Source organism: Pseudoxanthomonas sp. LjRoot206 (assembly GCF_056175725.1).
This window is the reverse complement of record NZ_JBGFFI010000002.1, coordinates 1-55,579: the sequence shown is the minus strand read 5'-3', so window position 1 is coordinate 55,579 and position 55,579 is coordinate 1. Positions and strand designations below refer to the sequence as shown.

Here is a 55,579-nt window from a genome sequence, read left to right as displayed (position 1 = left end):
CGGACCGCGTTCAAGGCCCACCGCGATGGGGCCCGCGTGTATGCCGGCACCTTCCTGGCCACCGAGAATGTGCTGCGTGTGGGCAATGCCACCATCTCTGCCCTGGTCGAGGCAGGTGCCGATGTCGAGTTCGCCGCGACCACGGCTCTGGACTCGATCTACTACGTGATGGGCTTTGTCATCGAAGAACAATCCCTGCCCGAACAGCCTGGCGTGATCGAAGGCGTGCAACAAGCCTTCTTCGCACTGGCCAAGGCGCGCTTTCCGCGGTGTTGGGAAGCACGCGAGGTTCTGGCCGAACCCAAGTTTGATGAGCGCTTCACCAACGGCATTGAGCTGATTCTTGATGGCGTTGAGCAACAGATTTTAAAGAGAACTTAATGCGTCCTGAGAAGAATCAGGCCGCACCGATGGTCCCGCTGTTAATTCACAGCCATGCGTAAGCCCTCGGGCGCAGCGCAGTAGCAAGCAGCATCACCCCCCCCCCACATCCTGGCTTCCCTATGCGCGCACCGATCCTGCGTTGGTCATTCCTGCTCGTTTCATTGCCCCTGCTCGCTGCCTGTGGCGACAAAGAAGACGAGGCGGCCGCCGAGCCGTCCTCGGCCTTGACCGTTGCCCTGACCCCCGTGCAGACCTATGCCTTGGCACGCAGCGTGACCGTGTCCGGGCCGGTCTCGCCCTACGAGGAAATGCAGCTGGGTGTTGAGCTCAGCGGTCAGCGCGTCACCGCCCTGAATGTGGATGTGGGCCAGCAGGTCAAGAAGGGGCAGGTTCTACTCGAACTCGACCATCGCACGCTGGACAGTTCGCTAGCGCAAGCTGAAGCCGCGACCCAAGAGGCCAGCGCTGCTCTGGTATTGGCGCAAGCTCAACATGCACGCGGATCGAAGCTGGCGGCCGAGCAGCTGATCAGCGCGGCGGACCTAGATCAGCTGCGCGCAACCTCTACCCAAGCACAAGCGCAATTGACCACCGCGCGAGCCTCGCGCGATGCCGCCAAATTGCAGCGCGACTTCGCCCAGTTGCGAGCACCGGCCGATGGCGTGATCTCCAAACGCCTGGTCCAGCCAGGCCAGGTGGTCGCTGCGGGCACCGAGCTACTACGCCTGATTCGAGATGGGCGTTTGGAATGGCGCGCCGAACTGCCGGAAAACCAATTGGCACAGGTGACTGTGGGCAAGGAGATCGTACTGTCCTATGCCGGCCAGCAGATCACCGGCCGCGTGCGCGCGGTTACCCCCGGCATCGATGCGCAAACCCGCACCGGCACGGTTTATGCCGACCTGCCCTCCCCTGGGCCGCTCAAGCCCGGCACGTTTGTCGAAGGCCGGATCCTGACCGGTGAGGGCCAGGCCTTCATGGTGCCCAGCGCAGCCGTGGTCCAGCGCGACGGCCACAGCTATGTGTTCGTCACCCCCGACAAGCAAACCGTACAACGCCGACGTGTCCGTACCGGTCAGACAACGCAGGGACGCATCGAAATCGTGGACGGCCTCAAAGCCGGTGAGCAGGTGGTCTCCGAAGGAGCCGGCTTCCTGGGCGATGGCGATCGTGTGCGCGTGGTGGCCGGCAAGAAGGCCAGCACCCCATGAATATCTCCGCCTGGGCCATTCGCCGACCGCTGCCGGCACTGATGGTGTTCTTCGTGCTATGCGTGGCGGGCTTGTGGGGCTTTTATCAGCTGCCGGTGGCGCGTTTTCCGGACATCGCCTTCCCGATGACCACGGTGACGGTCACCCAGCCGGGCGCCTCGCCCAGCCAGCTGGAGACCGAGGTCACCCGCAAGGTCGAGGACTCGGTGGCCACCATCACCAACGTCAAGCGGGTGATGTCTACCGTCAGCGAGGGCATCAGCACCACCAGCATCGAGTTCGAACTGGAAACCGATCTGGCCACGGCGCTGGATGACACGCGCGATGCGGTCACCCGGATCCGTACCGACCTGCCGCAAGACATCCAGGAGCCGGTGATCTCCAAGGTCGATATCGGCGGCTCGCTGATGACCTATGCGTTGGTCGCTCCGCAGATGACGGAGGATGAGGCAAGCTGGTTCGTCGACCGGGAAATCTCCCGCGCGATGTATGGCGTGCATGGCGTGGCCCGGGTCACGCGCATTGGCGGTGTCCAGCGCCAGGTGCGGGTGGATCTGGATCCCAATGCCCTGCTCGCCTTCGGCGTCACCGCCGGCGATGTCTCCCAGCAACTGGCGCAGATCCAGGTCGAGCGTGCCGGCGGCAAGGCCGAGCTCGATGGTGCCCTGCAGACCATTCGCACCTTGGGCACCGTAGCCAACGCCCAGGCCTTGCGCGACTACTCCATCAGCCTGCCCGATGGCCGTTCGGTCCGGCTCTCGGCCTTGGCCACCGTCACTGACGCCGCGGCCGATCCCACCGAGGCCGCGCTGCTGGATGGCAAGGATGTGGTGGCCTTCTCCATGTCGCGCACGCGCGGCTCCAGTGAGGTCAAGGTCGAAGAAGGTGTTCACCAAGCCCTGGATGAGCTCAAGAAGGCCCACCCCGGCGTGGACTTCCGCCTGGTCACCACAGCGATCGATGAGACCCACCGCTCCTACGATTCGTCGATGACGATGTTGTACGAGGGCGCCTTGCTGGCGCTGCTCGTGGTCTGGGCGTTCCTGCGCGATTGGCGCGCGACCTGGGTGTCAGCCTTGGCCCTGCCGCTGTCCATCATCCCGACATTCGCGGTGATGTACGCGTTCGGTTTCACCCTCAACATGATCACCTTGCTCGCCCTATCGGTGGTGGTCGGCGTGCTGGTCGATGATGCGATCGTGGAAATCGAGAACATCGTCCGCCACCTGCGGATGGGCAAATCACCCCAAGAGGCGGCCACGGAGGCGGCCGGCGAGATCGGCAATGCTGTCATTGCGACCTCGCTCACCCTGGCAGCGGTGTTCGTGCCGGTGGCCTTCATGCCGGGCATCGCCGGCAAGTTCTTCCGCGAATTCGGCTGGACGGCGGCCACCGCGGTGCTGTTCTCCTTGCTGGTGGCGCGTCTGCTCACGCCGATGATGGCGGCCTATTTGCTCAAGCCCCACGGCGAGGAGAAACCCGACTCCAAGCTCATGACGTGGTATCTGGGCTGGGTCGATGCCGCCTTGCGCCACCGTGCGCGCACGCTCTGGATCGCCACAGGCTTGTTCGTCGCCTCGCTGGCGCTGATCCCCCTGATCCCGGCCACCTTCATTCCCCAGTCCGATCTGGGCCGCAGCAACTTGAATCTGGAACTGCCACCGGGAACCCGCCTCGAAGAAACAGTTGCGGTGTCCGAACGTGCACGTGCTCTATTGAAGGACATACCTGAGCTCAAGCAGGTCTACACCGCCGCGGGCAGCGTGCTGGACCTGGGCGATCCCTCCACCGTCGGCGTGGCCGATCCGCGCAAGGCCACGCTGGTGCTGGACTGGGGCCTCGCCGATGACCGGGACCGTGACCAGCGCGAGTTGGAGCGCGATGCGCGGGCTCGGCTGGCCGACATGCCCGGCGTGCGTGTGAGCTATGTCAGCTCCGAGCCGGGCAACTTGCTGCAGCTGGTGCTCTCGGGCGATGACCCGCAGCGCCTGCAGGAAGCCTCGCTGGCCTTGGAGCGCGATCTGCGCGGCCTGTCCGGGCTGGGCAGCGTGACCTCCTCGGCCTCGCTGCTGCGCCCTGAAATCCAGATCGTGCCCAACGCGGCACGTGCGGCCGACATGGGCGTGTCCACCGCGGCGATCGCCGAGGCCGCACGCATCGCCACGGCCGGCGACTACGAGCAGCGCCTGGCCAAGCTCAACCTCCCTGATCGACAGATCCCGATTCGGGTGGGCTTCTCTGAAGCCACCTTGGCCAATCCTGCCCTGATCGGGCAGCTGCTCGTACCGGGCCGTTATGGACCGGTTCCGCTCGCGGCAGTGGCCGATATACAGATGGGCAGCGGTCCCTCGCAGCTTTCGCGCTACCAGCGCCAGCGCAACGTGACTCTGACCGCCGAACTCAATGGCCGCCCGCTAGGCGAGGTAATGGAGCAGGTGCAGCAGCTGCCCAGCGTCACCCGGTTGCCGCCGGGCGTGAGCTTCCTTAACACAGGCGATGCCGAGGTTTTTGTCGAGTTGTTCGTGGGTTTCCTGTTGGCCATGGCCGCCGGCATCGTGTGCATCTACATGGTGCTGCTGTTGCTGTTCAACCACGCCTTGATGCCCCTGACGATCCTGATTGCCGTGCCGCTGTGTGCCGGCGGCGCATTTGGTGCACTGCTGTTGACCCAGAACATGCTCTCGCTACCGGCGCTGATCGGCTTGCTGATGCTGATCGGCATCGCGACCAAGAACTCCATTCTGCTGGTCGACTACGCGGTGATCGCCGAAGACGAGCACGGACTGAGCCAGCATGACGCGCTGATCGACGCCTGCCGCAAGCGTGCCCAACCCATCATCATGACCACGCTCGCGATGGGCGCGGGCATGATGCCGATCGCACTGGGCTTTGCCGGCGACTCCAGCTTCCGAGCCCCGATGGCCATTGCGGTGATCGGTGGCCTGGTTACCTCGACGCTCCTGAGCCTGATCGTCATCCCGGCAGCCTTCACCCTGATTGATGACATGGGCGAATGGCTTTCTCGGCAACTACGGGGTCGCTCTTCTCATAGAAGTATGTCAGCCCATAACTAACCCTGTGTCAGGCATAACCAGGCCAGTCGGCTTCGAGTTCACTTCAAGCCATCTGGCCATCGTTGCCTTAGACCAACGCAACTGAGCTGCATCGGCTCGACTGATTCTCCCGCGCCGATGGCATCCTCTCTGGTTCGCGCGCTTCCCATCAAGATTCACTCGCGCCTGCCAATCCGGAATCCAGAGCTATTTGCTTTCCACACTTGGAGTCCATCGGTCGAGGAATATGAACAGGCTGACCAATCAGTAAAAAGGAAGGGGCCCGGCGGCCCCTTCGCTGAACTTACCTCTGTGGAGGCTCATCCACGACTCCAGCGGGTGGCAACGCTGCCTTGGGTGCGACCCACAATCGGAATGTGAACCATGCTAGGGCGACCGCGCCGACGCTGAAGATCACGTCGCCAGGCACGCGCATCCAGACCAGCATCTCCACGATCGGCTTTTGCATGAACTCGGCAGACCGTGCGTACGCGTAGCCGTGCTCGATAGCCGCCAGCAGCTGCATGGTGCCCAACGGAAGCAACGTCAGAAGCGCCATCAGGGCCAGACCAATGTTGAGGCACCAGAAGGCGGTCTTGAGGGCGCCCGTGTTCCAAAGCATCTGGCCGCGTAGCCCCCGCAAGCAGAACAGCACCAATGCGATGCCCAACATGCCGTAGACACCGAACAGCGCCGTGTGACCGTGGAGCGGTGTGAGGTTCAGACCCTGCATGTAGTAGAGCGATAGCGGCGGGTTGATGAGGAACCCAAAGAGACCCGCTCCTACGAGATTCCAGAACGACACCGCGATGAAGAACAGGATGGGCCAACGGTAACGTGCCATCCACGGGGTGGCGTGCCCCATCCGATACGTGTGGTAAGCCTCAAAGCCCAGGTAGGCCAACGGAACCACTTCGAGCGCACTGAAGCTCGCACCGAGGGCGACGACTGCGGTCGGGGTACCCACGAAGTAGAGGTGATGCAGGGTGCCTAATACGCCGCCGGACATGAAGATGATGGTGGCGAACATGACAGCCGTGGTGGCCGACTTGGGCCCGACCAATCCGAGCTTCACGAAGATCAGCGCCATCACCGCCGCGGCGAAGACTTCGAAGAAGCCTTCCACCCACAGGTGGACCAGCCACCAGCGCCAATACTCCACCTCGGAGATATGGGTGTGCTCGTTCCACATCAGGGCCGAGGCGAAGAACAGACCGATGCAAACGGTTGACAGGAAAAGCAGACCCACCACGGTGCGCGTTTCAGTACGCGGCCCTCGCAGGACCGGCCAAAGGGCGCGTCCGACCAGAACCAACCACAACAGCAGGCCGATGAAGAGATACCACTGCCAGAAGCGCCCCATGTCGGCGTATTCCCAGCCTTGGTGTCCGAACCAGAAGTTGTGCTCCAGCCCAAGTTTCTGCATCACCGCGAGCCACTGCCCGGTGAACGACCCCACGACAATGATCAGCAGCGAGATGAAGAGGAAGTTGACCCCCAATCGTTGGAACCGCGGCTCGTGGCCAGACATGGCAGGGGCGATGTAGAGCCCGGTTGCCAGCCAAGCCACCGCGATCCAGAGAACGGCCAGCTGGGTGTGCCATGTTCGGGTGATCGAATACGGCAGGATGTCTGACAGCGCGTAGCCGTAGGCCACCTGCCCTTCCACCTGGTAATGCGCCGTGATGGCGCCCAAGAGGATCTGAAGAAGGAACAGCGCCAGCACCACCCAGAAGTATTTCGCTGTGGCCCGCATGGACGGAGTGATCCGAAGCGTGGCCAATGGATCGACCGCGGGCAATGCAGGCTCATCTTCGTCCCGCGTTCGGGCGTGATGCCATCCCAGCAGTGCAATACCGGCAATGAGGAACAGCACGCTGAAGGCCGACCACACCCACAACGACGGTGGCGGGCGATTACCAATGAGCGGCTCGCTAGGCCAGTTGTTGGTATAGGTCACCCGCTGGGGCGTCACCCCGGCCTGGTCAGGCGCGAGGGTCTCCCCTGACGGACCGGGTTGCTCCGTTCCAGCGCCCCAGGCCGTCCACCAGAAGAAGCCGGTCAACGCGCGCCGATGGGCTTCATCGGGCACGGTGTTGTTCTTCATCGCGTAGGCTTCGCGAAGCTCTGCCGTCTCGGGCGCGTTGCCGAACAAGCTCACGAAATGGTCCGCGACCTTTCCCATCGCCTCGGCCCGAACAGCAGGCACGGTGATGGTTCTTGTCTGCGGGTCGAACGTGTTGGGGCGCATCAACGCTTCGAGACGCGCGCGCAGCATGCCTTGCTGTTCGGCGGGCAATTCCCTATAAGTGGGCGCTCCTTCGGCCGCCGCCCATGCGTCGAGGATGGTCATCGCCTCGCGATGCAGCCAATCCGCGCTCCAATCGGGCGCAACGTAGCCTCCATGGCCCCATATGGAGCCCAACTGCATCCCACCCATGGATTGCCAGACTTGGCGGCCGCGCTCGATGTCGGCGCGGGTGTAGAGCACACGGCCATCTTCTGCCACCACGCGCTCGGGCATCGGTGGTGCACTGCGGAATATCTCAGTCCCAGCCCACAACAACACCGCAAATGAGACAACAAGTAGGGTTCCCAACCCCAACCAAAGCTTCTTCGTGGCGTCCACGTTTCACTCCTTCGTTGCTGAGGGCCGTTCGGTATGGTGTCCAGCTCAAGTCAATACGTTGTGAAGTTATCGCATCTACACACGTCTAAACTGCGATCATTCGGAGGAACAGGCACATGGCCCACTATTACTTGCAGATCAAGTCGGCACACGTGTTCTTGGGACTGCTGGTTGCAGCTCTTTTCTTTCTTTCTTTTGCAACAGTGTCAATCAACTCACTCAAAACAATACGAACACCGGTCAAATACCTGAGTTGGACCTTGGACGTGTCGCTGCTGACGGCGGCGATGATGCTCTTGACCATCCTTCCGGGCGCTATGTATGCCAACGGATGGTTGCTCGTCAAGTTGGTGGCGTTGGGTGGTTTCGTGGCTTGCAGGCACGCGATGACGACCGAGCGATCACCCTTCATGCCCCGCTGGGGGTGGCTGTTGGTTGGCTGTGTGCTGTTGGCCTATGCCTACAGTGTGGCACGTGCACATCACCCTCTCGGGCTCCTTGCGAACTTCATCGCGTGATGACGCTCTTGCCTGCATTCTGCCATCAGGCAAACGGAGCCACACCCATGCTCCACAAATCTGAAATCGATGCAAGGCTGCGCGCGATCGAGGCAGAAATCCCGCGCCTGCGAAAGAACATGAACACGTTTTACCGCGCCTTCGAGGATAGAGCGGATCGCTTGTGCTGCGAGGTAGAAGCCGAGTGCCAGCAATATGTGCTCGACGAACTAAACGCCATGGTGGAACGTGCTGGAATCAATGCCTGATGGCTGGGCCCCGCTGCCCAGGGAGTTCTATCAGCGCCATCCCACGCTGCTGGCTCCGGAACTGCTGAACAAGTTGCTCGTCCGCTCGGACGGCAGAGCAGTCCGGATTGTGGAAGTCGAAGCCTACGCGGGTCACGAAGACCCTGCCGCTCACGGGTATCGGGGCAGGACCGCCCGCAATGCCACGATGTTTGGACCCCCTGGCCATCTGTATGTCTATTTCATCTACGGTATGCACTGGGGATGCAACGCCGTCTGCGGAAACGGCATGGGCGTTCTACTGCGTGCGGGCGAGCCTATCGCAGGTATTGAAGCCATGATGGCGGCCAGGCCGGTGGCAAGGCGCCATCAAGATCTCGCCAGCGGTCCCGGCAAGCTGTCGCAAGCAATGGGTGTCAATCGTTCGATGGACGGGGCGGACCTGGTAACTGGTGATCGCGGCATCATCATCGTCAGTGACGGAACGCCGCCTCCTTCAGCACCTGTCACTGGACCGCGCATCGGCATTTCGAAGGCCACGGATTTCCCATGGAGGTGGCACGTGCCTGATCACCCGCACGTGTCTGTCCGCTCGAAGAAGGCAAAAGAGTCCCTAACCTAATCTGAGGTCGCGCTTTCGGCGGTGCTTTGGTCAGCAATTTGCTCATGCCCGTGCACTTGCCCCGTCGGATCTACGATCTGGATGACCTTGCCCTGCTGCCATGAATCCGACCCCGGAACGAGGGTGGGCGCGGGAATGTTTGCTCGTTTGGCACGCTTTTCCGAGCTGTCGATGCCCAGCCGCTCATCGCGCTGCGCGATCATGGCTGGGTCCGCTTGGCCGTCTTGGGTGAAGCCCATCATCAACTGCGGAACTCCCAAGGGAAGGTCCAGATCCTGGTCTGTGTGGGGTCGGCAGCTGTCATGGTGATGCCCTTCCGGGCCATCGGGGGCAGGTGAAGCTGGGCAACCGGGTTGCTTCGGTCGTGGGGCGCGTCTAAACGTTCCGCCCCGTTCCCGCATCGGAGAACCGACCCCCGTTGGAGTTGCCGATGAAGCTGCTGACCTCTCTCCTGCTGTCGTTTATCGCCGTCGCCAGTGCGCCTGCCCTGGCGGCCAACGGCATCGCTTTCCGCGATGTGCACGAAGCCACCACCGGCACCACGATGCCGGCGACCGTGTTCTACCCGGCCACCGGTCCCTCCGGTGCCACCGACCTGGGGCCTTACCGCGTCGCCGCCACGCCCGGTCTGCCCATCGCCGACGGCCGGCATCCGCTGGTGCTGATTTCGCACGGCCACGGCGGCAGCGCCCTGGGCCACCACGATCTGGCGACCGCGCTGGCCGACGCCGGCTTCATCGTCGCTGCGATCGAACACGCCGGCGACAACCATCGCGACCAGAGCGGCTTCGGCACCGAGCGCGTCCTGCGCGGCCGTGCCTGGCAGGTGTCCGCCCTGCTCGACCTGCTGGTGGCCGATCCGCAGTTCGGTCCGCGCATCGATGCCGACCGCGTCGGCGTGGCCGGCTTCTCCGCCGGCGGCTACACCAGCCTGCTGTTGCTCGGCGCGCCGCCGGATTTCGCGCGACGCGACGCCTACTGCGCCGCGCAACCGGCCGATGCCGAGGTCTGCGTGGAAGTACCCGCCGTGATCGAACGCCTACCGGTGTCGCGCGACACCGCCGATCCGCGTGTGCGTGCGGGCTTCGTGATGGCGCCATTCGCGATCTTCTTCGACGACGCGGCGCTGAAGCGCGTCGACGCGCCGGTGTTCCTGTACGGCGCGACGTCCGACCGCGTACTGCTGCCGGCATACAACGTGTTGCCGGTGCGTGATGCGCTGCCGCGGCTGCATACGTTCCGCGGCATCGTGGGCGCCGGTCACTACGTGTTCCTGGCGCCCTGCAATCCCGGCATGAGCGAAGCGCTGCCTGTGCTGTGCGTCGACCCGCCCGGCATCGATCGCGGCGCGCTGCATGCACAGATCAATGCCGACGCGGTCGGCTTCTTCCGAGAGACACTGGCACCGCGCTGAGCGAACACAGGTAATGCGGAACGGCACCTTGACGCTTTCCTGCTGCGGAAGCCGAGCAAGCGATGTCCCCTTCCGGCCAGAAGCGGACATTGCCCTCTATTCGTTATGCGCCCAACGTGCGAGGTTCTGTTTGATTCTTCCGATTTCTTCCCATGGGTCTTTCCGCCTGCGCTTCAGTCTGGCGGGCACGTCCTTGATCGAGAACGCATTCGCCTTATCTAGCTTAGATAGCTCGCTCCAGGCCAGAGGCAGGGCGACTGGCGCACCGGCGCGCCCCCGCATAGAGTAGGAGGCCACCGCGGTGGCGCCCCGCCCGTTGCGCAGGTAGTCCACAAAGATCCGCTTGTTGCGTTTGCTCTTGGTTGCGGTGGATAGGAAGCGGTCCGGCTCCGAACGGGCCAGCGCGTCGGCGAAACCGTGCGCGAAGCGTTTGGTAAGATCCCAATCGCACCCCGGATTTAAGGGCACCACCACGTGGAGGCCCTTGCCGCCAGACACGCGCAGGAACGATTCCAGTTCCAGCTGTTCCAGAAGCTTGCGGATGTCCGTCGCCGCCTTCCTGATCTCCGAGAACGGCACGCCCTCACCGGGATCCAAGTCGAACACCACCCGGTCAGCGCGATCGGGTTCTTGGGCGAGCGAGCCCCACGGGTGAAACTCCAGCGCGTTGAACTGCACCAGCTCCATCAACCCCGGCAGGTCTTTCACCACCAGGTAGTCGGCATTGACGCCCGATTCCTCCTTGAGCTTGACGGTGTCCACCCGTTCCAGTCCCGCGGTCAGGTGTTTCTGGAAGAAGCATGGCCGCTCGATGCCCGCCGGGCAGCGGATGATGGACAACGGCCGGCCAGCGATTTCCGGCAAGAGGTGGTCAGCTACCGCGAGGTAGTAGTCCCACACGTCCTGCTTGGTGATGCGGCTGTCGGGAAACAGAATCTTCGTCGGACTGGAGAGCTTAGGTAGATCGGTGGCCGTGGCGTTTTTATTACCTTTCTCTGTGCTTTTCTTGGTGGCCTTGTTGGCCCTGGCGGCTTTGGCCATGCTCAGTGCCTCGGCGGGCTTTTCTGCCCGATCGCTGTCGGTTAGATCGGACACGTCCTTATCGGGACGAAGGGTCTTGAGGGAGGGCTGGCGCAACAGGTCTTGCCGTCCGATGCCTCGAAAGAAGACCTCAACCACGAAGCGCGGGGCGAACCAGGTGGCGGTTCGCAAATCGGTGTCGGTGGTTCCCACGAACGCGGTTGGTTTCTTGCCTCCTCCCTTGCTCACTTTCTGGGTAACTTCACGCATCAGCTCATCGTTAAAACCCGTGCCCACCCGGCCGACGTAGCGCCAGCAATGCTCGGTGTCAGGCTTGGCCAGCAGCAGGGATCCGAAACCAGTCCGACTGCCCTTCGGAGCGGTATAGCCGACCACCGCGAACTCGTCACTGGCAAGCTGCTTGGTCTTCCTCCAGTCCTCGCTTCGGCCACCGTGGTAAGGACCGTCGGCACGCTTTGAGATGATGCCCTCGAAGTGGCGATGTCCTGCAAGTTTGAAAGCTGCCTCACCGTCGCCCTCGATGTGGGAACTGAAAGCCAGGTGGGCAGGCGCGTTCTCTAGAAGTTCCTGGAGCAACGCTTTGCGTTCGAGGAGCGGTGCGCTTGAGACGTCCACACCGTTGAGGTGAAGCACGTCGAACAGCGCGTAGGCGAGCTTGCCTTGGCGCTCGCCTGAAAGTGTGGACTGGAGCAGGTTGAAGTCCTGCTTGGTGCCGCTGCCGGCGATGAGCTCTCCGTCCAGGGCCCCAGACTCTAAGCCCAGCGCTGCAACCGCGTCGCGGATGTCAGGAATCTTCGCTGTCCATTCCAACGCATTGCGCGACCACAACCTCACTTCGCCCTTGGCGATGGTGGCCAGGATGCGGTAGCCGTCCCACTTGAGCTCGTGGATCCACCGCTCGCCTTCGGGCGGCGACTCGCCCAGTTTGGCCAGTTGGGGCTCGAACGGCCCTGCGGGGGCGGCGCCCTTCTTGGCCTTGGGCAAAGCGGAGGCTTTCTTCGCCCAATCTTTCTTGCGTCCCTTTTTCGCCGGGACCGCCGTCAGCTTCTTCTTGTTCGTCTTGCCGGAGCCCGCGCGCTTGAGATCCGCGGCCGGCGCCTCTGCCACGTCGGCGAGCAGATCGTCGGCCTCCAGCGTGCCGGCGTAGTCGTCCTTGTCTTTGAACAGCAGCCACTGTGGTTGCTTGGCGGGTTTGCCTGAGCGCACCAGATGCCAGCCGCCCTTGAGCTTCGTGCCGAACAGCTCAAAGCGCAGGTGGCCTTTAACGAGCTGCTCCTCTGGATCGCCGTCGGTGGCCCACACGCCACTGTCGAACTGGGCCACATGACCACCGCCGTATTGCCCCTTGGGGATTTCCCCTTCGAAGGTGGCGTAATCGATGGGGTGATCTTCCACTTCGACCGCCATACGCTTCACGTTGGGGTCGTAGCTGGGCCCTTTGGGCACTGCCCAGCTCTTGAGGGCGTCGCCCACCTGTAACCGGAAGTCGTAGTGACGCCGGCTGGCGTGGTGGAGCTGGACTACGAAGATCGCCCGCTGACCTTTCGGGACCGCCTTGCCTGGTTCGGGTTCGCGCGTCTTATCGAAGCTGCGCTTACGGCGGTAGTCGGTCAGGCTCATGGCACAGGGCTACTTGCCCAAGTGGTCACGAACCGCTCTGGACGTGTTGCCAACGGCATCAACGGCCGCACGCAACTCCCTCTCCGAGACGCCCAGCTCCCTGGTCCAATACTGAATTTCATAGTCTTCGCTTAGATTGATGCGATCACGGTCGGGGGAACCCGTTTTGCTCTTGTCGTCAGACATGGCGCTACTCCTTACTGTTCTGAAATTCACGAGGCCTTGCGAGTTGACAACTTTTTTGACGCCTTGCTCGCCTTCTTGGCGGGCGCCTTCGTCGCCTTCGCGGGAGACTTGGCGTCGGCTTTCTTTGCTGCGCCCTTGGCCGGCGTGCGCTTCTTCGTGTCCAGGCTCTGCTGGAGCAAAGACATGAAATCCACGACGTTGGTGGCAGCGTCTTCGCGCGGTTCGGGTTCTTCAAACTTCGTGGTCGCACCGGCGGACATAATGCGCTTCTTGATGATGTCGGATAGACGGGAGCGAAATTCGTCGTGGTAGTCGACCGGGTTCCATTCGGACGTCATCGAATCGATGAGCTGCTCGGCCATCTCAAGCTCCTTGGGCGCCAATCGGTAGTCCGCCGGCTTGCCCTCGGGCAGCTTGTATTCATCGAACTCGACCAACTCCTGGGGGTAGCGCAGGAGAATCAGCACCAGCGCGTCCCCGTCGGGCATGACGGCGCACATATATTCCCGCGTGCGGATGACTACGCGGGCGACACCCACCTTTCCTGACTTCTTCAGGGTCTCGCGCAGCAGCACGTAGCCCTTCTCGGCCTTCTTGCCGGGCACCAGAACGTAGGGCTTCTCGAAGTAGCGCAGGTTGATGCTGGCAGCGTCCACGAACGTTTCCACGTCCACCGACTCATGTGATTCAGGGGCAGCGGCCGCAATGTCCTCTTTCTCGATGACCACGTAGCTGCCCTTGTCATACTCAAAGGCCTTGACGATGTCCTTCCATGGCACCTCCTCACCGGTGTCCGCGTTCACCCGCTCGAACCGAATGGGCTTCTTGTCCCGGGAGTCGAGCATGCGAAAGCTCAGGTCCGTTCGGCGTTCGCCGGACATGAGGGACACTGGAATGTTGAGCAGACCGAACGAAAGCGATCCGGTCCAGATTGGGCGGGCCATGGCAAGCTCCAACGTGTGCGAGCACCACTTGTAGGTCCGGCCGTGTGAAATTGGTGTCGCCCCGGCCGCGCGGATGCCGGTAAGTTGGCGGCGATATGACAAAGCCCCCTCGCGGGGGCTTCGGTCGTCTGCGCTTGAGTGAGGATTTTCGCCCCGCCCCCCGTTGCCGGGTGTAGTGGCCAGGACGGCGAGCACATGATCGACTTGCCACCACTACGGGGTTATCGGTGCAGACAGGAATAGGCTGTCAGATTTCTTCCCTTTCGGCCTCAGGGGGCTGGCCTTGGATTAAACCTTCGGCAGGGAGATCACGAACGTCGTATAGCCGTCGGCAGAGCTGGCCGTCACGCCCCCACCGTGAGCGATGGCGATTTCCCGGACGATGAACAGGCCCAGCCCCAAGCTCGTGTGCTCACCTTGGTGGGCTGCCTGCGAGCCGCGACGCAGGGGGTCAAACAGCGCGTTCAGCGCATCAGCCCTAAGGGGCTCACCCGCGTTGGATACGGAAAGCAGAATTTTGTCGCCCTCTCCGACCACGGATACCCCGATGGTCGTGGCCTCGTCCCCATACTTGGCGGCATTGGTCACCAAATTGTGCATGGCTTCCCGGATGCGGGCGCAATCGAAGCTTCCTCTCAACTCGCCGGCGGTGTGCAAGCGAATATCGGAACCGGGTAGGGCCGCCCGGAGAAGCTCCACTTCATCGGTAAGGGCCTCCCCAAGGTCGCAGTCACCGGGATGCAGGACCATCGATCCGCCCAGTGAGCTCTTGCTGTAATCCAACAACCCATCGACCAAATTTCCCAGTTGCACGCCTCCGCTGAGGATGCGTTCCACTTGCCGCTCTGACGGGGTTCCTCTCGTCTTGTCGAGCAGCATCTCCGCCGTGCATACCACCGCACTGAGCGGACCTCTTAAATCATGCCCAAGCGCACCGAGAAATACGCTTCGCCACTGATCCACCGTGCGGCTGAACTCCGCCAACGACTCCGCCACCGCCTGGTCGATCGCCTCATTGAACCGGATCATGTCTTGAAGTGAATCAGCGTCAAGCGGCCGTTCCTCTGCCCAAAGGCGGAGGATGCTTGCCCTCAGAGCCCGATACTCAGCAACCATCCGATTAACTCCGAACCCATCGTTGGCCCGGCTTCTTCCATGGGTCGTGGCTGGCGTGTCCCCACCCTGTTGGGGACGAGCTCGTCCTTCCGACTTTACAAGCTGCTCGGCCCCGCTTTGCTCAGTGCGCAAGTCACGCACAATGGCATTTAAAATGTCGGGGATGTCGTTGCGGAGAGCGACAACATCCAATTGAGCGCCTTTAGGGCTTTGCTTGAGCGCGAACTCTACAGCGAACCGGACGATTCGATCCGCGTTTTCAAGTATGAAATCCGCAAGTCTCATTCCACCTCTCCAACCGCAGTCAGCAAAACGGCGCAAGCCGTTCATATACAGCTGATTGGACACCCCGTTCACGTTGCTGTCTATAGGTTGCGGTTTGGAGTGGGGGGCAAGTCATGAATTTGGGCGACAAAGACAGGATAGAAGACCGTGATTTCGTGGATGAGGCTCGGCAATTTCAGCTGTTGCTGAACGGGGTCACCGATTACGCGATCTACATGCTGGATCCACAGGGCTACATCAAAACGTGGAATCCGGGCGGTGAACGCATCAAGGGATACAGCCGAGAGGAGATAGTGGGCTCTCACTTCTCACGGTTCTACACAGCCGAAGACGTGGCTGCAGGCGCGCCGCAGCGGGGCTTGGACACCGCCAAAGAGATGGGAAGGTTCTCCTCCGAAGGTTGGCGCATCCGTAAGGATGGAACCCGCTTCTTCGCCAGCGTGGTCATCGATCCCATCTGGTCCGATGGAGAGTTGATCGGCTACGCGAAAGTTACGCGGGACATCACCGAACGTCAGGATTCCCAACGGCAGCTGGAGGATGCCCAAGCGTCCCTTCTTCAGGCCCAAAAGTTGGAGGCCGTGGGCAAGCTGACCTTAGGGTTAGCCCATGACTTCAACAACCTGCTTGCAGTGGTCATCAACGCTCTGGACCTCATTGCCATTCGGGTAACGGATGACCCGCGCGTAACCCGCAACGTCGAAGCAGCGCTACGGGCCGCAGAGCGGGGTTCCCTCCTGACACGCCAGCTGCTGACGTTCGGCCGAGGTCAGAACTTGGTGCCCAAGCCCATGGACGTCAATCAATCCATTAGGGATCTTCAGGAATTGATGAGGCGAAGTTGCACCGAGAACATTGAATTGAATCTAGCGCTGTCACCCGATCTCCCTGAAGTTGAAGTGGACAAACCCCAGTTCGAAGCAGCACTCCTCAACGCGGTGGTCAACAGTCGTGATGCCATGACCAATGGAGGAGAGATTTCGATCACAACCTGTCTACAAGATGTGGTGGACCCTGCAGACTCAAGCGACATGGGCAAAGCAATGGTGTGCGTGTGCGTCACCGACAATGGATCTGGCATTCCTTTGGACATTCAAGAACGGGTCTTCGAACCCTTTTTCACAACCAAAGAGATCGGAAAGGGCAGCGGCCTTGGCCTGAGCCAGATATTCGGGTTCGCAAACCAATCCGGCGGGCACGCCTCGCTCAAGAGCACGCCCGGACAGGGCACGTCCGTGTTCATCTGCCTTCCGATCAGGAACGAACACCATGACTAGGGTTCTCTTGGTCGAGGACGAGGCCGACCTTTTGTCATTGGTGTCCGAAACACTGGATGCCCATGGCATTGCCGTGACCGAAGCCCAGACAGGCGTGCAGGCCATTGAGATCCTGAACCATGATGATTCGTTCGATTTCGTCATCTCGGACATTGCCATGCCTGGCAACGTTTCTGGCATAGATGTCGCCCACGAGGTTGTGGAAAGTCACCCCAACGTGCGGGTCATACTGACATCGGGACATCCTCTGTCGCACTTCTCCCCCTTGCCCGGCAACACGCTCTTTCTGCCGAAACCTTATCGGGTTAAGCAACTGGTTGAGTTGCTGCAGACATAAGATCTTCTTGATAAGGATTGCTAACCTAGCGAGAACTATCAAACGCCTAGGCATCGCAAAGTCGGCGCAATTGGAATTCAACTCGCCCGAGAAAATGCCCCGTCTCAGCGGGGCACTCTTCCTTAGCAGTAGAGAGCGCTGTTAGCGATTCTGATTCTGCTGATCGTTCTGACCACGCTGCTGACCCTGACCGCCTTGCTGTTCCTGGTCACGGTTCTGGCCGCCCTGGCCACCCTGCTGGTTCTGGTCGCGTTTCTGGCCGCCCTGCTGATCATTGTTTTCCTGATCACGGTTCTGGCCGCCCTGGCCGCCCTGGCCGCCCTGACCCTGCTGACCCTGCTGACCCTGCTGACCCTGCTGACCCTGCTGACCTTGCTGATTCTGCTGGTCGCGATTCTGGCCTTGGCCCTGCTCGTTCTGATTTTGATTGTTGCCCATTTCCCACTCCGAATATCTACGACCGCTTGTCGTAAAGCCGACGCTACGCCCCACGTCGTGATCACAGAGTGACAGTTGACAAGTACTTTCAACGCTACAAGCAACCTCACGGTGTGTTGACGCAACTGGAGTATGAAGAGAGTTAGCCATCCCACGGAGAGCCACTCATGCAACGCGACATTCTCGCAACCCTCCAATCCGAACACGACACGCTTCGAAACCTGTTTTCACAGATGGAAGACACCACTGATCGTGCAAAGAAAAAGCGCGAACAGCTTCTCAAGGATATTGAAGCCGCGCTCATCCCCCATGCCAAATGGGAGGAGCTCCACTTCTATCCGGCTTTCAAGGAGCGCGCGGATCGAGACGGCCTCAAGACACATGCTGAAGCCGTCATAGAACATCAGGCAGTCGAGCTGACGGTGCTGCCCGAGGTCAAGGCAAGCGATGTGGAGTCACCGCGGTTCGCCGGTGCAGCCAAAGTGCTGGGCGAGATGGTTGACCATCATGCGACCGAAGAAGAAACCACCATGTTCAAGATGGCCCGCAAGCTGTTTACGCCCAAGGAGCGCGCGGAGCTGGACGTCCAGTATGAGCAGTGGAAGGCGTCTGCCGCCTCAACTGCCGTAACCACCCACGCCGAGATCAAGACGGGCCTCAAGGCCGTCATCAAGAAAATCATCCCCTAAGGAATCCCCATGAAAGCGTTGACCTACCACGGCTCGCACGACGTGCGCGTTGAAGAAGTGCCCGATCCGACTCTCGTTCAGAACGATGACATCATTCTGCGGGTCACCGCCACCGCCATATGCGGCTCAGACCTTCACCTCTACCGCGGCAAGATGCCAGCCCTGAAGGACGGCGACATTCTCGGGCACGAATTCATGGGAGTGGTTGAGGAGGTCGGCAGTGGGGTCACTGAAGTGGCCGTTAGCGATCGCGTGGTCATTCCCTTCGTGATTGCCTGTGGCAAGTGCTTCCACTGCCTGCTCGATGAGTATTCAGCCTGCGAGACTACCAACACGGGCAAGGGGGCGGCGCTCAACCAGAAGGGGATCAAGCCCCCGGCGGCCCTCTTCGGCTATACGCACCTCTACGGGGGTGTGCCAGGCGGCCAAGCGGAATTCGTTCGCGTCCCCAACGCCAACGTCGGCCCGCTCCGTATTCCCGATGCTCTTTCAGACGAGCAAGTCCTGTTCCTTTCCGACATCCTGCCAACGGGCTACCAAGCCGTGCTCAACGCCGGCATCGGGAAGGGCTCCTCCTTGGCCATCTTCGGCGCCGGACCCGTGGGCCTGATGTCGGCGGCGTGCGCCCGCATGCTCGGCACCGAGCAGATCTTCATGGTGGATGAGTTGCAGTATCGGCTCGACTTCGCCGTTCAAGCGTATGGCGTCATCCCCATCAATATGAAAGACGTCGATGACCCCGCTGAGCTGATCATGCAGCAGACAAACGGTCGTGGCGTGGATGCCACCGTGGACGCCGTAGGCTTCGAAGCTAAAGGCAGCACCACGGAAACCATCCTGACCAACCTCAAGATCGAGAGCAGCAGCGGTGCCGCTCTGCGCCAGTGCATTGCTGCCACCCGCCGATGCGGCACGGTAAGCGTGCCAGGCGTCTATGCAGGCTTCATCCATGCGTTCATGTTTGGGGACGCCTTCGACAAGGGCCTAACCTTCAAGATGGGCCAGACCCATGCCCAGGCGCTCATGCCTGAGCTGCTGGAACACGTAGGCAACGGCCTCATCAAACCGGAGATCATCATCTCGCATCGGATGAGCTTGGCAGACGCCGCCGAAGGCTACGCTACGTTCGATAAGGCAGAGGACGACTGCAGGAAGGTTGTCTTAACCCCATAGCGGACATGGGCAAAAGGGTTTACCGAAAGAAGGGATCCGCCAAACACCCCCGTCGACCACGTCTCGGGGGTGTTCTCTTACCCATACGTATCGTGTTTTCGGGTTGAGCTAGTAGAGAACCTGGCAGCGCTCACAGAAGAAGCTTCGCCGCTGCGTCTTGCCCAGATAGGCTTTGGTCAAGAGCTGACCACAACTAGGGCAAACCCGTTTGGTGTGCACCAACCAGTGCTTCTTCAGGACGAAGGCCTTCTTCCACTCGAGGAAATCGAAACTGTATTGGCGCGCCTGCTTGATCATCTCGCCCAATTTCCGGGGAGGCAGGTCCCCCACCAGGCTGGCTGGCTGGACCCGGATGCGATACAGCACTTCGTTCTTGATGATGTTGCCCACGCCAGCAAAGATGTTTTGATCTAACAGGGCATCGCATACCAGCGTATCGGGGATCTCTTTCAACTTGGCTCTAGCCTTCCTTGAACTCCATTGATCGGACAGCACATCGCAGCTCCAATCGTAGGCCTCCTCGAGCGGACCTTCGATGTATTTCAAGGAACACGTGTAGAAATTGATCTCACCCTTATCAAAGCGAAGGGACAGCCGTGGTTTTGCGCCTGCTTTCTTTTCATCGATTCTGTAGGAACCGAACATCATCAGATGAATACGCAGGCTAAAGCCGGAGAACTCAAGCAAGAAATGCTTGCCCCAACTGCGCACAGAGACAATCCGCCTGCCCTGCATGCGCTCAATATCCAGGGTGCTGTTCCCACTCACTGAACGCACCGTCTTACCTCTAAATCGTGCAGCCTCCTGACGGAGAATAAGGATGGAAGGACCTTCCGGCATCAGGGCTCACCCTTTAGATCGGCTGACAACAGCGTTTTCAAGCGTGCCGCATTGGCAGTAGCATACCCGTGGGCCGTGTTATCGAAGATGACCCATGCCGATACCCGCTTTGAAAGTTGGCCGCGAACTTGATCGGCCAATGCCGCCAATGCCTCTTCGCTGTAACTGCTGTAATACATCCGAGGCGATCCATGCCACCTCCAGTAGCGGAGTCGCCCAAAGGGACCTGGTGTGGCGGCTTCGTCAGTGATCGCAGGGTCCGCACCGGCTCGACTGATCTCGTATCGCTTGAGAGCAAGCTCAGCGTTGGCTTCAAACCAGGTGCGATGGCGTGGCTCACAGACAATCTGCGCTGACGTTCGTCTACGGACCATGGCAAAGAACGTGGACGCCACTCGTGCATCGAACCCCAGTGAGGGCGGCAACTGCACAAGGAGAGCTCCGAGTTTGCTACCAAGCCCCTCAACTTCACCAATGAATTGATCCAAGAGTTCGCCGCAGCCTTGCAGCCGCGCTTCGTGGCTGATGGATTTCGGTATCTTTACAGAGAACTGAATATGGCGAGGGACCGCCTGCGCCCAGCGATCGTAGGTCTTGGCCTGATGGGGACGATAGAACGAGGAATTGATTTCAGCTGCATCGAACAGCGTTGCATAGCGCTCCAGCGCGGTCTCACCTTCACCGAAGAGACCGCGCTGGGGGGCAGGAATGCTCCACCCTGCGCACCCAATCCGCAGGCGAGTCCTAGCCGCGGTCATGGAAGCCGCCATTCGGCTTCATAACAGGGGCGGATCGGTTTCCCGCCCAAAGTGCTTATGCAGAGCCAAGGCCTCCAGGAACTGACCGATCGCACTGTCCTCTGGCTCACTCTGCAGCAGCAGTCCGGGATCGGCCTCATCCCTCAACACGCCGGCACCCTCCACGAAAGCGACCGCCTCGCCCAAGGCCAGAATGGTCTTGAGGTGGCGAAACTGATCCTTCACGAACTCGGCAGCGCGCCCGTCTCGCGCCCATCCCTTTGCCGTGCCCTCCCCATCAGGAAGGATCACCCCATCGAAAAGGACGGCGGGCTCGTTCTCGAAGGACGCGTCCGCATCGATCTCACTGCCATCGGCTGCGGTAAAGATTCCCACGCGTGGTCCTACCAGACGGCCGACGGCTCCGGCGTCCAGCAATGCCTGTTGGGCTTCCGCAACCTGCTCGCCGTCAACACCGTCGCCCACGAAGATGGCGACTTTTCGCGTTGCCACGCCTGCCTTCCCTGGGTGGGCAAACATCGACAACGGCTGGGAAATGTCCACCTCTGCCTTGGGCGGCTTCGGCAGCGCCCGGGGCATGGCATCCGGGAGCGGCATGCCTAGTCCTTCGGCCACCTGCGCCGCCAGCTCTTCTGAGGCGTTGCGAAGCATGGACACCACGCGCTGGCGAATGGCCGGCACCGTCAGCTTGGAAAGCTCGAAGCGGAACGCGGCCGCGATGTGGGCTTGCTCCACAGGTGTCTGGCTGTTGAAGAACAGGGCGGCCTGATTGAAGTGCTCGGCAAACTTCTCGGGCTTGCCGCGCACCTCGTCCTGCTCTACCGGTTCGGGGAACGAGACGAAACCGGCAGCCCCGGCCTGGAAGGGACAGCCGCCCCCCAACGAGTTCGGCTCGTAGGAGACCTTGCCGCGGTGAATGGCCTGGCGATGCAACCCGTCGCGCTGGTTGTTGTGGACCGGCGCTATGGGGGCGTTGATCGGGATCTCGTGGAAATTCGGTCCACCCAGGCGAGAGAGCTGCGTATCGACGTAGGAATGGATCCGCCCGGCCAGCAGGGGGTCATTTGTGAAGTCGATGCCTGGGACGACGTGTGCCGTGCAAAACGCCACCTGCTCCGTTTCGGCGAAGAAGTTGTCGGGATTGCGGTTGAGCACCATCCGACCCAAGGGGGTAATGGCCACGAGTTCTTCGGGGATGATCTTCGTCGCGTCCAGGATGTCGAACGAGAACCGCTCAGCATCTTCTTCCGAGAAAATCTGCACGCCCAATTCCCACTCCGGGTAAGCGCCCGCCTCGATGGCCTCCCAGAGGTCGCGGCGGTGGTAGTCCGGGTCGCAACCGGAAATCTTCACGGCTTCGTCCCAGAGCAGAGCGTGGGTGCCCTGAAGAGGTGTCCAGTGGAACTTCACGAAAGACGACTGGCCTTGGTCGTTGACGAAGCGGAAGGTGTGAACACCGAAGCCTTGCATCATCCGGTAACTGCGCGGAATGGCGCGGTCGGACATCAGCCACATCAGCATGTGGGTGGACTCGGGCATCAGCGACACGAAGTCCCAGAAGGTGTCGTGGGCCGAGGCGGCCTGCGGCATCTGGTGGTGCGGCTCGGGCTTGACCGCATGCACCAGGTCGGGAAACTTCATCGCGTCCTGGATGAAGAACACGGGCATGTTGTTGCCCACCAGGTCCCAGTTGCCCTCGTCGGTGTAGAACTTCACAGCAAACCCGCGCACGTCGCGCGCGGTGTCCTTACTGCCCCGCTCTCCCGCGACCGTGGAGAACCGCACGAAGACGGGCGTGATCTTGCCTGCCTCCTGGAACGGCGCCGCGCGCGTCAGCTTCCGCTGGTTCTTATAGCTCTCGAAGAAACCGTGCGCGCCCGAGCCCCGCGCGTGCACGATCCGCTCAGGAATCCGTTCGTGGTCGAAATGCGTGATTTTCTCGCGCAGGATGAAGTCTTTCAGCAAGGCGGGGCCACGCAGGCCTGCCTTGAGCGAGTTCTGGTTGTCGGCGATCGGCACACCCTGGTTGGTTGTCAGGCGTTGGCCACTGCTGTCCACACGCACGCGATCGAGGGAACCGACCGTTGGATTCGCACCCTCCTCGGCACGGGTGCCCAGCTTTTCCGACGTATTGGTCTCCGCCAGGGTGCTGGCCGTCACCAACGAGGACGGCGGAACGATTTGGGTGCCCTCGGGTGGATCCAGCGCCGATTCACGCCCATGCTCAGCCGCCTTGTTCTCGTTAAACGGCATGGCGGCAGCCGTGGCCTCCACTTCCGCGCTCTGCTCTGCCGCCAAGTCGTTCGACCCTTGCGGTGGGGCCTTGGACGCGGAACTGTCAGAGTTGCGAGCAGCAGAGGCACTTGCCACGCTCTTCTTGTCTTTTGGGGAATTCTTGCGTGACGTCGCCATGCGGCTGTTTTCCTGTCTGAATGGCAAAACCCCAATCACCTCAGGCGACTGGGGAGTGCGAGAAGATGGTAAAAGCCCGCCATAAGGCGGGCTTTGCTCACAACATGTCTTCGCGGGCTTGCTCGGCCCGTGCCGCGCCGATGGCGGTTTCAACTTTCTTTACTTCCTCGGGCGGGGGCAGCACGGCTGGCATCCCCAGGCTCTGGATCCACAGCTCCCGGCACCATCCCTTGGTGTGGTAGAGGTGGTGATCCTCGTCCTCCTCCACCTCGTCGTAGGCGGCTTTCAGGACCTCCGCCACCTTGTCATCCGCTGATTCGGCGACCTTTCCGATCAACTCCCAATTGGAGTGATCCTTGGTCTCGGCCAGAACAACGCACTCACACGCCACCAGCTCTGCTGCCGCGGGATCCGCGTTCGCCTTTGCCAGCTCGATGGCCGCGACAAGGGAAGCGCCGTTGTGCGCACAGACTTCACGGCCCGGGCTCATCTCCTCGGTATCCATTCCGAGCTCGCTGAATACGCGGGTGAGGACTTCCTCGTGATGCTGGGTTTCTTCCAGGTATTCCTGCCATTCCTCGCGCAGGTCTTCATTGACCGCCGCACTGATGGCGGCCGTGTAGATCTTGATGCCGCCGCGCTCGGTTTCCAGCGACTGAAGGAGCAATTCCTTCACGCCGCTCTGATCGTAACCCTTGCTTGCCATGACTGACTCCGTTAGCTGGGGTGAACTAGGGAGCGCATCGTGGGCGCCATGGCGGCAACGCAACGTGAAACAAACTTTCACTTCGTCAACACTTCTTCGCGTCCACCCTGCGAGCAACTGGGGAGCAATATGCACAAGAGCAATGCCACGTTCTGGAAGCGCAACGGATTGTCGATCGTTGTGCTGCTTTTGATGCTCGGAACGTGGCTCGGACAAATCCTGACGGGACACGTTGTCTACAACGAGGAACTCTCCGACCTCGGCGCACCAAAACTTAGCCTGCTGGAATACCTTGCCAGCGGCCACTTCGTGTCTACCACGTTTGAAAACTGGGAGAGCGAGTTTCTTCAGATGGGCATGTATGTGTTGCTGAGCGTGTCTCTTCGGCAAAAGGGCTCGGCAGAGTCGCGCCCCTTGGATCCCTCGCAAGAAGAGGATCGCATTGAAGGCGGCCCCACCCCCTGGCCTGTGCGGGTCGGCGGAATCTGGTTGAAGCTCTACGAGCATTCTCTGGCCATTGCGTTTGGTGTCCTCTTCGTTCTCTCGTTCGCACTGCATTTGGATGGCAGTTGGCGCCACGAAAGCGTCCAGCGTCAGCTCGACGGGAAACCTCCTGTTGAACTTTGGGATCACCTGGCTAGCGCCCAGTTCTGGTTCGAGTCCTTTCAGAACTGGCAAAGCGAGTTCCTCGCCGTGGCGGCACTTGTCTTGCTGACCATCTTTCTGCGCCAGAAAGATTCGCCGCAGTCCAAGCCGGTCGAAGCACCTCATAGTCAGACCGGGACGTAAGGCGGATATATGCGCCCTGCGCTTCTCATCATCGACATGATCAACCTCTTCGACTTCGAAGGGGGCGACCAACTGGCCGTCCAGGCGCTCAAAGCGTGCGGCCCTATTGCCACCCTTCGCCAAGCCTTTGCCGACCGCAACTGGCCGGTGCTGTTTGCCAACGACAACTTCATGGACTGGAACCAGGAGTTCACCGACCTGGTGGCGAAGTGCCGCCAGCTTCCCGGCCCGTCAAGCGAGATTGCTGCAGTGCTGGAGCCCAAGCCGGCGGAATACTACGTGCTCAAGCCGATGCATTCGGCCTTCCTCTGCACGACCCTGCCTGCGATTCTGTCGGACTTGGAGCTCCAGGAGCTTGTGATCACCGGTGTGGCCACCGACTCGTGCGTCCTGGCCACCGTGCAGGACGCCCACATGCGGGGATACAAGGTGCGGGTTCCTCAGGATTGCGTTGCCGCCCAGACCCCTGCCCGATCCTCCCGCGCCTTGGCACTGATGCGCGAGTCGATGAGCCTAGACACCAGAGGGGCCAAGACCGTCCTCCGCAGCCTGGCTGCTGAGCAGTAGAGTTTCTTCAGGTGACTACCTGGATCCACGTCGGTGCGTGGTCACTCGCCTTCTCTTGCAGCCGAACCCATCGATCCACGCCCGCACCCTTCAGCCGCGTGGCGAGCAAGGGATTGAGCAGCAAGTGGTCGATGCGCAAGCCTCGGTCGCGCTCCGCGTGTTGGCGGAAATAGTCCCAGAAGGTGTAGACCCCGCTGTTCGACCCGTGAATCGTCAGCAGGCTGTCGGTCCACCCTTGCTCCAGCAGCTTGAAAAACGCTTCTCTGGATTCGGGCTGCAAGAGGGCATCCCGCCGCCACCCTTTGGGATCGTAGATGTCCTCGTCGGTGGGCACGACGTTGAAGTCACCGATGAGGGCTACCGGATGGGGCAGATCCACCAACGTCTTGGCGTGGCGCTGTAGGCGTGCCATCCATTTGAGCTTGTAGTCGAACTTCGGACCCGGCTGGGGATTGCCGTTGGGTAGGTATAGGCAACCCACGACGATGCCGTGGACGGCCGCCTCGATGTAGCGGCTCTGCTCGTCCTTGGGATCCCAAGGCAAGCCCCGCCGGCTCTCCACCGGCTCCTGGCCCTTGGCCAACAACGCGACCCCATTCCAGGACCTCTGACCCTGCCAGATGGCGCCATACCCCGCTTCCCGGATGGCGTCTTCCGGAAAAGCACCGTCCAGCGCCTTGAGCTCCTGCAGCCCCACGATGTCCGGCTGCTCTTTCTCCAACCACCCCAGCAGGTGCGCCAAACGGGTGTTGACCCCATTGACGTTGAAGGTGGCGATCTTGAGCGTCTTGTTGCGTGCCATAGGGATGTTCGATTGAGAGGGCATCAAGGGAAGAACTTCAGTCCACGCCAACCCTTGTAACCGCCCCGTGAACTCTCATGGGTGGTAACACCACGTCGCTTACACGCGGCGAGGACTTCAATGGGTCTAACCCCTGAGGAGCACTGCCATGAGAGACCGTAAAGACACGCCCGCACCGGGTGAATCAGTGGACTGCGAGGAAAGCAGTGCCAAGCGCCAGGAGCGCAAGCAGCACGAGAGCGAGAACCAGGACCAAGCCCTGGAGGAAACCTTCCCCGCCAGCGATCCGGTGTCTCCCTTCGTGCCTGCCAAGGCCCCGGAGTGACCTAGATCCAGCGTCTCCTCCTCCCCAAGAAGACGGAGATGCCCGCCAGGATCAGCATCAAGGCGACCGCGACAGAAAAGCCTAGGACGCCCGTCTTGAAGAACGGCGCCTCGAAATTCGTCCCCAGAACGCCACCGATGACGGCCAGCACGCCGACCACCACCGTGACGAAGGTCAGCACTTTCATCGTCTCGTTGGCAGCCAAGGCGGTTTGACTGCTGAACAGCTCGAAGCTGCCCACCACCAAATCCCGGGCGTTCTCCACCATGTCCATGGCGCGTTCGTAGTGAGTGTCCAGGACTCGAAAGTGGCGGTCGGTCAGCTCATCTTCTTCTGGTCGGAAATCCGGGCGCGACAAGGCGGTGAACACGATCCGATGTGGGGCGAGCATCCGCCTCAGGCGGGAAGCGCCCTTCCGGAGCAGCCGAAGTTCGGCCAAGCAATCGCGCGGCTCCGTGGAGAGCACCTCGACTTCCAGTCGCTCAACGGCCAATTCAAAGCGTGACACCGCTTCGAAGTAGGTTCCCAGATGCCAGTCCAGCAGGGCGGCCACAAAGCTGCCGGATCCCAACGCTCCCACCCCACCTTTCGACGCCATCCCTTGGCGGAACGTTTCCAGGAACTCCACCGGGGTGCGATGCAAGGTAGCCACGAAGTTGGAACCGGCGACGATGGTTAGAACGGTTCCCGTGAACTCGTGACCGGATGTGTCGGCCACCGCCACCACGCGAAGCCAGAAGCACTTTCCGCAGTTCTCCAGTGTGGGATTCGTCTCCGTCCCCAAGTATCCCTCCACCGCCGCAGAGGGTAAGGACAAGCGCGCGGCCAGCTCATGGACGTCCTCCTCACTTGGGTCTTCTAGGTCGATCCACACCAGTTGGTCGCTCGACCGCTCCTGCCCCAATAGGTCATCCGCGCCGATTTCACGGTTTCCTCGTTGGGCGTCAAATAGCATGGCCTGCATTCGCACCTGTCGCTTCTCGGTGACTTCGGTGACGCCGGTCATTCCTTCCTACCTATGTCATCCAGATTGAGGGGTTTCTTCATGTCGCCCGATGCCATCGGTTGGCTAGCGTCTGCCATTTTGATGGCGACGTTGGTGAAGCAGATTCACAAGCAAGCGACTCAAGAGAACGCGGAAGGGGTTTCCCGCTGGCTGTTTCTGGGGCAAATGGCGGCGTCCGTCGGATTCATCGTTTACAGCTGGTTGCTCGACAACTGGGTTTTCATCACCACCAACAGCCTCATTCTCCTGACAGCCGTCATCGGCCAATGGGTCGTGTGGCGGAAGAAACGAACCGCTGGCTGATCAAGCCCTATCGCTCGTCCCTTGCGGCTGGTGGGCGTCCAGCCAGCCCCACGAGCGAATGACGATGTCGCGCACCTCGGGCCATAACTTGGTGGAATTGCCGCCAAGCTCGTCCCACAACACTTCCATCTCGGCGTCATCTTGGGGAAGCCCATAGGTGCCCACCGAGATCAGGGCGAGTGCGTAGGCCGGGCACACATCCGCCCAGTTGCCTTCCACCGGCTCGGCATCCCGGCTGGCAAAGTCGTTGAAGCCGGCGGGAATGGGGGTCATGTCGGGATACGGAAGACACTTGCCCACCCCACCCGACCGGTGGAGAAATTCCACCAGGCGATGAAAGCGCTCAGAATCAAACCGTCCCATCGTTTCACTCCATCCCGCGCACCAGAGGCCTCCGCGTGGCCGCGCGAGCATGGGCCACGGATCATCACTACCCTCCCACCCGTGAAACCTGCGTCACCTTCGCCACCCCTCATGCCTACGCAGCCTTTTCATGGCACCGTAGAACTTGGCCATCCACCCTTTTCAGCAGGACGCCATGACGGACCTCGACTGCATCATCATTGGCGGCGGACCTGCGGGGCTGACCGCAGCCACCTACCTCCGCCGCTTGCATCGTCGCGTCGTCGTGTTCGACGACGGTCGGAGCCGGGCTCGCTGGATCCCCGAAAGCCACAACTGTCCGGGTTTTCCTTTGGGCGTGTCGGGCGATCAATTGCTCAGCCGACTAAAGGCCCAAGCGGAAACGTATGGCGCAACGATTCGGCCCCAGCGCATTGGCTCCTTGCATGCCACAACGGGCGGATGGCGCGTTGAAACGCAATCCGGGCATTGGAGCGCTCCCACGGTACTGCTGGCCACCGGAGTGGTGGATCGCCTGCCGGAGCTTTCGTCCGGCGACGCAGAAGAAGCACTGCGAAGTGGGTTGTTGCGATCGTGTGCGCTCTGCGATGGCTATGAAGCAACGGATCGCCGGCTCGCCGTAGTAGGGCCTCTTGCCAAGGCCGCCGCCAACGCCCACTACCTCAGCACCTTCTCGGCAGACGTCACCATCGTTCCGATACCGCAAGAGGGAGCGCACCCGTCCGACACTCCTTCCACGCAAGGAATCGCGATCCTTGCTCCACTCAAAAGCTTGGCCTGCATCGACGGGGGCTGGAAAGTCATCGATGCGAACGGCCACGTCCATTGGTTTGACTTGGTTTACGCAGCCATGGGAGCGCCAGCCCGGGGCGACTTGGCGAAACAGGCGGGTGCGATGGTGGACGCCGACGGCGCGGTGCTGACCAACGAGCACATGGAAACCACCCGTCCGGGACTCTACGCTATAGGCGACGTGGTAACTGATCTTAATCAGATTGCGGTTGCCTACGGTCATGCGGCCGTGGCCGCTAGCGCGATACACCGCGCTCTGCCCGAAGCACGCCGAAATCGATCGAAGCCATAGGCCCAACATTGCACTCGAAAAATCTAGGCGTCGCGTCCTATCACTCCTTGTGCTGAGACGTGGTGAAGCTCGGAAGAGCAGGCTTTTGGGGCAGCGATCGCCCAACTTGCGAGCGGTTTTCGCTCGCGGCGCATCCAAGCCTGACGTCCGCTTCGGGTCGGAAGCGGACGTCGGCCGGCCGTCGTCACGCGGGGCAATCCGGCGTCGCGCTTGATGCATCCGCATCTGAGCGTGCGACGACAGCACCTCGAGGAGCTTGAAACGCACCGATTAGCTTGCCCTTGCGGGGTATAAGGTCTGTAGAGTACCGGACCCGGATGGCAACGGAGGCGGCGTCTCTCGCCGCATCGCCCAGAACGCGTTGCAGCGTCCGGAGTGCGGCACCTCACGCCGGCACCGAATCGATCCAACCCGCAGGATTCCTCTTGGTTCCAGGGCTATCATGACGGCCAGCGAAGGCCCTCCGGCCGCAGCACAGGGGACAACGATGAAGCGACAGTTGATGGCCGTGGCGTTCGCCGCGGCGCTTTTGGTGCTGTGCCCGGCTGCGGCGGCGCAGGACCAGGCCGGTTCCCTCGGCACGCCTGCTGGTTGGGGCGTGCTAACCGAATTGGGGGGTCGCAAGTTCGTTTGGAACTCCGGGCGTGCACGCGGCTCCGATGCGACCGAACTGACGTTCCACGAATTCCAGTGGCGCGGCAACGTGCTCGCGCAGACGCAGTGCAGCTACTGGCCGCTGCGCAACCTGAGAGCGGTGTGCGGAACGCACCTGATCGAAAGGCAACCCGACGGCTCCCTCCTACTGAAAGCGAATGGCGGAAAGCCTTACTTCAAAGGCACGCTCGCGGCAGATGGATCGGTCGAGTTCGTCAACAAGACGCTGCTTGGCTCGTTCGTAACGGCGTTCATCGCAAGGCCCGATAGATCGGTGGCGCTGATGCACCGCAACCGTGTGGACGGCGAGCGCCAAGCGCCGCTTATTCCCATCGACGCAGCGCGCGAGGCGGGAATCATGGGCGACATGCAGTCGATCTACGCCGCGGCGGAGGCGCAGCGGCGCGAGGAGGCCGAGCGCCGCTACGACGCGTTCATGGGCGCGATGGCCGGCTTGAACACTGTGCTATCGGCGGCCACAGAGGTGGCAACTGCCAACGAAGCGCGGTCACGCGCCGAGCTGGACCGCACCATGGTCCAAGCGGAACGAATGACACTCGCGCAGGCGGCGCACGGCAATGGGACGGCCGTACAGGTCGATTCTGACGCGGTCGGCGTTCGTGCTGGTGGTGACGTCGACGCTGAAGCCAGTGAGGCGCCGTCGCGCAACGTCGCGACATCCACCCACGCGCAGGCGGACGAAACGTTCGTCGCTGCTGCTCCGCTGCGCTTCGTGATGAGCATCGGTCTGAGACCCCGAGCGGGCGACAGCGTAAACCCGACCTGCTACTCGAACGTCATCACCCGTCCCGGTCCGCCCGGCTGGGGCCAGCGCTCATTGCCGCCGGGATCGTCCGGGATCGCGCGCGACACAGTGCAAGGCCTGAAGGCGCGCTTCATCGCCGCCTGTACCGTAGCTTCTGGCCGGCAGATCACGAGCGCCGGGAACTTCGAGTGGACGTGGAACGAGAGCCGAGATGCCGAAAGCCGGATGGATGGCTCGCGCGCCCGGTTCCCCGAGGATGTAACGGTCGCCATCCAGTGACGATCGCGCGCGAAGTACGGGCGGTCGCGTCGCGCCGGAGGTGAACGCGAAACGGGCGTCGCGCCGCGTTCAGCCTGACGCGTCACGGAAAACGGGTAGCTGCACTGGCGCCCCTGGGGCGCCTGCGCAACGGATGGCGCGGACGCTCGAGTCCGCTTCCGGCCAGAAGCGGACATCGACCTTTTCGCGCCTGTCCTTGGCACACCTACCCCTGCGGTACGCCATCCATGTTCGGGAGATGGTGTGCCACGCCCTTGTGACAGTCGATGCAGGTCTTCTTTCCCGTTCCCAGCCACAGCTTGTGCACCTGCGCGGCGCGCGAGCCCTGGCGGGTGAGGTCCATCGAGTCGTAGTCGTGGCAGTTGCGGCATTCCAGCGAGTCGTTGGCCTTCAGCCGGTTCCATTCGTGCGTGGCCAGGATCAGGCGTTCGTCCAGGAACTTCTCGCGCGTGTTGATGGTGCCGAAGATCTTCCCCCACACCTCCTTCGAGGCCTGCATCTTGCGTGCGATCTTGTCCGTCCAGTTGTGCGGTACGTGGCAGTCCGGGCAGGTCGCGCGCACGCCGGAGCGGTTGCTGTAGTGGATGGTGGTCTTCAGTTCCTCGAAGACGTTGTCCTGCATCTCGTGGCAGCTGGTGCAGAACGCTTCGGTGTTGGTGGCCTCCAGCGCCGTGTTGAACCCGCCCCAGAACAGGATGCCGGCGATGAACCCGGCCACCGTCAGGAAGCCCAGGCTGTAGTGCCGGCTGGGCAGTCGAAGGGTGCGCCACAGGTCCCGTATCCGCGCCTTGGTCCGTGACCACATGGGCTACTCCTTCGCCGTCGGCGGCGGCGACAGCACGCTGTCGATGTCGCGGAACTGGTTGGCCACCAGCACCGGCGCGTCGGTCTGCACCACGTGGCACTGGTTGCAGAAATAGCGGCGCGGCGAGATGGTCGCCAGGAACTGGTCGTCGCGGTCCATGTAATGGGTCACGCTGACCGGCGGCGCCTGGAAGGTGGCCGCATTGGCCCGCGCGTGGCACAGCATGCAGCGGTTGCTGTTGCGGTCGACCTGATAACCGTCGATCGCGTGCGGAATGGTCGGCGGCTGCATGGGGTACGCGCGCGCGCGTTTGAGGTCGGCATTCTCCACGTGCGCCAGCGGCGGCGGATGCCCTTCCTGATCCACGGGCACGCCCCGGCGCAGCGCATCGATCTGTCCCGCGCCGGGGATGAACACCGCGCGCGCCTCCACCGGCACGGGTGCGGCGTCGGCCACGGCGTCCGCGTGCTTCGGCCGGCCTACCAGCCAGCCCGCCACGAACACCAGCGCCATCAGCACGCCCGTCAGCGCCACCGCGATCCACAGCTGCTTGTTCTGCATGGCGAGCCTCCTAGGCGGCGACGACCTTGACCGCACACTTCTTGTAGTCGGTCTGCTTGGAAATCGGATCGGTGGCGTCCAGGGTGACCTTGTTGATCAGCTGGCCCGCGTCGAACCACGGCACGAACACGACACCGCGCGGCATGCGGTTGCGCCCGCGCGTCTCCACCCGCGAGCGCATCTCGCCCCGACGCGAGGCCACGATGATCTCGTCGCCGCGCTTGAGCCCGCGGTCTTTCGCGTCGTCCGGATTCATGAACACCACCGCGGCGGGGAACGCCTTGTACAGCTCGGGCACGCGCATCGTCATCGAACCCGAATGCCAGTGCTCCAGCACGCGCCCGGTGACCAGCCACAGGTCGAAGTCGTCGTCGGGCGATTCCGCCGGCGGTTCGTACGGCAGCGCCCATATCACCGCCTTGCCGTCCTTGTTGCCGTAGAACTCGAAACCGCTCCCCGCTTTCACGTAAGGATCGGCGCCTTCGCGGTAGCGCCACCGCGTCTCCTTGCCCTTCACCACCGGCCAGCGCAGGCCGCGCGCCTTGTGGTAGTCGTCGAACGGCGCCAGGTCGTGCCCATGGCCGCGGCCGAAGGCGGCGTATTCCTCGAACAGGCCCTTCTGCACATAGAAGCCGAACAGCGCCGATTCGTCGTTGGCGTAACCGGCCTCGATGTCGGCGGTCGGAAACCGGTCCACGTTGCCGTTGCGGTACAGCACGTCGAACAGGGTCTTGCCCTTGAACTGCGGGTTGGCCGCCAGCAGTTCGGCCGGCCAGCACTCGTCGGTGGTGAAGCGCCTGGAGAATTCCATCAGTTGCCACAGGTCCGAGCGCGCCTCCCCGGGCGCCTTCACCAGCTGGTGCCAGAACTGCGTGCGGCGCTCGGCATTGCCATAGGCGCCCTCCTTCTCCACCCACATCGCGGCGGGCAGGATCAGGTCCGCCGCCTGCGCCGTCACCGTGGGATAGGCATCGGAGACGACGATGAAGTTGTCCGGATTGCGGTACCCCGGCCAGGTCTCCTCGCGCAGGTTCGCCGCCGCCTGCATGTTGTTGTTGACCATCACCCAGTACGCGTTGAGCTTGCCGTCCTTCAGCGCGCGGTTCTGCTCCACCGCGTGGTAGCCCACCTTCGGATTGATGGTGCCGTGCGGGATCTTCCAGATCTCCTCGGCATGCTTGCGGTGCTCGGGGTTGGTCACCACCATGTCCGCCGGCAGGCGGTGGCTGAAGGTGCCCACCTCGCGCGCCGTGCCGCAGGCCGACGGCTGCCCGGTCAGCGAGAACGGGCTGTTGCCCGGGGTGGCGATCTTCCCGGTCAGCAGATGGATGTTGTAGACCATGTTGTTGGCCCACACCCCGCGCGTGTGCTGGTTGAAGCCCATGGTCCAGAACGACATCACCTTCGTCTTCGGGTCGGCGTACAGCTCGGCCAGCTGCTCTAGCCAGCCACGTTCCACGCCGGTCATCTCGACGGCCTTCTCCAGCGTGTACGGCGCGACGAAGGCGGCGAACTCCTCGTAGCCGATCGGCTGCCCGCCGTTGGGGTCCTTGGCGTTCTTCGCCTTCACCTCCAGCGGGTGTTCGGGGCGCAGGCCGTAGCCGATGTCGTCGTTGCCGCGCTTGAAGGTGGTGTGCCTGTCGACGAACGCCTTGTTGACCTTGCCGGTGCGGATGATGTGGTTGGCGATGTAGTTGAGGATCACCAGGTCGGTCTGCGGCTTGAAGATGATCGGGATGTCGGCCAGCTCGAAGCTGCGGTGCTCGAACGTGGACATCACCGCCACCTTCACGTGCGGATGCGACAGGCGGCGGTCGGTCACCCGCGTCCACAGGATCGGATGCATCTCGGCCATGTTCGAACCCCACAGCACGAACGCATCGGCCGCCTCGATGTCGTCGTAGCAGCCCATCGGCTCGTCCATGCCGAAGGTGCGCATGAAGCCCGCCACCGCCGAGGCCATGCAGTGGCGCGCGTTGGGGTCGATGTGGTTGCTGCGGAACCCGGCCTTCATCAGCTTGTTGGCCGCGTAGCCTTCGAAGATCGTCCACTGGCCGGAACCGAACATGCCGATGGCGTCGCTGCCCTTGTCCTTGAGCACGCGCTTGAACTGCGCGGCCATCACGTCGAAGGCCTCGTCCCAGCTCACCGCGGTGAACTCGCCGTCCTTGGCGTAGGCGCCGTTCTTCTTGCGCAGCAGCGGCTGGGTCAGGCGGTCGGCGCCGTACAGGATCTTGGAGAGGAAGTAGCCCTTCACGCAGTTGATGCCGCGATTGACCTCGGCGTGCACGTCGCCGTGCGTGGCCACCACGCGCCCCTCCTTCACCGCCACGTTCACGCCGCAGCCGGTGCCGCAGTAGCGGCACGGTGCCTTGTCCCATTTCAGCGTGGTCAGGTCGCCTTCGGTGACGACGTTGCTGCCGGTGCCGGTCAGCGGCAGGCCGGCCGCGGCGGCCGCCGTGGCCAGCGCGCTGTGGCGGATGAATTCACGACGTGTGCTCATGGGCATCTCCGGTCGCGGACAGGATGGACAGGGGAGGCAGTGCCTCGTCGAGCGCGTGCGCGGGCTCGGCGTGGTGGTAGACCAGCAGCACGTTCAGCACGCCCGGCACGGCCTGCAGCTGGTCCACGCGCGCCATCACCGCATGGCGGTCGGCGGATTCGCAGATGACCACGCTGCGCGTGCCGCCGGCGAGCGCCAGGTCGAGGTCGGCGTGTTCGCGGATCATCACCGCCAGTGCGTCGGCCGCGGCTTCGCGGTGCTGGACGACGAAGCTGGCGATGTGGACTTCGGCATCGGGAGCGGGTGCGTTCAAGCGAGGGCCTCCATGGCGGGTGCGTGATGCAGGGCGATGGCGTCCACGGGACAGGGAACGACGCAGGCGCCGCAGCCCGTGCATGCTTCGGGATCGACCGTGGCGGCGCCGCGCGCGCCGGGCGGCAAACGGATCGCGGATGCGGGACACACCTCGCGGCAGCTGGCGCAGACCACGCCCTGTGCCGACAGGCAGGTATCGGCGATGCCGGCCACGAGCGTCCACGGCGGATCGCGCGCGGGCTCGAACGCACCGCTGCCGCACGCGGCCACGCAGTCGCCGCAGAACGTGCACTCGCCCGCGCGCGCCTCGAAGCGCGCCAGGCCGTCGGCGTCGCGCAACAGCACCTGCTCGGGGCAGGCGCGCACGCAGGCATCGCAGCGCGTGCACGCGGCGAGGAATTCAGGTTCTGACTTCGACCACGGCGGTCGGCATGCGGCAGGTGGCGGCGTGGCCGGCACACGACCGAACAGCAGGGCACGACGGGAAGGAGAACGGATGTCGTCCATCGCTCAGGGCCCGGTCGGCGGCCCGGCGAACAGCAGCTGCCACATCCACACCAGGAAGCCGTAGCCGGCGACGAACAGGATCGCCATCAGAGGGAACACGACCAGCGTCAGCAGCAGGAACGCCAGGCGCTCCTGCTGTCTGCTTGCAACGGCTGTTCCTTCGCCCTGCTCCATGATGCCTACCTTGTGGGTGGGTACTGGGTGCGACGGTGCTGCGGACGCAGGCTATCACATTAATGTAACGCGTCCGACCCGCTCATCCGCTGCAGGCCTGGGTCGCCGATTGCTGCAGTGCGATCCACTCTTCAGGCGTGTTGCAGTTGCGCAATGCCCGATCGAAGTGCGTAGCAGGCAGATGCTGCGTGTCGATGCCCTGCTGCAGGGCCCGCAGCGAGCGCTCCCGGCCGGCGCGCGCGCCCACGGCACGCATCAGCGCGCGCATGCCGTCGTCCACGCGCAGCATCATCGGCAGGGGATGGCCTTCCACGCAGGCGCATGCCGCATCGACGGACAGCAACGCCTGCAACAGGTCCGTGGACAGCAACGGCATGTCCACGGGCACGACGATCCATGCACCGTCGGTCAGACGCGATGCCAGTTGTGAGAGCGCCCCCATCGGGCCGGTATCGCGCGTCGCATCGGGCACGCCGCCCACGTCAGGACGATCCCCACTGACGATGACCTCGACCGCGCCTGCGTCGATCAGCATGCCGCGCATGTGCGTCAACAGCGTGCCGTTCCCCCACGGCAGCAAGGCCTTGTCCGTACCCATGCGCGAGGAGCGTCCGCCTGCCAGCAGCACCGCACGCCATGCGGGCGATGCCTGGCTCATGCCGGCATCCAGGCGGGCTGCTGCAGATGGCTCAGGCCATGCACCTGCACGGACGTACCCGCGGCCACGTCGCCGAGATCGGACGGCAGCGTGATCCATGCCGTCGCCTGCGAGAACGGCAACAGGCGGAACGACGCCTGCGCCTGCGCCACATGCGCACGCAGGCGACCATGGCCGTCGCAGCGCAACGCGCCATGCAGGACGGCATGCAGTCCGGCGCGCGAGCGGCAGTCATCGGCCAGCGGCAGCCAGCACGGTGTTTCCGGCGGCAGACCCAGCCAGGCGCGCAGCAGCGGCTCCACCAGGAAGCGCAAGCCCACCGCCGTGGACAGCGGATTGCCCGGCAAGCCGACGAACATCGCGCCTTCGCGCAGGCGCGCGGCCAGCACGGGCTTGCCCGGACGCAGCGCCACGCCATGGAACAGCGTTTCGGCGCCGCGCGCCTGCAGCGCGGACGGCACGAAGTCGTAACACCCTTTCGACACCGCGCCCGTGCTGAGCACCAGGTCCGCGCCTTCGGCCAGCGCGGCGTCCACCGCAGCCTGGAAGACCGGAACCTCGTCGCCGACGCGCCGCATGAAGACCGTTTCCGCACCTGCCGCGGCGAGTGCGGCACGCAGGTAGGGCGAGGTTGCATCGTGGATGCCGCCCGGCGGCAGCGGCGTGCCCGCCGCCACGATCTCGCCACCGGTTGCGAGCACGGCCACGCGCGGACGCCGCGCCACCCGGATGCGCTCGATGCCCAGCCCGGCGACCAGCATCAACGCGGCCGGATCCAGCATATGGCCGGCCGGCAGCACGCACTGCCCGGGCTGCACGTCTTCGCCGCAGCGGCGGATGTTCGCGCCCACCACCACGTCTCCCTGCACGCGTATGCGCGAAGCGCCCGACGCGGCGGCAGGCAAGGCCTCTATCCGCTCCACCGGCACCACCGTGTCGGCGCGCGCAGGCAACGGGGCTCCGGTCATGATCTCCCAGGCGGACGCGTCGTCCTGCGGCGCGGGCTGTCCGGCGGCGATGCGTGCGCCGATCTCCCACACCTGCGCCGTGGCATCCGGCCGTCCGGCCGCGACCAGCGCAACGCCATCCAGCGCCGCGTTGTCGAACGGGGGCAGCGCCACCGGGCTGACCACCTCGTGGGCAAGCACGCGGCCGATGGCATCGCCCGGGGCACAGGGCTGCACGCCCAGCCGGTCCGCGCCGCCGCACAGCCGCTCCACCGCCTCCCGGTAACCGATCACCCTGCCCCCTCGCCGACAACGCCTAGCCCAGCCTAGTGCCGGCCGCCGGCCTTTGCCAGCCGCCGCCACGCCTTCATGCGACTGAACCTGCGACCGCAAGCCGCAGCCGATTGACCCATATCAAGGACAGTCGCGTGGTGCGGGCCTAGGCTGCCTCCATGGCCAACCTGTCCTCCCTGTTCGATCCCGACCTGCTGCGGCGCTACGACACGCCGGGGCCGCGCTACACCTCGTATCCGACGGCGCCGCAGTTCTCGCCCGGTTTCGACGAGAGCGACCTGCGCGCCATGGCAGCGACCAGCAACGGCGACCCCATCCCGCGGCCGCTGTCGCTGTACCTGCACATCCCGTTCTGCACCAGCCCGTGCTTCTACTGCGGCTGCAACCGCATCATCACCCGCGACACCGCGCGCGGCGCGGCCTACCTGACGCGGCTGTACCGCGAAGTGGCGATGGCCTCGGCGCTGTTCGACCGCGACCGCGACGTGGAGCAGGTGCACTTCGGCGGCGGCACGCCCAACTTCCTGACCCCGGCGCAGATCGCCGAAGTGATGGACGTGCTGCGGCGGCACTTCTCCTTCGCCGCACCGGCGCGGCTGGACTGTTCGATCGAACTGGATCCGCGCTTCATCACCCCGGACGACGTCGGCGCGCTCGCCGCCGCCGGCTTCAACCGCGCCAGCCTGGGCGTGCAGGATTTCGACCCCGAAGTGCAGCGTGCAGTCAACCGCATCCAGAGCGTGGAGCAGACGCTGGCGATCATCGACGCCTGCCGCACGCATGGCCTGCAGTCGGTGAACGTGGACCTGATCTACGGCCTGCCGAAGCAGAGCCTTGAGGGCTTCTCGCGCACGCTCGACATCACCCTGGAGGCGCGCCCCGACCGCCTGGCGATCTACAGCTACGCGCACCTGCCGTCGATGTTCCGCCCGCAGCAGCGCATCAACGCGGACGACCTGCCTTCGCCGGAGGTGAAGCTGGGCCTGCTGCAATGCGCGATCGACAAGCTGGGTGAAGCCGGCTACGTCTACATCGGCATGGACCACTTCGCCCTGCCCGGCGACAGCCTGGCGCTGGCCCAGCAACGCGGTGACCTGCACCGCAACTTCATGGGCTACACCACGCACGCCGAGAGCGACCTGCTGGGGCTTGGCGTCAGCGCGATCAGCCACATCGGCCCGAGCTTCAGCCAGAACCCGCGCGACCTGGGCAGCTGGGAGCAGGCCATCGACCAGGGCCATCTGCCGGTGTGGCGCGGCATGCGGCTGGAAGAAGACGACGTGATCCGCGCCGACGTCATCCAGCAGCTGATGTGCCATGGCACGCTGGACTATCGCGACCTGGGCCGCCGGCACGTGATCGAGTTCACGAGCTATTTCGCCGACGCCCTGCAGCGGCTGCGTCCGCTGCAGGACGACGGACTGGTGGAACTGCGCCCGGACGGATTGCAGGCCACCTCGCGCGGGCGGATGCTGTTGCGTATCATCGCCATGTGCTTCGACCGCTACCTGCCCACCGCTGCAGCCTCGACGCCTCGCTTCTCGCGCACCGTCTGACCACTCCGGGAGTGTCCGCATGAGCTCGCCGCTGGTCTTTCCGCGCACGGATGCGAGCATCGTCGCCGACGACGGCGATGCGCTGAGCTTCTGCTCCACCTGCGCGTTCTCGCAGGCCTGCCTGTCCGAGGGCATGGACAAGCGGGCGCTGATGGACCTGCATGTGCTGGTCGAACACGTCGGCCCGCTTCGCGCAGGCGAACACGTGTTCCGCGAGGGCGATCCGTTCGGCGCCATCGCCGCGGTGCGCGCGGGCACGGTGAAGACCTACCAGATCGACCGCAACGGGCACGAGCAGGTGCTCGGCTTCCACCTGCCCGGCGAAGTCATCGGCCTGAACGCGATCCACGGCGACCGCTATCCCTGCAACGCCATCGCCCTGGACACGGTGATGCTGTGCCGCTTCTCGTTCCCGAAGATCGCACTGCTGGCCACGCGCCTGCCCAACCTGCAGCAGCACCTGTTCAAGCTGATGAGCCGCGACATCGGCGTGGCCTCGCTGTTCGCCCGCGACAATACCGCCGACGAGCGCATGGCCGCGTTCCTGATCGGCCTGTCGCGCCGGCTGGCCGCGCGCGGATTCTCGCCGCGCCGGTTCCAGCTGACCATGGCGCGTACCGACATCGCCAACTACCTGCGCCAAGCCCCGGAAACCGTCAGCCGCGTGCTGCGCCGCTTCGAGCAGGAAGGCCTGCTGCACATCAAGCAGCGCGATGTCGAGATCCTCGACCTGCCCCGCCTGGAAGCCCTCGCGCTGAGCGTGCTGCGGAATTGAGGTCGGATCCCTTGTAGGAGCGACGTCAGTCGCGACCGCACGGCCAAACCGTCGAACAACCCGTCATTCGCCAGCCGGGCGCGCTGCGGCGCATTCTTCACCTTGAATACCAAGGTGTATCGGGGCGCGGTCGCGACTCACGTCGCTCCTACAGAGAGCACACCGTCCGATCCGCTCCCCACTTGACCTGCGTCATGGAGCCCCCGGGCCGGCGCGCCGATGATGCGGCCGTTTCCCGAGGAGAGCCGCATCATGAATTCGACACGCAAGTTGTGGGTGGGGTTGGCGGCCCTGCTCATGGCGTCGTTCGCCGTCCTGCTATGGGTCGGCAGCGAGACCTACCGCCAGGCGCCCCCCATGCCGGAACAGGTGGTCACCACCGACGGGAAGGTGGTCTACACCCGCCAGGACATCGAGACCGGCCGCCAGGTGTGGCAGTCCATCGGTGGCCAGCAGCTGGGCTCCATCTGGGGCCACGGCGGTTACGTGGCGCCCGACTGGGGCGCGGACTGGCTGCACCGCGAAGCGGAGGCGATCCTCGACCTGTGGGCCAAGCGCGACACCGGCGCGGACAGCTACAAGACGCTGGACGAAGCCACCCAGGCCGCCTACGCCAAGCGCGTGCAGTCACTGTTGCGGCCCAACACCTACGACGCCGCCACCGGCACGATCACGGTCGACGCCGACCGCGCACAGGCCATGGCCCAGGTCGCCGACCACTACCAGCGCCTGTTCGGCCACGACCCTTCCACCGCGGAGCTGCGCGAGGCCTACGCCATGCGCAACGACACGGTGGCCGATGCCGAGCACCGTCGCCAGCTGACCGCGTTCTACTGGTGGGCCGCATGGGCGTCGGTCACCGAGCGCCCCGGTTCGGAGATCACCTACACGGCCAATTGGCCGCACGACGAACTGGTCGGCAACACGCCGGCGTCCAACCTGCTCATCTGGACGGTGTTCAGCGTGCTGTTCCTGATCGCCGGCATCGGCCTGCTGGGCTGGCACTACGCCACCAGCCACGGCGAGGAAATGGTGCCGGTGCTGCCGAAGAAGGACCCGCTGGCCGCGATCAAGGTGACGCCCTCGATGCGCGCCACCGCCAAGTACTTCTGGGTGGTGATCGCGCTGTTCCTGGTGCAGATCCTGCTGGGCGCGACCACTGCGCACTACCAGGTCGAAGGCCAGGAAGCCTATGGTTTCGCGCTCGCCGAAATCCTGCCCTACTCGCTCACGCGCACCTGGCATACCCAACTGGCGGTGCTGTGGATCGCGACCGCCTGGCTGGGCATGGGCCTGTACATCGCCCCGGCGATTTCCGGACACGAGCCGAAGTTCCAGCGCCTGGGGGTGAACTTCCTGTGGGCGTGCCTGTTAGTCATCGTGATCGGTTCCTTCACCGGCCAGTGGCTGGCGGTGATGCAGAAGCTGGGGCTGGCCAGGAACTTCTGGTTCGGCCACCAGGGTTGGGAATACGTGGACCTGGGCCGCTTCTGGCAGTGGTTCCTCTTCGTCGGCCTGCTGTTGTGGCTGACCCTGGTGGGACGCGCGCTGTGGCCGGCGATCCGCAGGGGCGACGATTCGCGTTCGATCGTGGGCCTGCTGTTCCTGTCGGTGGTGTGCATCGGCCTGTTCTACGCGGCCGGCCTGATGTGGGGCGAGCACACGCACCTGTCGATGGTCGAATACTGGCGCTGGTGGGTCGTGCACCTGTGGGTGGAAGGCTTCTTCGAGGTGTTCGCGGTGGCGGTGATCGCCTTCCTGTTCACCCGCCTGGGCCTGCTGCAGGTCCGCAGCGCGACGCTCACGGTGCTGTTCGCCACCATCGTGTTCATGGCCGGCGGCGTGCTGGGCACGCTGCACCACCTGTACTTCACCGGCACCACGCCGTCGGTGATCGCCCTGGGTGCGAGCTTTTCCGCGCTGGAAGTGGTCCCGCTGGCCTATGTCGGCTTCGAGGCCTACCACAACTACAAGCTGGGCAAGGCCACGCCGTGGATGGCCAAGTACAAGTGGCCGATCATGTTCTTCCTGGCGGTCTCGTTCTGGAACCTGGTGGGTGCCGGCCTGTTCGGCTTCCTGATCAACCCGCCGCTGCCGCTGTACTACATGCAGGGCCTGAACCTGACCGCCAACCATGGCCACACGGCGATGTTCGGCGTGTACGGCATGCTGGGCATCGGCCTGATGCTGTTCTGCCTGCGCGGGCTGAAGCCGGACGTGGCGTGGAACGAGAAGCTGCTGAAGACAGCGTTCTGGGCGCTCAACATCGGCCTGGCCGGCATGGCCGCCTTCACCCTGCTGCCGCTGGGCATCCTGCAGCTGATCGCCTCGGTCGACCACGGTTACTGGTACGCGCGCTCGGCCGAGTTCATGCAGCAGCCGATCGTGGAGATGCTGGTGTGGATGCGCGTACCGGCCGACACGCTGTTCAGCGTGGGCGCGGTGGCGCTGGCCTGGTTCGTGTTCCGCCTGTGGGTGGCCCCGCGCCGCGAGCCCCTGCCCGCCGCACAACCGAGCGAAGCCTGACCCTGGAACCGGCATCCGTGGATGGGGATGCCGGGCCACCTGCTGCAGGTTGCAGCCAGAGAGCCGCGCAAGCGGCTCTCTTTTTTGCGTGGGCATCGCAGGGGGATCCTTCTCCCCGTTCACGGGGAGAAGGTGGCCGAAGGCCGGATGCGGGGCGCCGAAGCTGCGAATCCATGCGCGTCCGGAAGCTCTCCCGGCGCAAACTCCAAACTTCTCACCCGATACATGCATGCATGCATGAACATGCCGACACTGCCTTCTGCGCCAAAGTTCGCGCCCGCGTAGCCGGGATAAGCGCTGACCACCCCGGGCGGTCCAAACGGATGCGCAACGTAGTGCGGGTGGTCGACATCGAAGCCAAGCCTTCGCCATTGCGCAAGGCGAGCTGGCGCTGAAACAGCCCCGAATGGCTTTCCGCTCCTGCTGATTCCCGACGAACGGCGCGAGGCCGGTGGTGCGCGGGGCCGCCGATCGCGTTATGTTCCTTCACGGGGTGAGAAGGGAAGCCACATGGGACGTGGTCGTCGCGGTTTCATCGACAATCTGGCTGCGCTGCCATGGCCGGTCGGGCTATGCGCGGGGGGCGTGGGCTACCTGGCCATCGCGCACGGCATCCCACTGCTGTTCGCGCACAACAGTGCCATGGGCGGTGCCTTCCGGGATTTCAATCCGTTCCTGCCGCTGGCGTGGGTCTTCCTCGGCCTGTGCGTGATGGCGGCCGGCATGTCGTTTTTCAGGGCGCGAGACACGCGCCGGTTGCTGGATACCCGCACTGGCCTGGACAGCGTGGCCGCGTTGGGCTGGCGCGATTTCGAGCGACTGGTGGGCGAGGCGTTTCGCCGCCGCGGCTACGCCGTGGAAGAAACGGGCTTGGGTAGCGCCGATGGCGGTATCGATCTGGTGCTGCGCCACGGCGGCCGGCGCATTCTGGTGCAGTGCAAGCAGTGGCGGCGCGAGCGTGTGCCGGTCAGCGTGGTGCGCGAAATGTACGGGCTACTGGCCCATCACCGGGCGGACGAAGTGCGCATTGCGGCGCTGGGGGGATTCACGCCGGACGCGGCGCGGTTTGCGGCAGGCAAGCCGATTGCGTTGATAGACGGGCCCGCCTTGCTGGCGATGATCCGTGGCGTGCAGCGGTTGGGCGGTGTTGCGGAAGGCATGCCGGCAAAGGTCGAGCCTGTGCTGGGTACGCAAGGGATACAGGACTCATCCGCGCCGCCCTGCCCGCACTGCGACACGCCCATGGTGCGCAGGAACAATCGGCGTACGGGCGAAGGTTTTTGGGGGTGCCCCGCATTTCCGATGTGCAGGGGCACGCGATGAGGGTGAAGCGGGCTTGCGGCGCGATCTGATCTTCATCGACAGATCGGTGCATGGGTTGGGGTGAGCGTAGCCCGGGTAAGCGCAGCGCACCCGGCGCGCTTCACACGGGGAGGCTACGTTCCACACTCTGGCCTTTGGCCTTGCCCGGGCTACTTGTTCGGTTGCCTTGACGTTGGGGCTCGCAGGCTCATCCCAACCTATCGTACTGGGAATGCCAAAGGGCTCTTGGCTGGCGCTGGCATGTGAGAATCGCTTGAGCCCAATGACATATAGGAGCGCCAATGTCCCTGGACAGTACAAAGATTCGGCTAATTGCATTGCTCGCCGACCCAGACAACAAGGTCATCGCCCTTTCTGGTCTCTGGGGCAATGGCAAGAGCCACCTATGGCACGAAGTAAAGCGCGAATCCAATGATGAAAGGATCAAGGGTGCGCTCTATGTGTCCCTCTTTGGGGTAACCACGCTTGCGCAGGTTAAGCAAAAGCTAGTGCAAGCGCTGCTTCCTACAGATGAGCGGAATGCTTCACGCTACGCCACTGTGAGACAGGGAATATCGAGTGCCGTCAAGGTTGCTACGGGATTCCACTCGGGTTTCTCAGCGCTCCTAGATATCCCTCAGCTGCTGGCACCGACGCTTCTGAAAGACAAAATAATTGTCATCGATGACATTGAGCGCAAGCATATAAATTTAGATATCGACGAGCTACTCGGATTCATTGACGAATTCACGCAGCAATTCGGCGCGCGATTTGTCTTAATACTGAATACCGACAAGCTAGAGCAACGAAATACATGGGACACACTTCGTGAAAAGGTAATCGACAATGAGGTCGTACTAGATACATCCGCTAGCGAAGCATTTGATATTGCGGACATAAAATATAAGACAAGGTTCGCGCCTCACGTAAGAAAGGCTGTTGAGTCATGCAGAATAAACAACATTCGCGTAATTCAGCGAATTATCAAGACGTGCGAGACGATACTGTCGCAACACGACAACGTCACTAACGAAGTCCTTGGACGAGTGATTCCATCTACTGTCTTGTTGACTGCCATTCACCTGCGCGGAATTACAGATGGTCCGCCACTTGAGTTCGTTCTGCAAACTGGAACAAAGAGTGATTGGCGCCTTGACGATCAGGTTCCACAAGACGACAACATAAAAGCAAAGCGCAGTGCGTGGGGGATGCTTCTCGTTGAGCTTGGAATTAACGGCTGTGATGAATATGAAGAGCTCGTTGTTGAGTTTCTACAAAAAGGTTCCATCGATACAGCTGGACTCAACAACATCATAGCAAGGTATGTTCATGAGCAGGATGCAATGAACGTGCACTCGGAGGTAAGGAGATTCTACTCAGATGTGCATTGGAATTTTCGGATCGAGAACGCCGCTCTACTTGAGCGAGCGCGTGGACTTGTCGACAAAGTCAAGTTTCTTGGACCGGATGACATGACGTCACTAAGCGAGTTTACAAAGATGCTTGATGGCGGCGATGAGGTATCACAACAACTAGTCGATGCTTGGGTCGCTGATTTCACAAATAGACCTGCGCCGGAACAGCCTTTTGACAACATCTTCGGACGCAGAATCCATCCCGACATACAGGCTGCTCTTGAACGGATGGAGGCGGTCGCCCAACAGCAGAAGACTTTGTACGACGCCTGTTTTCAGGTAGCAGCACGAAGTTCGTGGGGGATAAGGGAAGAGGCTGCATTGAAGAGGGTGACAGTCGCCGACTTTGAGGAGCTTTTCGATTCGAGCACCCAAGATGAGGTTCGAACAGTCATCAGAAAGATGACGGAATTCACTGCTAGCAAAGACCGTTACGAGCGGCACTTTGGAGGGGCTATGGACGTTTTTGTGGAGGCCTGTAAGAAGGTAATTCGAGAGCAGGCATACGGACGTCTTGGTGCGATAATCAAATCCGTCTTTGCATCGGCAGGAATTGCCCATCTACTAGAGACAGAACAGCTCGAATGAGAGCGGTCGCTGTGGTGGAGGCCAGCCAGCGTAGCCCGGGCAAGCGCAGCGCACCCGGGGCGCTTCACACGGTTGCGCCACGTTCCCCCGGGTGCGGCCTTTAGCCTTACCTTAGTTACTTGCCACGACCTCGCGCGACGTCCGGATAACTCCGGGTGCAGCGCGCAAGGTTACCCGCGTGTTGCGGATGGAACGGATCCCGACTCGGACAGCGATTGCTTCCTGCTGCTGGACATGGCACTGGGATCATTCGCTGATCAATGCGAACACCCACCACAGCATTGCCCCGCCTTGTGGCCGCGCGGTTCGCTGTCGCCGGCTTCGGCGTGTTCGCCGACCTCCTTGAGGATGGCGATCACGCGCTCGGTGGGCAGCGTGGTCATCACCATCAGCCGGCCAGTGCCGGCTTCCAGGCTGACTTCGGCTTCCGGGTCCCAGGCGCGCAGGGCCTCGGTCATGGCCTGCTGGCGTTGCGCGGTGGGTGCATGGGCGTGGTCGGACATCGGGCTTCCTGTGGTCGTGGGTGCGCGCTGGCGCGGATGGCAGGACTGTAGGCGTTCGCCACGCGCACGGCCTTGACCGGAATCAAGGCGACGCAGGCATGCGAATCGCGCCCGGCCTGACCCACGTCAAGGCGGTCGCGGGTCTGTGCGGGCACGCTGGTACCCATGAAGATCGACATCGTTCCCCCGCCCCGTCCGCGCGCCGCGCCGCCACAGGCCGGCCTCTCGCCGGCGTGGCTGGCGCATGCACCGCACCGGCTGATGTTCTTCATCGGCGCCGGCAACGTGTTGCTGGCGATGCTGTGGTGGGCGCTGTGGCTGGTGGCCACGCGCTGGGGCCTGTGGACAATGCCGCAGACACCGATCTACGCCGGCTGGCTGCATGCGTTCCTGATGCAGTACCTGGTGCTGCCCAGCTTCATCTTCGGCTTCCTGCTGACCGTGTTCCCGCGCTGGATGGGCATGGCCGACCTCAAGCGCTGGCATTACGTGCCGGTGGGCCTGGGCCTGATGGGCGGGCAACTGGCCATCCTGCTGGGCGTGGCGGGCTGGCAGGCGGGGCTGACCGTCGGCCTGTGGATGGCGCTGGCCGGCTGGACCACGGCACTGCTGACGCTTGGCCGGTTACTCGCGGACGACACCGCCAGGACCTGGCACGCGCGCTCCTGCTTCGCCGGGTTGCTGCTGGGCTGGCTGGGGCTGGTGATGTTCATCGCCTTCGCGCTGGGCGCGTCGCCCACGTGGGCGTTCGCCAGCATCAAGCTCGGTGGCTTCGGCCTGCTGCTGCCGGTGTACGTGACGGTGGCGCACCGCATGTTCCCGTTCTTCGCCGGCAACGTGGTGCCGGGTTACGTGCCGTGGCGCTCGCTGCCATGGCTGGGCGCGGTGTGGGCGCTGCTGATGCTGCATCTGGGCCTGGAACTGGCGCACGCCTACGCCTGGCTGTGGCTGGCCGACGTGCCGCTGCTGCTCCTGACCGCGTGGGCGGTGCATCGCTGGTGGCCGCGCGCGCGCATGCCGGGACTGCTGGCCGTGCTGTTCATCGGCACCGCATGGCTGCCCATCACCTTCCTGCTGTACGGGGTGCAGAGCATCACCTTCCTGGCGACGGGCGCGTTCGTGCTGGGGCGCGCGCCGATGCATGCGATGTTCATCGGTTTCTTCGGCAGCCTACTGGTGGCGATGGTCACGCGGGTGACGCAGGGCCATTCCGGACGGCCGCTGGTGATGCCGAAGGTGGCGTGGTTCGCCTTCGTCGCGATCCAGGGGGTGACGGTGATGCGCATCGTGGCCGATGTCGCGCCGGATGCGATGGCGTGGCAGGCCGCCGCCGCCGTGGGCTGGCTGCTGGCGCTGGCGCCGTGGGTCGGGCGCATCGGCGGCATCTACCTGCGACCGCGTGCGGACGGGAGGCCGGGATGAGCGCCATGATGACCTTCTACCCCGACATCAAGCTGGTCCACATGGGCGCGGCGATGACCAGCGGCACGCTGTTCGCGCTGCGCGCGCTCGCGCTGCTGGCCGGCATGCGCTGGCCGCGCGCGGCGGTGGTGCGCTACACCAGCTACACCATCGACACCGTGCTGCTGACCGGCGCGATGATGCTGCTGACGATCCTGCCGGCGGGCATGTTCGCCAACGGCTGGCTGACGGCGAAGATCGCCTTCCTGGTCGCCTACGTGGGGCTGGGCATCGCCGCGTTCCGTCCCGCGCGCGGCAACGGTGCGCGCACCGCACTGGTGGTCGCGGCGGTGCTGTGCTTCCTGCAGGTGTATGGCATCGCCCGCGCCCACGATCCGTGGGGCTGGCTGCTGTGGCTGGGGAGTTGAACGCCATGGATACCGCTTTCGATACCGGACTGTTGCCCGAAGCCTTCGCGACCTGCGCCTGCTGCGTGCGCGAATCGCTGGACGCCGCCGGGCTGTCGCTGGACTGCGCGCCCGACCACCAGGACCCGGAGCCGGACGCATGGCACATGCCCTGACCCTGGTGCGGCTGGACCTGCGCGACCTGGCGGCACCGGAGCCGATGGAGCGCATCCTCGACTGCCTGCGCACCCTGCAGCGCGGTGAGCGCCTGGTGGCGCAGACGCCGCTGTTTCCCGCGCCGCTGCTGCCGATCCTGGACCAGTGGGGATTCGCATACCGGGTGCGCGATACCGAAGCGGGCAACGCCTGCATCGCGATCTGCCACCTCGCCGACCGGCATGTACTGGAGCCCCCGCAGGCGGCATGAGCGGACTGGCGTTCGCGTCGGCGCCGCGGCCGTCGCTGCCGATGCGCTTCCTGATCGCGGCGCTGGCGTGGGGCGCCGTGGCGGGGCTGTGGCTGGCCTGGCAGGGCGAGATCGCGCTGCTGTCGCGCTGGACGCCCGCGACGCTCGTGCTGGTGCACGTGTTCGCGCTGGGCCTGCTGGGCAACGCGATGCTGGGCAGCCTGGTGCAGTTCCTGCCCGTCGCCGCCGGCAGTCCCTTGCCGGGCACGCGTGTCGTGCCGTGGCTGCATGCAGCGTTCAACGCCGGCCTGGCCCTGCTGCTGGCGACGTTCGCCGCGTCGTCGCACGCGCTGGCCTTGCCGGCGGGCGGTATGCTGGGCGGATCGTTGGCGATCTTCGCGTTGCTGGCACTGGCGGCCGTCATTCGCGGCAAAGGTGCACGCGTGGTGCGCGAAGGCATCGGCCTGGCGCTGCTCGCGTTGATTACGACGGCGGCACTGGGCCTGCTGTTGCTGGCGGCGCGCACCGGTTGGCGCGGGCCCGCAGCCGCGGGCATGGTGGACGTGCACGCGGCCTTCGGCGTCATCGGCTGGGTGCTGGGACTGCTGGCCGCGGTGGGCGGAGTGACGCTACCGATGCTGCAGGGCACGCGCGCGCTGCCGGCCCCTGCATTGCGCACCTGGCAGATCGCCTTGGTGCTGACGCTGGGAATAGGGGTGGTGGTCCAGGCGGGCGTGGTGCCCGGCAGTGCCTGGCGCATCGCGGCGTGGCCGCTGGCCGCGTTCGCCGTCACCGTGTGCGTGCTGCAGGCGCGCGCACCGCATCGTCGCAATCCGGTCCTGCGCCGCTTCTGGCAGGCCGGCTGCGCGTGCCTGTTCGCCGCCAGCCTGTTCGCGCTGCGACCCGACGTGCCGCTGGTGCCGCTCGGCGTGCTGGTACTGGGAGTCGGCCTGCCGCTGCTGGTCGTCGGCATGGCGCTGGAGATCACCGCCTTCCTCACCTGGATCGCGTTGCGCCAGCGTGTTCCGCGCGGTGTCCGCGTGCCCGGCGTGGGCGGCCTATTCGAGGAAGCGGACAGGCGGCGCGCATTCGTCCTGCATGCCGTCGCGGGCGCATGGCTGGTGGCGGCTGCATTCGCGCCGGTCCTCGCCCGCAGCGCCGGTCTCGGGATCGCGCTTGCCTATGCGATGAGCCTGCACGGGCAGTGGCGCTGCTGGCGGCAGGCGGTGATGTGGGGGCGCGACGATGGCTGATTCTCCGGCACTGCTCGCGCGCGGGAAGTTCTGAACAACAGACCCGTTCGTGGCATAGGGGCCACGGCGAACGGCATGCGGGGGCCGCCACCGCCCTGCGACGGTGCCCCCCGATTCCCTCGCGTCAGTAGCGCAGGTTGAGCTTCATCCAGGCGGTGCGGCCAGGCTCGTTGATGCGCACCGGATCGGCCGGATAGCCGAAGGCGCTGTTGCCGCCCAGGTTGAGGTGCTCGCTGTAGGCGCGGTCGAACAGGTTGTCGATGCCCGCCGTCAGCTGCAGGCGATCGCTGAAGCGATAGCCCCCGTTGAGCGAGAACACCGCAAAGCCCGCGCTCGGCCCCAGATCGCGGCCGACCACATTGCCCTGCGTGGTGCTGACGCGATCCTGCGCGGCCGCCACGCGCCACAGCGCGCCCCACGACCATGACCCGCGTTCATGGCTGACCGACAGGCGCGCCTCCAGCGGCGGCATCTGCGGCAGCGCCGTACCGGTATCGCGGACTTCGCCCCAGGCGTAGGACGCGGCGCCCGACAGTTTCCAGCCCTGGGCGGGACGCCAGTCGATGCCCGCTTCGCCGCCGCGGATACGGGCGTCCACGTTGTGTGCGCGGGTGGTGCTGCCCATCATCCCGGCGGTGTAGTCGAACAGGATGAAGTCCTGCACGCGGCCCGCGTACAGCGAGGCCCAGGAGTCCACCTTGGCGCCGTTGAACTGCAGGCCGATGTCCAGCTGCGTGGTGCGCTCGGGCTGCACGCCGGCAAAGGCGTTGGGCGCACCGACGGGGCCGCGCGTGGGCGAGAACAGCTCCCAGTAATCGGGCATGCGCTGCGTGTGGCCGAGGCCGGCATACGCGCCCCAGCGGCCGCCCATGTCGTACTCGTAGCGGACGAACGCACTGGGCAACGTCTCCCTACGGACCCTGCCGGCGGTGGGATTGGGCATCGGCATCATGCCGCCGGTGCTGGCGCGCAGGTCCTGCGCTTCGGCGCGGTCGACGCGCACGCCGCTCATCACGTGATGGGTGTCGGTGATGTGCCAGTGCGATTCGGCGAAGGCGCCCCAGCTGTGGAACTTGGCGTCCACGCCCCACGGCAGCGCGAGGTAGGCCCCCCGCCCGCTGGCGCTGCGCCTGCGGTGCCGGCTGGCGCGCAGGTCCACGCCGGTGGTCACTTCCCAGCGCCCGGCCTGCCAGGTGGTGGCGACGCGGCCGCCGCGCGTGCGGTGCGCCACGTTGCTGGCCATCGGCATGGGCATGCTGCCGGTGGGGTCGGGGTCGCGCAGGCTGTAGTTGTCCATCACGTGGTCCACGTCGTTCTGGTAGACGTTGGCGACCACGGCATCGAGCACGCCGCCGATATGCTTCTTCTCGAAGCGCAGGCCCAGGCTATCGCGGCGGAACCGCGCGCCGTCCATGCCGCGGCCGGCGTAGCGCGCCTGGGCGTCGCCGATGCCGGCGCTGAGTTCCAGCACCGTGTCTTCGTCGGGCGTCCAGCCGAGCGCGGCGTCTGTATTCCACTTCTTCCACGCCGACGGGACCCCGTCGCCATTGCCGTCTTCGTAGTCGTCGGCCTCGGAACGGTTGGCGGACACGCGCGCATAGCCTCGCGGCGTACCGGCGCTGATGTCCAGCACCTGGTCGTTGCGGTCGCGGCTGCCGGCCAGCAGGCTGCCGGTGGCCTGCACGCCCGGCTCGGCGAAGTACGGGATCTCGCGCTCGAAGCGCACCGTGCCGGCGGAGCGCCGCCGCCCCACAGCACCGTCTGCGGCCCCTTGACGACGATCAGGCGGTCGTAGGTTTCCGGCGCGATGTACGACAGCGCGTTGTCCATGCGCGAGGGACAGGCGCCGCTCATCGCGCCGTCGTTGGTCATCAGGTTGATGCGCGACCCGAACATGCCGCGTAACACCGGATCGCCGTTGGTACCGCCGCTGCGCAGCGTGGCGAAGCCGGGAATGGTCTTCAGGTAGTCCGCTCCGTCGCTGGCCGGCACCGGCTGCCGCGGCAGTTTGGGATCGGTGACGAAGGTGGTGGCCATGGCGGGCGCCACGCCGACCACCACGATGCCGTCCAGCGTGGTGGCGGGCATCGCATCGGCATGCAGCGCGGCGTGGGATTCCTGTGCATGCGCGATCGGCATGTTCGCGAGCGCGCCCAGCAGGGCCATGCACAGCAGATTACGGTTCATGACGCATCTCCTCGTGTGATGCCGCCATTCTCGCGACGCACCCTGGAGCGCAGATGCGACAGGGTGTCGCATCGATGCGCGCGCTTGACGTGAGTCAAGCCCCTGCACGAATCCGTGCGTTCGCGCCCTTCCGATTGATTCAGATCAACGAGGCGCCGTGCGTGCATTTCCACCATGGCCGCACACCCACCGATGATCGACCGAGGAACGCACCATGAAACGCCTGTACCCCTCCCTGCTCGCCTGCGCACTCGCGGCGCTGTCCGCTGCCCCCGCCTTCGCCGGCGAACAGGGCGGCCGCATCACGCCGGCCGGCGAAACCATCCACGCGGTGATGACGGCGCCGCCGATGGTGCCCCCGCCGATCACGCGCAAGACACCGGCCCATGTCGTCGTCGACCTGGAGATGATCGAGAAGGACATGCGCATGGCCGATGGCGTGACCTACAACTTCTGGACGTTCGGCGGCACCGTGCCCGGCAGCTTCATCCGCGTGCGCAAGGGCGACACGGTGGAGTTCAAGCTGAAGAACCGCCACGACTCGCACATGTCGCACAACATCGACCTGCATGCCGTCACCGGCCAGGGCGGCGGTGCGGAAGCCACGTTCACCCTGCCGGGGCATGAAACGCAGTTCTCGTTCAAGGCGCTGAACCCCGGCCTGTACATCTACCACTGCGCGATGGCACCGGTCGGCATGCACATCGCCAACGGCATGTACGGCCTGATCCTGGTGGAGCCGGAAGAAGGCCTGCCGCCGGTGGACAAGGAGTTCTACGTGGTGCAGGGCGACTTCTACACCGAAGGCGCGTACGGCGAGCCCGGCCTGCAACCCTTCAGCCTGGAGAAGGCGATCGACGAGCACCCGACCTACGTGGTGTTCAACGGCTCGGTGGACGCGCTGCAGGGCGACAACGCACTGACGGCGAAGGCGGGCGAAACCATCCGCATGTTCGTCGGCAACGGCGGCCCGAACCTGGTGTCCAGCTTCCACGTGATCGGCGAAATCTTCGACAAGGTCTACACCGAAGGCGGCAGCAAGTACCAGGAGAACGTGCAGACCACGCTGATCCCCGCCGGCGGTTCGGCCATGGTCGAGTTCAAGGCGGACGTGCCGGGCAACTTCGTGCTGGTGGACCACAGCATCTTCCGCACGTTCCACAAAGGCTCGCTGGGCATCCTGAAGGTGGAGGGACAGAAGAACCCCGACATCTACACGGGCCAGCAACACGACATCGAGTACCCGGAAGCCAAGCCGGCGGCCGGCAAGTGAGGATCGGATGAAACGGACGCCGCCTTCGACCGCCACGTTCCTGCTGCTCGCGCTGGCATCGGCGTTCGCCTTCGCCGGCGACGCCGACAGCGGATACCGGCGCATCGAGGGCGGCGATTTCCGTTCGTCCGTGCGCTTCGAGGAGGACACCCGTGTGGTGCGGGTGGCCTCGTTCGCGCTGATGGCACGGCCTGTCAGCAATCGCGATTTCGCCGGATTCCTCGCCCGCCAGCCGCAGTGGCGACGCGACCGCATTCCCGTCGTGTTCGCCAGCCCGGGCTATCTGGGCCACTGGGCCACGGCCGACGCACCCGGGTCGGCGCTCGATCCGGACGCGCCGGTCGTGCACGTCAACTGGTACGCCGCCGACGCCTACTGCCGTGCGCAACAGGCGCGGCTGCCGCGCTTCGTCGAATGGGAATACGCGGCGGCCGCCGACGCCACGCGCCGCGACGCGCGCGCCGATGTTGCGTGGCGGGTGCGCCAGGTCAACGACGGTACGCCGCATGCCATCGATGCCGCGGCCGGCGCACCGGCCAATGCCTATGGCATCCATGGCCTGCACGGCGCGCACTGGGAGTGGAGCGAGGATGTCGCCTCGCTGCTGGGCGACGGCGACCGCCGCGGCCAGCAGGACGGCGACGCCCTGCGCTACTGCGGCGCCACCGCCATGAGCTTCAACGATCCCGGCGACTATGGCGTGGTCAAGCGCTTCGTGCTGCTGTCCGCGCTGCAACCCGACGCCACGCTGGGCAACCTCGGTTTCCGCTGTGCCAGGAGCACGCCATGAAGATCGCCTCCCTGTTCCTTTCCCTGCTGGTACTCGCCGCGCCGCTGCACGCGCAGCCGCTGCCCGGCGATTCGGTCTACCACCTGCAGGCGAGTACGCAGGCCGCCGATGGGCAACCGGTCGCCTGGTCCTCGCTGCGCGGCCAGCCACGCGTGGTGTCGATGTTCTATACGAACTGCCACCTGATGTGCCCGCTGATCATCGAGAACGCCAAGAGCCTGCAGAAGCAGTTGACGTCCGCCGAACGCAAGCGGCTGGGCGTGGTCATGGTCAGCCTGGACCCGGCACGCGATACCCCGTCCGCGATGCAGGACGTCGCGCAGCGCCACCGCGTGCCGGACGGCTGGCGGTTCCTCACGCCTGCGGCCGACGACGTGCGCGCCATCGCCAGCGTACTGGACGTGCGCTACCGGTTCCGCGACGACGGCAGCATCAACCACACCAGCGTGCTGGTGCTGCTGGACGCCGACGGCCGCGTGCGCGCGCGCAGCGAGGTGACCGGTGCCGCCGCGGATCCGCAGTTCCTGACCCAGGTCAAGGCGCTGCTCGCCGGACCGTGATGTCATGATCCCACACCCACCCAGACGATGAACGACGGAGCCACACGATGAAACTCTCCCACTCCCTGCTCGCCCTTGCCCTGTTCGGCGCCGCCGGCATGGCCCAGGCCGCCGGCAACTGCACGGTCAGCCTGAAGGGCGACGACGCCATGAAATTCGACCTGAAGGAGGCCACCGTCTCCGCCAGCTGCGCCACCATCACCCTCGAGCTGTCGCATACCGGCAAGCTGCCGGCCACCGCCATGGGCCATAACGTCGTCGTGTCGAAGACCGCTGACCTGGCCGGTGTCGCCCGTGACGGTATGAAGGCCGGTGCGGCGGGTGCCTATGTGCAGGCAAGCGATGCCCGCGTGATCGCGCACACCTCGCTGATCGGCGGCGGACAGAAGACCAAGATCACCTTCCCCGGCAAGAAGCTCACTGCCGGCGGCGACTACAGCTTCTTCTGCAGCTTTCCCGGCCACTCCACGCTGATGAAGGGCAAATTGGTCGTCACCAAGTAAACCAACCCGATGCGCCGCCACAGGGCGGTGCATCCGCTTCAGGAGCCTTGCGATGGAATACGTTATCCGCGTGGGCGAGCGAGCGGTCGATCTCGCCATCCTCGCTCACCATCTGGTGGACCTGGATCCTGCCGTGCTGGTCGACCGTGACGTGATCACGGGCGAACTGCGCTGCGCGACCAGCGCCCATGCCGTGGAATTGTTGCTCGCGTTCGCGCACGCTGGCTATCGGCTCAGTCCCGACGACATTGTGCGCCTGCCGTCGATTTGTTGTGGCGGCTGCAGCGGCTGATGTCCGCTTTGGGTCGCGGATTCATATGATCGATGCAACACACGGATAGCTGCATAGGCAGCAGGAGTGTTGCGAATGAAGCACAGGAAGAGGATCTACTACACCGACACCCAGAAGGCGCTGATGTGGGACCGTTGGCAGCAGGGCGAGTCGCTGCATCAGATCGCTTCCCTGTTTGACCGGCACCATAGCTCAGTGCGGAACATCCTGGCCGAGCATGGCGGCATTCGTCCGCCAGTGAGGCAGCGATCCTCGCGGGT

Annotated in this window: 54 protein-coding genes and 4 pseudogenes (1 of these 58 cut by a window edge); 34 read left to right on the top strand and 24 right to left on the bottom strand. The window is 64.0% G+C overall.

Annotation, left to right across the window (positions count from 1 at the left end):
• From AC04MD_RS04955 to AC04MD_RS04945, 3 genes are all read left to right on the top strand, one after another.
• Nucleotides 1–381, top strand: partial view of a TetR/AcrR family transcriptional regulator C-terminal domain-containing protein gene (locus tag AC04MD_RS04955; RefSeq protein ID WP_447939887.1) — the 3' portion only. 255 nt of this gene lie to the left of the window's left edge; the window shows 381 of its 636 coding nt (coding positions 256–636); its start codon lies off the left edge, out of view; its stop codon occupies nt 379–381.
• A gap of 122 nt (nt 382–503) precedes the next feature.
• Nucleotides 504–1,595: an efflux RND transporter periplasmic adaptor subunit gene (locus AC04MD_RS04950; protein ID WP_447939888.1), complete on the top strand. Its 1,092-nt coding sequence runs from the start codon at nt 504–506 to the stop codon at nt 1,593–1,595.
• Nucleotides 1,592–4,669, top strand: a complete 3,078-nt coding sequence (locus tag AC04MD_RS04945) for an efflux RND transporter permease subunit (RefSeq protein ID WP_475496212.1) — start codon at nt 1,592–1,594, stop codon at nt 4,667–4,669. Before AC04MD_RS04950 ends, AC04MD_RS04945 begins: the two co-directional genes overlap by 4 nt.
• Before the next feature lie 283 nt (nt 4,670–4,952).
• Here AC04MD_RS04945 and AC04MD_RS04940 read toward each other — a convergent pair whose 3' ends face one another.
• The gene (locus AC04MD_RS04940) at nt 4,953–7,277 is read right to left on the bottom strand and encodes a nitric-oxide reductase large subunit (RefSeq protein WP_447939890.1); all 2,325 of its coding nucleotides are present in this window, start codon (nt 7,275–7,277) and stop codon (nt 4,953–4,955) included.
• Nucleotides 7,278–7,393: 116 nt separating this feature from the next.
• Here AC04MD_RS04940 and AC04MD_RS04935 point away from each other — a divergent pair, with 116 nt between their 5' ends.
• The 3 genes from AC04MD_RS04935 to AC04MD_RS04925 are packed head-to-tail and all read left to right on the top strand — an operon-like array spanning nt 7,394 to nt 8,644.
• Entirely contained in the window at nt 7,394–7,795 is a 402-nt protein-coding gene (locus AC04MD_RS04935) for a SirB2 family protein (RefSeq protein ID WP_447939891.1), read from the top strand.
• Between the two features lie 47 nt (nt 7,796–7,842).
• Nucleotides 7,843–8,043: a hypothetical protein gene (locus AC04MD_RS04930; protein ID WP_447939892.1), complete on the top strand. Its 201-nt coding sequence runs from the start codon at nt 7,843–7,845 to the stop codon at nt 8,041–8,043.
• Complete coding sequence (locus AC04MD_RS04925; RefSeq protein ID WP_447939893.1) at nt 8,036–8,644, top strand: DNA-3-methyladenine glycosylase; 609 nt, start codon at nt 8,036–8,038, stop codon at nt 8,642–8,644. Before AC04MD_RS04930 ends, AC04MD_RS04925 begins: the two co-directional genes overlap by 8 nt.
• Here AC04MD_RS04925 and AC04MD_RS04920 read toward each other — a convergent pair.
• On the bottom strand, nt 8,641–9,045 hold the full coding sequence (locus tag AC04MD_RS04920) for a DUF1264 domain-containing protein (protein WP_447939894.1): 405 nt from the start codon (nt 9,043–9,045) through the stop codon (nt 8,641–8,643). The genes AC04MD_RS04925 and AC04MD_RS04920 overlap by 4 nt on opposite strands.
• 29 nt (nt 9,046–9,074) lie before the next feature.
• On the opposite strand from AC04MD_RS04920, the gene AC04MD_RS04915 reads away from it, so the two are divergent.
• Nucleotides 9,075–10,058, top strand: coding sequence for an alpha/beta hydrolase family protein (locus tag AC04MD_RS04915; RefSeq protein WP_447939895.1), 984 nt, complete (start codon nt 9,075–9,077; stop codon nt 10,056–10,058).
• A 96-nt stretch (nt 10,059–10,154) separates the two neighbouring features.
• Here AC04MD_RS04915 and ligD read toward each other — a convergent pair whose 3' ends face one another.
• The 4 genes from ligD to AC04MD_RS04895 form a co-directional block, all read right to left on the bottom strand.
• Nucleotides 10,155–12,719, bottom strand: a complete 2,565-nt coding sequence (gene ligD / locus AC04MD_RS04910) for a DNA ligase D (RefSeq protein ID WP_475496211.1) — start codon at nt 12,717–12,719, stop codon at nt 10,155–10,157.
• A 9-nt stretch (nt 12,720–12,728) separates the two neighbouring features.
• Entirely contained in the window at nt 12,729–12,905 is a 177-nt protein-coding gene (locus AC04MD_RS04905) for a DUF3606 domain-containing protein (protein WP_475496210.1), read from the bottom strand.
• Between the two features lie 26 nt (nt 12,906–12,931).
• Nucleotides 12,932–13,849 carry a non-homologous end joining protein Ku gene (gene ku, locus AC04MD_RS04900; RefSeq protein ID WP_475496209.1) on the bottom strand — a complete coding sequence of 306 codons (918 nt, stop codon included), beginning with the start codon at nt 13,847–13,849 and terminating at the stop codon, nt 12,932–12,934.
• A 288-nt stretch (nt 13,850–14,137) separates the two neighbouring features.
• Nucleotides 14,138–15,250, bottom strand: a complete 1,113-nt coding sequence (locus AC04MD_RS04895; protein ID WP_475496208.1) for a sensor histidine kinase — start codon at nt 15,248–15,250, stop codon at nt 14,138–14,140.
• Between the two features lie 113 nt (nt 15,251–15,363).
• Here AC04MD_RS04895 and AC04MD_RS04890 point away from each other — a divergent pair, with 113 nt between their 5' ends.
• The 5 genes from AC04MD_RS04890 (at nt 15,364) to AC04MD_RS04870 (ending at nt 19,164) form a co-directional block, all read left to right on the top strand.
• On the top strand, nt 15,364–16,527 hold the full coding sequence (locus tag AC04MD_RS04890) for a two-component system sensor histidine kinase NtrB (RefSeq protein ID WP_475496207.1): 1,164 nt from the start codon (nt 15,364–15,366) through the stop codon (nt 16,525–16,527).
• A complete protein-coding gene (locus AC04MD_RS04885) occupies nt 16,520–16,864 on the top strand; it encodes a response regulator (RefSeq protein WP_475496206.1) in 345 nt (114 codons plus the stop codon). Before AC04MD_RS04890 ends, AC04MD_RS04885 begins: the two co-directional genes overlap by 8 nt.
• Before the next feature lie 195 nt (nt 16,865–17,059).
• Complete coding sequence (locus AC04MD_RS04880) at nt 17,060–17,374, top strand: hypothetical protein (protein WP_475496205.1); 315 nt, start codon at nt 17,060–17,062, stop codon at nt 17,372–17,374.
• A 95-nt stretch (nt 17,375–17,469) separates the two neighbouring features.
• Entirely contained in the window at nt 17,470–17,991 is a 522-nt protein-coding gene (locus tag AC04MD_RS04875) for a hemerythrin domain-containing protein (protein WP_475496204.1), read from the top strand.
• 9 nt (nt 17,992–18,000) lie between these two features.
• Nucleotides 18,001–19,164, top strand: a complete 1,164-nt coding sequence (locus tag AC04MD_RS04870) for a zinc-dependent alcohol dehydrogenase (RefSeq protein ID WP_475496203.1) — start codon at nt 18,001–18,003, stop codon at nt 19,162–19,164.
• Between the two features lie 108 nt (nt 19,165–19,272).
• Here AC04MD_RS04870 and AC04MD_RS04865 read toward each other — a convergent pair whose 3' ends face one another.
• The 5 genes and pseudogenes from AC04MD_RS04865 to AC04MD_RS04845 form a co-directional block, all read right to left on the bottom strand.
• Nucleotides 19,273–20,004: a DNA-formamidopyrimidine glycosylase family protein gene (locus AC04MD_RS04865; RefSeq protein ID WP_475496202.1), complete on the bottom strand. Its 732-nt coding sequence runs from the start codon at nt 20,002–20,004 to the stop codon at nt 19,273–19,275.
• Entirely contained in the window at nt 20,004–20,774 is a 771-nt protein-coding gene (locus AC04MD_RS04860) for a DUF72 domain-containing protein (protein WP_475496201.1), read from the bottom strand. Before AC04MD_RS04860 ends, AC04MD_RS04865 begins: the two co-directional genes overlap by 1 nt.
• Nucleotides 20,775–20,780: 6 nt before the next feature.
• Complete coding sequence (locus AC04MD_RS04855; RefSeq protein ID WP_475496953.1) at nt 20,781–21,305, bottom strand: DJ-1/PfpI family protein; 525 nt, start codon at nt 21,303–21,305, stop codon at nt 20,781–20,783.
• Nucleotides 21,282–22,826, bottom strand: a pseudogene (locus AC04MD_RS04850) (catalase); the annotation flags it as partial. The pseudogene AC04MD_RS04850 and the gene AC04MD_RS04855, both read right to left, overlap by 24 nt.
• Before the next feature lie 445 nt (nt 22,827–23,271).
• Nucleotides 23,272–23,880, bottom strand: a complete 609-nt coding sequence (locus tag AC04MD_RS04845) for a hypothetical protein (protein ID WP_475496200.1) — start codon at nt 23,878–23,880, stop codon at nt 23,272–23,274.
• Nucleotides 23,881–24,009: 129 nt separating this feature from the next.
• Between AC04MD_RS04845 and AC04MD_RS04840 the strand changes: the two genes are divergently transcribed.
• Nucleotides 24,010–24,669, top strand: coding sequence for a DUF6766 family protein (locus AC04MD_RS04840; protein ID WP_475496952.1), 660 nt, complete (start codon nt 24,010–24,012; stop codon nt 24,667–24,669).
• 9 nt (nt 24,670–24,678) lie between these two features.
• On the top strand, nt 24,679–25,236 hold the full coding sequence (locus AC04MD_RS04835) for a cysteine hydrolase family protein (protein WP_475496199.1): 558 nt from the start codon (nt 24,679–24,681) through the stop codon (nt 25,234–25,236).
• A 16-nt stretch (nt 25,237–25,252) separates the two neighbouring features.
• On the opposite strand, the pseudogene xth reads toward AC04MD_RS04835, so the two are convergent.
• Nucleotides 25,253–26,038, bottom strand: a pseudogene (xth, locus tag AC04MD_RS04830) (exodeoxyribonuclease III); the annotation flags it as partial.
• 148 nt (nt 26,039–26,186) lie between these two features.
• Between xth and AC04MD_RS04825 the strand changes: the two are divergent.
• Complete coding sequence (locus AC04MD_RS04825) at nt 26,187–26,363, top strand: hypothetical protein (protein WP_165688562.1); 177 nt, start codon at nt 26,187–26,189, stop codon at nt 26,361–26,363.
• Between the two features lies 1 nt (nt 26,364).
• Here AC04MD_RS04825 and AC04MD_RS04820 read toward each other — a convergent pair whose 3' ends face one another.
• Entirely contained in the window at nt 26,365–27,369 is a 1,005-nt protein-coding gene (locus tag AC04MD_RS04820) for a magnesium transporter CorA family protein (protein WP_475496198.1), read from the bottom strand.
• Between the two features lie 39 nt (nt 27,370–27,408).
• Here AC04MD_RS04820 and AC04MD_RS04815 point away from each other — a divergent pair, with 39 nt between their 5' ends.
• Nucleotides 27,409–27,672: a hypothetical protein gene (locus tag AC04MD_RS04815; RefSeq protein WP_475496197.1), complete on the top strand. Its 264-nt coding sequence runs from the start codon at nt 27,409–27,411 to the stop codon at nt 27,670–27,672.
• Here AC04MD_RS04815 and AC04MD_RS04810 read toward each other — a convergent pair whose 3' ends face one another.
• Nucleotides 27,673–28,035 (bottom strand): hypothetical protein, encoded by a 363-nt coding sequence (locus tag AC04MD_RS04810; protein ID WP_475496196.1) that lies wholly within the window; start codon nt 28,033–28,035, stop codon nt 27,673–27,675. It lies immediately after the preceding gene.
• A gap of 175 nt (nt 28,036–28,210) precedes the next feature.
• Between AC04MD_RS04810 and AC04MD_RS04805 the strand changes: the two genes are divergently transcribed.
• Together AC04MD_RS04805 and AC04MD_RS04800 are read left to right on the top strand one after the other, a co-directional pair.
• Nucleotides 28,211–29,119, top strand: a complete 909-nt coding sequence (locus tag AC04MD_RS04805) for an NAD(P)/FAD-dependent oxidoreductase (protein WP_475496195.1) — start codon at nt 28,211–28,213, stop codon at nt 29,117–29,119.
• 487 nt (nt 29,120–29,606) lie between these two features.
• Nucleotides 29,607–30,818, top strand: a complete 1,212-nt coding sequence (locus tag AC04MD_RS04800; protein WP_475496194.1) for a hypothetical protein — start codon at nt 29,607–29,609, stop codon at nt 30,816–30,818.
• 205 nt (nt 30,819–31,023) lie between these two features.
• Here the strand turns inward: AC04MD_RS04800 and AC04MD_RS04795 are convergent, their stop codons facing one another.
• From AC04MD_RS04795 to AC04MD_RS04760, 8 genes are all read right to left on the bottom strand, one after another.
• The gene (locus AC04MD_RS04795) at nt 31,024–31,623 is read right to left on the bottom strand and encodes a NapC/NirT family cytochrome c (RefSeq protein WP_475496193.1); all 600 of its coding nucleotides are present in this window, start codon (nt 31,621–31,623) and stop codon (nt 31,024–31,026) included.
• A 3-nt stretch (nt 31,624–31,626) separates the two neighbouring features.
• A complete protein-coding gene (locus AC04MD_RS04790) occupies nt 31,627–32,184 on the bottom strand; it encodes a nitrate reductase cytochrome c-type subunit (RefSeq protein WP_475496192.1) in 558 nt (185 codons plus the stop codon).
• Nucleotides 32,185–32,194: 10 nt separating this feature from the next.
• Complete coding sequence (gene napA / locus AC04MD_RS04785) at nt 32,195–34,687, bottom strand: periplasmic nitrate reductase subunit alpha (RefSeq protein ID WP_475496191.1); 2,493 nt, start codon at nt 34,685–34,687, stop codon at nt 32,195–32,197.
• A complete protein-coding gene (locus tag AC04MD_RS04780; protein WP_475496190.1) occupies nt 34,671–35,000 on the bottom strand; it encodes a chaperone NapD in 330 nt (109 codons plus the stop codon). Before AC04MD_RS04780 ends, napA begins: the two co-directional genes overlap by 17 nt.
• Nucleotides 34,997–35,509: a ferredoxin-type protein NapF gene (gene napF, locus AC04MD_RS04775; protein ID WP_475496189.1), complete on the bottom strand. Its 513-nt coding sequence runs from the start codon at nt 35,507–35,509 to the stop codon at nt 34,997–34,999. The genes AC04MD_RS04780 and napF overlap by 4 nt, the downstream gene beginning before the upstream one ends.
• A 3-nt stretch (nt 35,510–35,512) precedes the next feature.
• Nucleotides 35,513–35,683 (bottom strand): periplasmic nitrate reductase, NapE protein, encoded by a 171-nt coding sequence (locus tag AC04MD_RS04770; RefSeq protein ID WP_336188569.1) that lies wholly within the window; start codon nt 35,681–35,683, stop codon nt 35,513–35,515.
• 82 nt (nt 35,684–35,765) lie between these two features.
• Entirely contained in the window at nt 35,766–36,341 is a 576-nt protein-coding gene (mobA, locus tag AC04MD_RS04765; protein WP_475496188.1) for a molybdenum cofactor guanylyltransferase, read from the bottom strand.
• On the bottom strand, nt 36,338–37,582 hold the full coding sequence (locus AC04MD_RS04760; protein ID WP_475496187.1) for a molybdopterin molybdotransferase MoeA: 1,245 nt from the start codon (nt 37,580–37,582) through the stop codon (nt 36,338–36,340). The genes mobA and AC04MD_RS04760 overlap by 4 nt, the downstream gene beginning before the upstream one ends.
• A gap of 158 nt (nt 37,583–37,740) precedes the next feature.
• On the opposite strand from AC04MD_RS04760, the gene hemN reads away from it, so the two are divergent.
• The 5 genes from hemN to AC04MD_RS04735 all read left to right on the top strand — a co-directional run bounded on the left by hemN (nt 37,741) and on the right by AC04MD_RS04735 (nt 45,744).
• On the top strand, nt 37,741–39,138 hold the full coding sequence (hemN, locus tag AC04MD_RS04755) for an oxygen-independent coproporphyrinogen III oxidase (protein ID WP_475496186.1): 1,398 nt from the start codon (nt 37,741–37,743) through the stop codon (nt 39,136–39,138).
• Between the two features lie 19 nt (nt 39,139–39,157).
• Nucleotides 39,158–39,913, top strand: a complete 756-nt coding sequence (locus AC04MD_RS04750; protein ID WP_475496185.1) for a helix-turn-helix domain-containing protein — start codon at nt 39,158–39,160, stop codon at nt 39,911–39,913.
• Between the two features lie 252 nt (nt 39,914–40,165).
• A complete protein-coding gene (locus tag AC04MD_RS04745) occupies nt 40,166–42,439 on the top strand; it encodes a nitric-oxide reductase large subunit (protein WP_475496184.1) in 2,274 nt (757 codons plus the stop codon).
• A 510-nt stretch (nt 42,440–42,949) separates the two neighbouring features.
• Nucleotides 42,950–43,762, top strand: coding sequence for a restriction endonuclease (locus AC04MD_RS04740; protein WP_475496183.1), 813 nt, complete (start codon nt 42,950–42,952; stop codon nt 43,760–43,762).
• A 281-nt stretch (nt 43,763–44,043) separates the two neighbouring features.
• Nucleotides 44,044–45,744 (top strand): P-loop NTPase fold protein, encoded by a 1,701-nt coding sequence (locus tag AC04MD_RS04735; protein ID WP_475496182.1) that lies wholly within the window; start codon nt 44,044–44,046, stop codon nt 45,742–45,744.
• A gap of 257 nt (nt 45,745–46,001) precedes the next feature.
• Here the strand turns inward: AC04MD_RS04735 and AC04MD_RS04730 are convergent, their stop codons facing one another.
• A complete protein-coding gene (locus tag AC04MD_RS04730; protein WP_475496181.1) occupies nt 46,002–46,247 on the bottom strand; it encodes a hypothetical protein in 246 nt (81 codons plus the stop codon).
• 165 nt (nt 46,248–46,412) lie between these two features.
• On the opposite strand from AC04MD_RS04730, the gene AC04MD_RS04725 reads away from it, so the two are divergent.
• The 5 genes from AC04MD_RS04725 to AC04MD_RS04705 are packed head-to-tail and all read left to right on the top strand — an operon-like array spanning nt 46,413 to nt 49,714.
• Nucleotides 46,413–47,669, top strand: coding sequence for an NnrS family protein (locus AC04MD_RS04725; protein ID WP_475496180.1), 1,257 nt, complete (start codon nt 46,413–46,415; stop codon nt 47,667–47,669).
• 5 nt (nt 47,670–47,674) lie between these two features.
• Complete coding sequence (locus tag AC04MD_RS04720) at nt 47,675–48,076, top strand: SirB2 family protein (RefSeq protein WP_475496179.1); 402 nt, start codon at nt 47,675–47,677, stop codon at nt 48,074–48,076.
• A gap of 5 nt (nt 48,077–48,081) precedes the next feature.
• A complete protein-coding gene (locus tag AC04MD_RS04715; protein ID WP_162108212.1) occupies nt 48,082–48,231 on the top strand; it encodes a hypothetical protein in 150 nt (49 codons plus the stop codon).
• Complete coding sequence (locus tag AC04MD_RS04710; protein ID WP_475496178.1) at nt 48,216–48,482, top strand: DUF2249 domain-containing protein; 267 nt, start codon at nt 48,216–48,218, stop codon at nt 48,480–48,482. Before AC04MD_RS04715 ends, AC04MD_RS04710 begins: the two co-directional genes overlap by 16 nt.
• Complete coding sequence (locus AC04MD_RS04705) at nt 48,479–49,714, top strand: hypothetical protein (protein WP_475496177.1); 1,236 nt, start codon at nt 48,479–48,481, stop codon at nt 49,712–49,714. The genes AC04MD_RS04710 and AC04MD_RS04705 overlap by 4 nt, the downstream gene beginning before the upstream one ends.
• Nucleotides 49,715–49,838: 124 nt before the next feature.
• On the opposite strand, the pseudogene AC04MD_RS04700 reads toward AC04MD_RS04705, so the two are convergent.
• A pseudogene (locus AC04MD_RS04700) lies at nt 49,839–51,853 on the bottom strand (TonB-dependent copper receptor).
• Nucleotides 51,854–52,115: 262 nt separating this feature from the next.
• Between AC04MD_RS04700 and nirK the strand changes: the two are divergent.
• The 6 genes and pseudogenes from nirK to AC04MD_RS04670 form a co-directional block, all read left to right on the top strand.
• A complete protein-coding gene (gene nirK / locus AC04MD_RS04695; protein WP_162108216.1) occupies nt 52,116–53,174 on the top strand; it encodes a copper-containing nitrite reductase in 1,059 nt (352 codons plus the stop codon).
• Nucleotides 53,175–53,181: 7 nt separating this feature from the next.
• Complete coding sequence (locus AC04MD_RS04690; RefSeq protein WP_475496176.1) at nt 53,182–53,964, top strand: formylglycine-generating enzyme family protein; 783 nt, start codon at nt 53,182–53,184, stop codon at nt 53,962–53,964.
• A complete protein-coding gene (locus tag AC04MD_RS04685; protein WP_374502774.1) occupies nt 53,961–54,524 on the top strand; it encodes an SCO family protein in 564 nt (187 codons plus the stop codon). The genes AC04MD_RS04690 and AC04MD_RS04685 overlap by 4 nt, the downstream gene beginning before the upstream one ends.
• Before the next feature lie 47 nt (nt 54,525–54,571).
• Nucleotides 54,572–55,027 carry an azurin gene (azu, locus tag AC04MD_RS04680; RefSeq protein WP_475496175.1) on the top strand — a complete coding sequence of 152 codons (456 nt, stop codon included), beginning with the start codon at nt 54,572–54,574 and terminating at the stop codon, nt 55,025–55,027.
• A gap of 52 nt (nt 55,028–55,079) precedes the next feature.
• A complete protein-coding gene (locus tag AC04MD_RS04675; RefSeq protein WP_475496174.1) occupies nt 55,080–55,319 on the top strand; it encodes a hypothetical protein in 240 nt (79 codons plus the stop codon).
• A gap of 75 nt (nt 55,320–55,394) precedes the next feature.
• Nucleotides 55,395–55,579: pseudogene (locus tag AC04MD_RS04670) on the top strand (IS30 family transposase); the annotation flags it as partial.

Coding starts and splice junctions, on each gene's coding strand:
- AC04MD_RS04930 (WP_447939892.1), top strand. CDS start 7,843: ATGCTCCACAAATCTGAAATCGATGCAAGGCTGCGCGCGATCGAGGCA.
- AC04MD_RS04825 (WP_165688562.1), top strand. CDS start 26,187: ATGAGAGACCGTAAAGACACGCCCGCACCGGGTGAATCAGTGGACTGC.
- napF (WP_475496189.1), bottom strand. CDS start 35,509: ATGGACGACATCCGTTCTCCTTCCCGTCGTGCCCTGCTGTTCGGTCGT.
- AC04MD_RS04945 (WP_475496212.1), top strand. CDS start 1,592: ATGAATATCTCCGCCTGGGCCATTCGCCGACCGCTGCCGGCACTGATG.
- AC04MD_RS04730 (WP_475496181.1), bottom strand. CDS start 46,247: ATGTCCGACCACGCCCATGCACCCACCGCGCAACGCCAGCAGGCCATG.
- AC04MD_RS04845 (WP_475496200.1), bottom strand. CDS start 23,880: ATGGCAAGCAAGGGTTACGATCAGAGCGGCGTGAAGGAATTGCTCCTT.
- AC04MD_RS04795 (WP_475496193.1), bottom strand. CDS start 31,623: ATGTGGTCACGGACCAAGGCGCGGATACGGGACCTGTGGCGCACCCTT.
- AC04MD_RS04835 (WP_475496199.1), top strand. CDS start 24,679: ATGCGCCCTGCGCTTCTCATCATCGACATGATCAACCTCTTCGACTTC.
- AC04MD_RS04770 (WP_336188569.1), bottom strand. CDS start 35,683: ATGGAGCAGGGCGAAGGAACAGCCGTTGCAAGCAGACAGCAGGAGCGC.
- AC04MD_RS04810 (WP_475496196.1), bottom strand. CDS start 28,035: ATGGGACGGTTTGATTCTGAGCGCTTTCATCGCCTGGTGGAATTTCTC.
- AC04MD_RS04725 (WP_475496180.1), top strand. CDS start 46,413: ATGAAGATCGACATCGTTCCCCCGCCCCGTCCGCGCGCCGCGCCGCCA.
- AC04MD_RS04715 (WP_162108212.1), top strand. CDS start 48,082: ATGGATACCGCTTTCGATACCGGACTGTTGCCCGAAGCCTTCGCGACC.
- napA (WP_475496191.1), bottom strand. CDS start 34,687: ATGAGCACACGTCGTGAATTCATCCGCCACAGCGCGCTGGCCACGGCG.
- AC04MD_RS04740 (WP_475496183.1), top strand. CDS start 42,950: ATGGGACGTGGTCGTCGCGGTTTCATCGACAATCTGGCTGCGCTGCCA.
- ku (WP_475496209.1), bottom strand. CDS start 13,849: ATGGCCCGCCCAATCTGGACCGGATCGCTTTCGTTCGGTCTGCTCAAC.
- AC04MD_RS04820 (WP_475496198.1), bottom strand. CDS start 27,369: ATGACCGGCGTCACCGAAGTCACCGAGAAGCGACAGGTGCGAATGCAG.
- AC04MD_RS04815 (WP_475496197.1), top strand. CDS start 27,409: ATGTCGCCCGATGCCATCGGTTGGCTAGCGTCTGCCATTTTGATGGCG.
- AC04MD_RS04860 (WP_475496201.1), bottom strand. CDS start 20,774: ATGGCGGCTTCCATGACCGCGGCTAGGACTCGCCTGCGGATTGGGTGC.
- AC04MD_RS04685 (WP_374502774.1), top strand. CDS start 53,961: ATGAAGATCGCCTCCCTGTTCCTTTCCCTGCTGGTACTCGCCGCGCCG.
- AC04MD_RS04705 (WP_475496177.1), top strand. CDS start 48,479: ATGAGCGGACTGGCGTTCGCGTCGGCGCCGCGGCCGTCGCTGCCGATG.
- AC04MD_RS04935 (WP_447939891.1), top strand. CDS start 7,394: ATGGCCCACTATTACTTGCAGATCAAGTCGGCACACGTGTTCTTGGGA.
- hemN (WP_475496186.1), top strand. CDS start 37,741: ATGGCCAACCTGTCCTCCCTGTTCGATCCCGACCTGCTGCGGCGCTAC.
- AC04MD_RS04920 (WP_447939894.1), bottom strand. CDS start 9,045: ATGCGGGAACGGGGCGGAACGTTTAGACGCGCCCCACGACCGAAGCAA.
- AC04MD_RS04890 (WP_475496207.1), top strand. CDS start 15,364: ATGAATTTGGGCGACAAAGACAGGATAGAAGACCGTGATTTCGTGGAT.
- AC04MD_RS04750 (WP_475496185.1), top strand. CDS start 39,158: ATGAGCTCGCCGCTGGTCTTTCCGCGCACGGATGCGAGCATCGTCGCC.
- ligD (WP_475496211.1), bottom strand. CDS start 12,719: ATGAGCCTGACCGACTACCGCCGTAAGCGCAGCTTCGATAAGACGCGC.
- mobA (WP_475496188.1), bottom strand. CDS start 36,341: ATGAGCCAGGCATCGCCCGCATGGCGTGCGGTGCTGCTGGCAGGCGGA.
- AC04MD_RS04735 (WP_475496182.1), top strand. CDS start 44,044: ATGTCCCTGGACAGTACAAAGATTCGGCTAATTGCATTGCTCGCCGAC.
- azu (WP_475496175.1), top strand. CDS start 54,572: ATGAAACTCTCCCACTCCCTGCTCGCCCTTGCCCTGTTCGGCGCCGCC.
- AC04MD_RS04720 (WP_475496179.1), top strand. CDS start 47,675: ATGATGACCTTCTACCCCGACATCAAGCTGGTCCACATGGGCGCGGCG.
- AC04MD_RS04925 (WP_447939893.1), top strand. CDS start 8,036: ATGCCTGATGGCTGGGCCCCGCTGCCCAGGGAGTTCTATCAGCGCCAT.
- AC04MD_RS04885 (WP_475496206.1), top strand. CDS start 16,520: ATGACTAGGGTTCTCTTGGTCGAGGACGAGGCCGACCTTTTGTCATTG.
- AC04MD_RS04875 (WP_475496204.1), top strand. CDS start 17,470: ATGCAACGCGACATTCTCGCAACCCTCCAATCCGAACACGACACGCTT.
- AC04MD_RS04805 (WP_475496195.1), top strand. CDS start 28,211: ATGACGGACCTCGACTGCATCATCATTGGCGGCGGACCTGCGGGGCTG.
- AC04MD_RS04870 (WP_475496203.1), top strand. CDS start 18,001: ATGAAAGCGTTGACCTACCACGGCTCGCACGACGTGCGCGTTGAAGAA.
- AC04MD_RS04690 (WP_475496176.1), top strand. CDS start 53,182: ATGAAACGGACGCCGCCTTCGACCGCCACGTTCCTGCTGCTCGCGCTG.
- AC04MD_RS04915 (WP_447939895.1), top strand. CDS start 9,075: ATGAAGCTGCTGACCTCTCTCCTGCTGTCGTTTATCGCCGTCGCCAGT.
- AC04MD_RS04675 (WP_475496174.1), top strand. CDS start 55,080: ATGGAATACGTTATCCGCGTGGGCGAGCGAGCGGTCGATCTCGCCATC.
- AC04MD_RS04800 (WP_475496194.1), top strand. CDS start 29,607: ATGAAGCGACAGTTGATGGCCGTGGCGTTCGCCGCGGCGCTTTTGGTG.
- AC04MD_RS04840 (WP_475496952.1), top strand. CDS start 24,010: ATGCACAAGAGCAATGCCACGTTCTGGAAGCGCAACGGATTGTCGATC.
- nirK (WP_162108216.1), top strand. CDS start 52,116: ATGAAACGCCTGTACCCCTCCCTGCTCGCCTGCGCACTCGCGGCGCTG.
- AC04MD_RS04905 (WP_475496210.1), bottom strand. CDS start 12,905: ATGTCTGACGACAAGAGCAAAACGGGTTCCCCCGACCGTGATCGCATC.
- AC04MD_RS04710 (WP_475496178.1), top strand. CDS start 48,216: ATGGCACATGCCCTGACCCTGGTGCGGCTGGACCTGCGCGACCTGGCG.
- AC04MD_RS04895 (WP_475496208.1), bottom strand. CDS start 15,250: ATGAGACTTGCGGATTTCATACTTGAAAACGCGGATCGAATCGTCCGG.
- AC04MD_RS04865 (WP_475496202.1), bottom strand. CDS start 20,004: ATGCCGGAAGGTCCTTCCATCCTTATTCTCCGTCAGGAGGCTGCACGA.
- AC04MD_RS04950 (WP_447939888.1), top strand. CDS start 504: ATGCGCGCACCGATCCTGCGTTGGTCATTCCTGCTCGTTTCATTGCCC.
- AC04MD_RS04790 (WP_475496192.1), bottom strand. CDS start 32,184: ATGCAGAACAAGCAGCTGTGGATCGCGGTGGCGCTGACGGGCGTGCTG.
- AC04MD_RS04745 (WP_475496184.1), top strand. CDS start 40,166: ATGAATTCGACACGCAAGTTGTGGGTGGGGTTGGCGGCCCTGCTCATG.